Source organism: Corynebacterium sp. MSK012 (assembly GCF_030232435.1).
GTDB classification, from domain to species: Bacteria; Actinomycetota; Actinomycetes; order Mycobacteriales; family Mycobacteriaceae; genus Corynebacterium; species Corynebacterium jeikeium_D.
In genome coordinates, this window is the sequence record NZ_JASPJU010000003.1 from 159,387 (window position 1) to 203,718 (window position 44,332).

The window sequence follows — 44,332 nt, forward strand, 5'->3', positions numbered from 1 at the left end:
CCCGATTGTGAAATTGGCCGATGGTGCGATGGAGAGGAACCAGTCACCTGAAAGAGATCGATCCAGTCGCTGGTGCGCAATCTGGGGGGTAGGGTTGCGGGGTCGATTCCTCGCGAGCGCAACCATGATTGTGTATCTGAACGTGATGAAAACAACCCTGCCCTTCGGAGAATTTCCCCTATCCCGCGTCCCCGGGCGGTGAAAACGGTGTGCACCATAGCCTGAAAGGCTTTGCGTTGCTCTATCGGGATCTTCGGGTCACCCACCCGGCGGATCACTAAGATCCCCCCGTCAACGTTAGGCTGTGGACGGAAAGCAGACCTTGGTACTCGGGAACCAAGGTGAAACGTGAACCATGGGGACCACTGAGCCGTCATCATCGTGCTTGCGCCTACCCCGGCCCGGCGGCGAGCGACTTCCCACTGCATGAGGAGTACAGCGTCAGTCCATGCCGGCGCATGCAACAACTTTCGAAGAATGGCAGTGGTGAGGTGAAAGGGAATGTTTCCCACAATGACGCAGGGAGTGGCGGGTAACGGGAAGTTAAGGAAATCATCATGGACCACTTCGACCGACGCCGAGGCGGTCTTTTTTGTGAGTTTGGCAGCTAGTTTTGCGTCTACCTCAACTGCCGTTATTGCCCTCCCCAAGCGGGATATCGGGTGAGTGAGGGCACCGCTTCCCGGCCCGATCTCGATGATGGGGCCGGTGGTTTGTTTTACAAGATCGACGATGGTGTTGATGATCTTTTGGTCTGTGAGAAAATTTTGGCCATGTTCGTGACGGCCGTATCCGTATGTAGACATCAGGTGTGCTCCGTGGAGTTGAAACGGAGCCGGGCATGGCAAATGGCCGCCCGGCTAAAGGACCGGAGCGGTTTTTGACCCGCGGGAGGGAGAAAACCGCCTTAGCGGTTGGTGAGCGGCCGCATGAAAACGGAACCTGAAATCAACATGGTTCTATCGTATCCAATTAATTTCGCAGGGTGCAATACGGTGAGAAAGAAGACAACCGCACCGCAACAGTGCAAGACCTCTCTGGATTGGAATTTGTCCTACCTTCGGGGCGTCATACAGACGCCACTGGCGTATTTTGTCTCTGGGCAACGAGGGGGAGTTACCCCCACCTCCGAATGTTTTTAAGGTGCACCCCTGATTACGCTGGGGTGCGGGAGTAATTCTGTCCGACCGATCGGACTGTCCAGCGAGGTCCCAGCAGATGATCGCGTCGATTTCGCCGCGTTCGAGGGATGCCACCATGGCGTCGTAGTTGGGGCGAGCCACATTCTTCTTTGACGCGGAAATGGACTGATCGACGTCGTTATGTCCTATGTCCAACGTGCAAGCCACGCTGCTTTGCAATGACTTCACAGTCCTGAGGCTGCAGGTCGATGGTGCGGCCATCCACGTCAGCGTCTCGTGAGATACGACGGCAAATAGGAGCGCGTGTTGTCAAACGCTATTAATAAGGCCTAGCTACACATTGAACTTAAATTCAACCACGTCGCCGTCGTGCATGATGTAGTCCTTGCCCTCCTGGCGGACCTTCCCCTTAGCCTTTGCCTCGGCAATCGAACCGGCCTCGACCAGATCACTGAAGGACACAATTTCAGCCTTAATGAAGCCACGCTCAAAGTCAGTGTGAATCACGCCGGCAGCCTGCGGGGCCGTAGCACCCTTCGGAATGGTCCAGGCGCGAGACTCCTTCGGGCCAGCGGTCAGGTAAGTCTGCAGACCAAGAGTGCGGAAACCAGCGCGAGCAAGCGAATGCAGGCCCGGCTCAGTCTGACCAATTTCGGCCAGCAGCTCATTGCGGGATTCCTCATCCAGCTCCAGCAGGTCTGACTCGGCCTTCGCATCGAGGAATACACAGTCCGCCGGTTCCACAGCAGCGGCCAAATCCGCGCGGCGGTCCTCGTCGGCAAGCACTTCCTCGTCAGCATTGAAGACGTAGAGGAACGGCTTTGCGGTGAGCAAGTGCAGCTCGCGCAGAGCAGAGAGCTTCACATCATCAGAAGCAGCGAAGAGAGTGCGCCCCTCTTCCAGCACGGCAAGAGCCTGCTTGACGGCTTCAACCTCGCCGACCTTGTCCTTATCCTTCTTGGCTTCCTTTTCCAGACGCGGCAGCGCCTTCTCAATAGTCTGGATATCAGCCAGAATCAGCTCGGTTTCAATCACACCGATGTCAGAGGCCGGGTCGACCTTGCCGTCGACATGCACGACGTCATCATCATTGAATACTCGCACGACCTGACAGATAGCGTCAGCCTCGCGGATGTTGGCGAGGAACTTGTTACCAAGACCTTCGCCCTCCGATGCACCCTTGACGATGCCGGCGATGTCCACAAACGACACCGTAGCCGGAAGAATACGCTCGGAGCCGTAAATTTCGGCGAGCTTATTCAAACGTGGATCGGGAAGCTCCACAACGCCGACGTTCGGCTCGATGGTGGCGAACGGATAATTCGCAGCCAGCACATCGTTGCGTGTCAAGGCGTTAAACAGGGTTGACTTTCCGACATTGGGCAGACCGACGATTCCAAGTGTAAGACTCACATTGCCCATCTTACGGGCTTGGGGAGACAGATTTGAACTCGCCCTAGCTTCGTGAAGTTGCCCCCTATCCCCTGCGAACCCCCATAATGAATATGTGAGCAATAAACCCAATGAAGGCGAAGAGCGGACTGCGCAGTCCGAAAAAGACGCTATCGATCACGTAATGGGATCGGAGCCTCTGCGTATAGAACAGTCTCTGTCTATACCCTCCGACGCCCATAAGTCAGCGGCAACGCAACCGGATTTGCCGGAAGATGCTGAAAACCTCGATGAGCTTATGAGCGAAAACGACTCCGAGTCCATCGACCGCGCCGACGTCATCGGCGAGGGCGCCCGGTGGTTCGCAGGTTGGTGTCTGCGCTTCCTCATCACAGCAGCGGCGCTGTACGTCAGCGCTATGATTCTGGGAAAGATTTGGGCTGGCGTTCTGCCGATTTTGTTGGCCCTGATTGTCTCCACGGTGCTGGCCCCGCCCGCCGTGTTCCTGATGAAACACCGCTGGCCCCGCGCACTCGCCGCACTGACGGTCATCCTAGGCGCGGTGGCGGTGCTTGGCGGCGTTGTCGCGTTCCTCGCCCCGACTGTGCAGTCGCAGTTCCCAGAATTGCGTCGCCAGTTCACCGACGGCATTCAGGAAGTCCAGAACATCATTCAGGCCCCGCCATTTAACGTCAAGGATGAGCAGATTCTCGATGCTCTGGACCAGGGGTCCACATGGCTTCAGGAGCGCTCCGGCGATATCGCCAACACAGTCTTCCAAGGCATCTCGGTGGTCTCCTCGGCCGCCGTAACCTTGATGGCAATGTTGGTTCTGACGTTCTTCTTCATCAAGGACGGCCAGGACTTCCTGCCATGGCTCCGCCGCCTGACCGGACGTCGTCTCGGCTGGCACCTCACCGAGGTGCTCACCCGCTCCTGGAACACGCTGTCGGGCTACATCCGCACGCAGGCTATCGTTTCGCTTATCGACGCGGTCTTCATCGGTGCCGGTCTTGCAATTTTGAATGTGCCGCTGGCAATGGTTCTGGCCGTGGTGACTTTCTTCGCTGGCTTCATTCCTATTGTCGGTGCGTTCACCGCCGGCTTCATTGCAGTGGTAGTCGCACTCGTCGCCAACGGCCTGACTACAGCAATCCTCGTATTGCTCATCATCATTGCTGTCCAGCAAATCGAGGGCAACATCCTCTCCCCAATCCTGCAGGCCAAGGCTATGGACTTGCACGCCGCAATCGTCCTGCTGGTCGTTCTGCTCGGTGGCGGTATCTTCGGCATCATCGGCGCCTTCCTGGCGGTGCCAGTCACCGCAGTCGTCGCGGTCTGGTTCCGCTACCTCGGCGACCTCACAGATTTGCGTACGGGCGACAAGACCGCAAAGGACATCGAGTTCGCCACGGACGCCGGATCGATCTCGGGTATTCAAATTGAAGCTGCCGGCCGTGCGATGCGCGACCGACTGGCTTCGTTCCGCCTGGGCAGTGACGACTCCGACAGCTCTGCAGAGAGCGCCGTGAAGGCAGATGCTCGCACCGCCGGTAAGGTTTCCCCCGATGCTGGTCCGACCAAGCAGGAAGAGGGAACGATGACCAAGGCCTTCCATAAAGTCTCTGAAGTGGTCTCCGGGTCTTTCTCTAAGAAAAAGAAGTAAGGCGAAATTTTAAGACACGGGCGAGCCCACATACCGGGCTTGCCCGTATTATCACTAATAACCGGTAGGATACGCATTCGTGTCGAACAGATCAGCAATAACCCGTAAAGGCAGTGGAAACAAACCCCTGCTTCCACGCGTGCCAATGTTTGTGCCGCCGTTGCTGATGCTTCTAGCTGGCGTTATTGGTTTGCTCTTTTCTGTTCCCAACGGTTCGATTGGCAAGCCCTACTTCATTGCTTTTGCCGTGGCTGCTGTGGCCGGAACACTGTTGGTGGTTCCTCGCGGTCTGGTAGTTACCGTCGCTCAAATCCCCATTTTGTTCGCGCTTGTCACCTTTTTCACAGCGTGGTTTACCGGTTCTCTCGCCGATCCTGAAAATGGTGGCGCGACCGCGACAACCTCTAAACGCGCTCGCCTGGTGACCTCGGCATATCCCATCATCCAGCAGTTCCCGTGGCTGCTGGTCTTGATGATTATCTGTGTCATCATCGCAGTGTGGCGTTACCTCGAAATCACCCGCACCCAGGAGAAATCCCTCAACACCCAGCGCAAGGTCGCTAAACAACGCCAGCACCGTGACGAAGCCGCTGTCGAATCCAGCTCTCAGGTTCGCCGTCGTCTCGCCGAATCTGATCGCCGGGTCGCCTCTCGCACCCAGGAACGTCCTGCTTCACGACGTCCCGCTGCGGACATTATCCGAGATGCCGAAGCTCGCCGCCAGGCGCGCCAGCAAGCTGCACGCTCTCGGCAGGAGACTTCTCGTTCTGGTGCCCGACCTGCAGCGAACGCCAACTCGGCATCGCGCAACGCCGAGCAACTGCGTAAGCGACCAGTTGACCGTTCTGGGGAGCGTGCCCAGCAGCGCTCGAATTTCGCACAGCGGGCTCAGCAGCCAACCTCCCGTTGGCAGTCTCGCTCGCATCCGGGGCAGGCGCAGTTCACTCAGGATTCCACTTCGCCGAACTCGACTAGACAGCAGCCTCGTCGTCCGATTGAAAGGCCAAACGCACCGCAGCGGCCAACGCCAGAGTTTCCCCGTCGTCAAACTGAAGGAACGGCACGGATGTGGGGAGAACAGTCCTCGCCGGAGTCTCCGTCCGAAAAGTCTCAACAGAGCCCCGCACGCCAAGTGGGCAACCACCGCCGCACCGAGGAGTGGCCACCGCGACAGCAGCGCCCTCGCCAGGAGCGGATAACCGGCCACGATAGCAGGTCTCGTTACCGCAAGTAACTCGGGCTTGCACCTTTACCGTCACAGTTGCCCACAGGCAAATTTAGCCTGTGGGCAACCTGCGTTTATTAGCAGGGCGATCCGCCCCATCGTGTAAGTGTTGATGTATGTCGAAATTGGAAACGTCGGCCGAGAAACCGGTTCAGGTTCGGCGCCTGAACCAGTTAGTCAAGGACTATATTGAGCGCCTTGGACAGATTTGGGTCGAGGGGGAAATCGCCCAGGTCAACTCCAAGCCGAGTTGGAAGCTCTCCTACATCACTCTGCGTGACACCTCCGCGGAGTTTTCGGTGTCGGTGACTTGTTCTACTGCGGCACTGCGTAATAATCCGTTGCGCAACGGCGACCGCGTAGTGGTTTTGGGCAAGCCTGCGTTTTATGCCGGGCGGGGGCAGTTTTCCCTGTGGGCTACGGAGTGGAGGCCCGTAGGTTTGGGGCAACTATTGGCACGGCTGGAACAGCTGCGCCAAGCGCTAGCGGCGGAAGGCCTTTTTGATCCACGGCTGAAACGCCCTCTGCCCTACCTCCCCAACAAGATCGGGTTGATTACCGGTCGCGGTTCGGCAGCTGAACGCGATGTGCTTTCGGTTGCGGGTGCCCGCTGGCCTGAGGTGGATTTCCGGGTAATCAACACAATTGTGCAGGGAGCCAAGGCTGTTCCGGAGATTATTGAGGCTCTGGCACAGCTCGACGCCGACCCGGAGGTCGACGTCATCATCGTCGCCCGTGGCGGTGGCAGTGTCGAAGATTTGCTGCCTTTTTCAGATGAGGCGCTGATTCGTGCGGTGAGTAAGGCGACAACACCGGTGGTTTCTGCGATCGGACACGAGCCGGATACTCCACTGTTGGATTATGTCGCTGACTTACGTGCTGCCACACCGACGGATGCAGCAAAGAAAACAGTGCCCGATGCTGCTGAGGAACGCCGCCTAATTGCACAGCTGCGTGAACGCACCTCGGCATCCCTGCGGCGATGGGTTGACCGTGAAGTAGCTACTCTGCGGGATTTGACGTCGCGGCCGGTACTGCGCGATCCGCTCACTCCCATCCGCGTGCGTGAAGAGTTTGTCACGGCGCAGGTCGATCGACTGCGTTTTCTCATCCACCGCAGTCTGGAACGCGAGGAAGCAGTGGTATCGGGATTGCGCGGCAAGGTTTCAGCACTTGGCCCCTCTGCCACACTCGCTCGCGGCTATGCCATCGTGCAGGCACAATCGGCTACTCAGCCAGAACCACAGATTGTGACCTCTATTGCAGATGCTCCGATGGGTTCCCAACTGCGAATTCGCGTCAGTGACGGCTCCATCTCTGCAGCAACGCTCGCTACGAAGCCAGCGAATTAATAAGCACTGACTTTTCCAACCTTGAAGCTTTAATTACTAGATGTGAAGGACGTATTCGCTAATGAATGACAATGTTTTCGGCGCGGGTCAGGCTCCCTCTTCGGAGGAACAGGTACCGGTGGAGAACCTGAGCTACGAGCAGGCGCGAGATGCGCTGGTTGAGACCGTCAAGCTCCTAGAACTCGGACAGATGAGCCTGGATGAATCCCTGGCGCTGTGGGAGCGAGGCGAGGCGCTGGCCCGCCGCTGCGAGGAACATTTAGCTGGCGCACGGGCAAAAGTTGAAGCCGCCTTGGCCAGCAAGAATCAGGATGCCGCGGCTTCGGCCGAGAATGCGGGCGGTGAGGAATAAAAAGAGACGAGAAACGATCGTCAGTGCACGTCGTTTCTCATCTCGTGGCCGATAGTTGAGTTCAGCTATTTTATCGCGCTAGTTGGAATTATCGACCCAGGCGACCTCTCAACTCAGCTTACTTTGCTGGTGCCGACGGCGTCTCGGACGCAGTCTGCTGCGGCTGTGACGGATCCGGCATTGTCGCGTCCGGATCGATTGGCTCGGCCTTCTGCAAAGCCGCCGCCAACTGTGTGAACTCCTCGTCGTTGGCAGTGCCCTCGATAATTGCGCGGGAGTCACCGAGGTTCCCAACCCATACGCGACGCACGTTGTCCTCAGCCGGCACATACTTAGTCCAGGTTGTACCTTCCACGTCAGTGGTACCGTCGCGGAGACGATTCTTACCGTCATCCGGCAGCTGACCTGCTTCCGCATCTGTTTGCGTGACCTGGGCGAATGCTCCGCTAGCGGTGACATAGCCAATAATGGTCGTCTGCTTCCCCGCCGCCATACCCGCGCGGGTCGAGTTTGAAGTCCAGCCCTCAGGCACCTTCGGCAGGCGAACTGGATAGTCCACGCGCCGAGCCTCCATGTTCACGAATGGGGCGGCATCGACCTCGCGCACCGGACCGTTTTCCGGCTTCCCGGGGTTAAAACTGCACAGGCCGGTAAAGCCGATGGTGACAGCCACCGCAAGAAACATCACCACGAGGGTGAGAATCATGTCTCGACTGTCCTGCAAAATCCTAGGTTTCTCATTCGCCACGCGCTCAAGTATGCCAAAGGCCCCGCAACGAACCTAGTCATCAGTCGCATCCGCACAGCTGCGGCTAGCAATACTTGATGACGGACGCTGTCGACGTCGTCAAGCGAACGGATTTCAGAACAAAATACTGATACTCACGTGATGTGGGAGTTTAGCCCTGAAGCTCCCCCCACTTTGACGCTGCGTCCACCCCCGAAGATGAAAAAGGTGGAACACTAGTAACAGATGCAATGGCGCTCAAAAGGACGCGCCAAACATCGATAAATAGAAATTGTTGCAGCGCCAAACCCCAGTTTCCTGGCGTGGCGTCTCCCAGCACATTCTCAAACCTCAAAAGAGTTCCTAAAAAAAACGACGGAAGGGCCAGAAGTCAATGAACGCCTCGAATCCTGAAGCACCAGATCGCAACCTTGCGATGGAGCTCGTCCGAGTTACTGAGTCCGCTGCACTGGCGGCTGGTCAGTGGGTCGGTCGTGGTCAGAAGGAAAAGGGCGACGGCGCTGCCGTCGATGCCATGCGTCAGCTCATCAACACCGTGGCTATGAACGGTGTCGTTGTTATTGGCGAGGGCGAAAAGGACGAAGCCCCGATGCTGTTCAACGGCGAAAAGGTCGGCAACGGCCAAGGCCCGGCCGTTGACATCGCGGTTGACCCGATTGACGGCACGACTCTGATGGCAGAGGGCCGCCCGAACTCTATCGCTGTTCTTGCTGCTGCAGACCGCGGCTCCATGTACGACCCGTCGGCTGTGTTCTACATGGATAAGATTGCTGTTGGCCCGGAGGCTGCCGGCAAGATTGACATCGAGGCTCCAGTTGAGCACAACATCAAGGTCGTTGCTAAGGCCAAGGGGCTGCGTCCGGAAGATGTCACTGTTGTCGTGCTGGATCGCCCGCGCCACGCTGACATGATTCGTGACATCCGCGAAGCTGGCGCCAAGGTTCGACTGATTGGCGATGGTGACGTTGCTGGCGCTGTTGCCGCAGCTCAGAACACGAACTCGGTCGATATCATGATGGGCGTCGGCGGCACCCCAGAAGGTGTCATCACCGCATGCGCCATGAAGTGTATGGGCGGCGAAATCCAGGGCAAACTGCACCCGCGCGATGAGGCCGAAATTAAGAAGGCTCTCGACGCTGGGCACGATCTTTCTCGTGTTCTGACCACCGATGACCTGGTCGCATCCGACAACTGCTACTTCGTTGCCACTGGTGTCACCAACGGTGACATGCTGCGCGGTGTCGCTTACCGCGGTAACGGTGCATGGACCCGCTCGCTGGTTATGCGCTCCAAGTCCGGCACCATTCGTCGCATCGAGGCTTTCCACTCCCTGGAGAAGCTGCGCAAGTACGCCAGCATCGACTACGGCAAGGGCGAGATGCCTGACATCGATCTGTAAGTAACTACCCCTTTAGTGGTGCCCTCAGGGCACCACTTTTTTAACAAACTGATTCATACTTGAAGACGAATGCGCTAACGGTTCTGCATCGCATGAAAATTGCATGCGCAATGAGGGGTCGTTCTGCGCGCACTCAAGTTCCCCTAACTGAAAGAGGCAACGAATGACAGAGCAGCAGTTCCGCATCGAGCACGACACCATGGGCGAGGTTAAGGTTCCGGTTAACGCCCTGTGGCGCGCACAGACTCAGCGTGCAGTTGAGAACTTCCCGATTTCCGGCCGTCCGCTGGAGTCTGCACAGATTCGCGCTATGGGTCTGCTGAAGGCAGCTTGCGCCATCGTCAACAAGGAGCGCGGCCTGCTGTCTGCTGAGCAGGCAGATGCCATCGTCGCCGCTGCCAAGGAAATTGCCGAAGGCAAGCACGATGCTGAGTTCCCGATTGACGTCTTCCAGACCGGTTCGGGCACTTCTTCCAACATGAACACCAACGAAGTCATTGCGTCCATCGCAAAGGCCAACGGCGTTGAGGTTCACCCGAATGACCACGTCAACATGGGTCAGTCTTCCAACGACACCTTCCCGACTGCCACTCACGTCGCAGCAACCGAGGCAGCTGTCAAGGACCTCGTCCCGGGACTGAAGGTTCTGCAGGAGTCCCTGGCTAAGAAGGCCAAGGAATGGGAGACCGTTGTTAAGTCCGGCCGCACTCACCTGATGGACGCTGTCCCGGTGACCCTGGGTCAGGAGTTCTCGGGTTACGCTCGCCAGATTGAGGCTGGCATTGAGCGCATCGAGGCCACCCTGCCGCGTCTGGGCGAGCTGCCAATCGGTGGTACCGCTGTTGGCACCGGCCTGAACACCCCGGCGGACTTCGGTGCCAAGGTCACCGCTGAGCTCGTCGAACTGACCGGCATCAAGGAGCTGCGCGAGGCTCAGAACCACTTCGAGGCTCAGGCTAACCGCGATGCCCTGGTCGAATTCTCCGGCGCTATGCGCACCGTCGCAGTCTCCCTGAACAAGATCGCTAACGACATTCGCTGGATGGGCTCCGGCCCGCTGACCGGCCTTGCTGAGATTCACCTGCCGGATCTGCAGCCGGGTTCCTCCATCATGCCGGGTAAGGTCAACCCGGTTCTGTGCGAGACTGCCACCCAGGTCGCAGCGCAGGTTCTGGGCAACGACACCGCTGTTGAGTTTGCTGGCGCTAACGGCGCATTCGAGCTGAACGTCTTCATCCCGGTCATGGCACGTAACGTGCTGGAGTCCGCTAAGCTGCTGGCGAACACCGCACGCGTCTTCGCCGAGAAGCTGGTGGACGGCATCGAGCCGAACGTTGAGCGTATGAAGACTCTGGCTGAGTCCTCCCCGTCGATTGTGACCCCGCTGAACTCCGCCATCGGCTACGAGAACGCAGCTAAGGTCGCTAAGACTGCTCTGAAGGAAGGTAAGACCATCCGTCAGACTGTTATCGACATGGGCTTCGTCGACGGCGAGAAGCTGACCGAGGAAGAGCTGGACAAGCGCCTCGACGTGCTGGCAATGGCCAACACTGATCGTGACTAGTTCTTTCTGAACTCGAAGGTGTGAGAGCACCTTACGCATAAGACCCCGTAGTCTCACTTCGCTGAAAGACTTCGGGGTCTACTATTTTTCCTTAACGTCGGACAAGTTTCAGAGAGTGACTAACTATTCCCACCTATCGCCACACCATCGCATTTCCTCGCCGTTGCGTCGCCGAGTGGTTCTCCCGCCCAGGCGCTGTCACCCGCCTAACACCGGGGCTTCTCCCGATGTCACCGAAATCCGAATCCGCCAACCTCGCCGACGGCACGACCGTATTCTCCATGCCGGCTGGCCTCAAATGGATTGCACGTCACGACCCGGCCGGTTTCCTCCCCGGCCAGAGATTCATTGACGAAGTCACCAGCGAGCCCTTTCGCCGCATCACGGGGTGGAAGCACACCCACGTTCTCTCCGATACTCCGCTTGACGACGGCAGCGCTGGCACGGTTTTAGAGGACACCGTTGACACCAAGGTTCCGGTACCCGGGTTGGATTCGATGTTCGCCTACCGTGCTACGAAGGTTGCTGGAGACCTTGCGGCCGTCGATAGGCTTTCGGAGTATTTGGGGCATGTGCCGGAGCCGCTGACAGTGGCGATCAGTGGAGCTACGGGGACCGTCGGAACGCAGCTGCGCGCGCTACTGACCACGGCCGGACATGAGGTGATTTCGCTGGTGCGCTCACGTGAACAGACGGGTGTGGACAAGCGATATTGGGATACTGCGGCACCCGCAGCTGATTTGCTGGAGGGAGTCGACGCGGTCATCCATCTGGCCGGCGCACCGATTGCGGGGCGCTTCACGGAGGCGCATCTTCGAAAGGTTCGCCATTCCCGTGTCGAACCAACGCGAGCTCTGGCAAAGCTCGTTGCATCTACTGACAGCGTGAAGGTCGCGGTTGGAGCGTCGGCGGTGGGGTTCTACGGTGCGGATCGTGGCCCAGAGGTACTCACCGAGGACGCTGGCCCTGGCGTGGAAGCGCAGCGTTACGACGGCAGCGCCGCCGCGGACAGTCTCTCGGCTATTGTGCGCGATTGGGAAAATGCATGGGATCCCGCTCGCGATGCAGGCAAGCGGGTCGTAAACGTCCGTACTGGTCTCGTGCTTGCTGGTGGCGGCGGTCTCTTGCCGCTACTAGCGGGCGTGGTGTTCACCGGACTTGGAGGAAGATTGGGGTCGGGCGAGCAGTGGTTCCCGTGGATTGCTTTGGACGACCTGTTGGACATCTATCACCGGTCGTTGGCAGATTCCGGCCTTGCCGGACCTGTCAATGCGGTGGCGCCACTGGCTTCCGGAGTGAATAATGCGGAGTTCACGAGGGTATTGGGAGAGGTCTTGCACCGCCCGACGGCGGTTCCGATTCCTTCACTGGGGCCTGCAGTACTGCTGGGCAAACGCGGTGCTGCGGAGTTGGCTCTCGCGAATCAGAGAGTAGAGGCAGCAGCGCTGCAAAAGGCGGGGCACAGGTTCCGCTTCACTTCGCTTAACGACGCCCTGCGCCACGAGCTATTGAAGGAGACGTAGCCTTCCACCGTGCCTACACAAAACACGAAGGTTGTGTAATTGAATGGCGCGTTGCGACTATCAACAACCCGCCCCCTGCGCCTGAGTCCACGGCATCCTGAACAACCCAAAGATGCTCTCTGCATAGGTACTTAAACACCTGTTGACTCATCAACTTGCCATCACATTGCACTCGGTGTAACTTTGCACCTCGTGCAAATTGATGAGAATACCTATCACAGATTGGATCCGGGCCAACACCCCGAGTGCGGTCTCCGGGAGCTCAAAAGGTTTCAAACACACTGCGCTTTGGCCGATGCCGCGACCGCCCTTGTGTTGGATCGCGGATACGACCAAGTCAACATCGAAGACATCTGTCAGCGGGTCAATATCAGTCGACGCACATTCTTCAATTACTTCGACTCCAAGGATCAAGCCATCTTCGGCAACGGCATCATGTCATTCGATGCTGACGATGAAGAGGTATTCCTCGCCCAAATTCACCAAGACCCCATCGCGGACATGCTCGATTTCATCGAGAAAAAGCAGCAATCCCAGCTACTCCGATATAAAGAGCTGGGGGCAACCGAAGAGTTTCACCGTCTGCTCAAGGAGCGTATCCGCGAGATTTTGCGCAATGAGCCAAAGCTATCGACGGTTGTCATTTCGAATTTTGGCAACTCAATGCGCCGCGTCCGTTCTGCCTTTGAGCGCTATTTCGAGATGAATCCACAGTCGCGCACGCACCCCGAGCTGCCCGTCGGGCACGAGGTAGCACTGTCGGTCGGTTTCGTCCGCGAATGCGTGCTGTACTCATCGGCTCATCGGGACGAATTCACAACAGATACACCGCTTCACGACGCCGCCGACGTCGTTAAAAATTTCTGGAGGAGGAATAGTGACAGCTAGCAACACCACTGCTCAAGATCAAACCGACACCACGGTTTCTGACAACAAGTCCCACTTGGGAATCATTTTCTTCGCGCTCATTCTCACTATGCTGATGAGCTCGCTGGGGCAGATGATTTTCGCCACCGCCCTGCCGACCATCGTCGGCGAGCTCGGCGGAGTTGACCACATGTCGTGGGTTATTTCTGCATTCCTGTTGGCACAGACTGTGGCAATGCCGATTGTCGGCAAGCTCGGTGACATGATTGGGCGCAAGGGCCTGTTCATGATGGGCATCGCGCTGTTCATGGTCAGTTCCGTCATGGGTGCAATCACCAACTCCATGAGCCTGCTCATCGCCGCCCGCGCTTTTCAGGGATTTGCTGGCGGTACATTGATGGTTTCCTCACAGGCCATCCTGGCCGAGGTTATTCCCGCACGCCAGCGCGGTAAGTACATGGGCATCATGGGTGCTGTGTTCGGCCTGAGTTCCGTGCTGGGACCAGTGCTGGGAGGCTGGTTCACCGACGGCCCGGGCTGGCGCTGGGGCCTGTGGATCAACGTCCCGATGGGCGTGGTTGCACTATCGGCAGCTGCAGCCTTCCTGAAGCTGCCCCGACGCCAGAGTGAAGGAAACTTCGACTACATCGGCACGATGTTCTTGACTGCCGCTGCCTCGACGCTAATTCTCACCACCACGTGGGGCGGTACACAGTACGACTGGAACTCCGGAGTCATCATCTCGCTTATCGTTGCCTCCGTGGTTTCCTGGGTGCTGTTCTTCCTCACCGAGACTCGTGTTTCCAACCCACTGATTCCGACGCACTTGTTTAATAACCGGAACTTCGTGCTCACGACTGTGTCGGGTCTCATTCTGGGTATCGCGATGTTCGGCACTATGGCCTATATTCCGACCTACCTGCAGATGGTGCACTCAATGTCACCGACCGCTGCAGGCTTGATGATGACGCCGATGATGGTCGGCATGCTGCTCACCTCAATTGGCGTTGGCCAGATTATTTCGCGGACTGGTAAGTATCGCTTCTACCCCTTCGTCGGCCTGATGATTATGGCTGTCTCCCTCTACTTGCTGTCCACGCTGGAGACCACCACCCCGCTGTGGCAGGTTGGTGTTTACCTGTTCATCATGGGCTTCGGCCTGGGCACCGGCATGCAGGTTCTGGTTCTCATCGTGCAGAACTCCTTCCCGGTCGCCATGGTCGGTACCGCTACCGCTGCGAATAACTTCTTCCGCCAGATTGGTGGTGCGGTCGGTTCCTCCATTGTGGGTTCGATTTTCATCCACCGCATGAAGGACCTGGCAGGCGAACGCGTTCCGGCGGCTATCGAACAGATCAAGGCCGCATCACCGGAGGCTGCAGCAGAGTTCGCAAAGCAGATGGGCCCGGAGGGCTTTTCCTCTAAGTCGATTGGTTCACTGACGCCGCACGTCCTAGATAGCATGCCGGCGCCAATCCACGAAGCGCTGATCTCCAGCTACAACGATGGTTTGACGCCGATCTTCTTGGTACTAATGCCAGTGATTATTCTGGCAGCAATCATTGTGTTCTTTGTTCGCGAGGATCCGTTGAAGGAAACCGTCGAATAATTAATTCGCGGGAGCCGCGGCTCCCGGCAGCTATGCCCCCACCTGGCCGTCGGCGCGGTCGAGCTTGTCCAGAATCGGACGGTTCGGCTCACCGGCGGCTTCTGCTTCTTCCTGGACGCGCTTCAGTGCGCGCTCCTCTGGCTTTTCCAGGAGCTTTTCCAAAATAATGACATCGCGCCACTGCCCCGCCATTGGGCCGTAGGTCATCTTTGCCATGTGGTGGTAAATCCCCACTTCACGGAAGCCGAGCTTTCGATGCAGCTTTAACGATCCCACATTCTCCGGGAAGACCCACGAGTGAATCGACCAGCAGTCGAGCTCCGTGGCATCGTCGATAAGCTTCTGCAGCAGCGTCGCCGCCAGCCCCATGCCCTGCCCGTCAGGATGGACGTAGATGGAGTCTTCGATGACGCCATTGAAAATCGGGCGCTTGGATACCGGCGCTGCCGATGCCCAAGCCAGAATCTTGTCCGGGTTTTCTGCGTCGACGGCGACGTAACACAAATCCACTCGTTTGAGTGCGATGAATTCGTCCCACTCGGGAGCGGAGTGCTCCCAGGACGCGTGCCCCGTATCCAGGCCAATCTCGTAGATCTCTTGGATCTGTGGATAGTCCTCTTCACGCATCATTCGAATCGTGAAATCGCGCTTCTTTTCAGCCATAACTACAAGTGTGGCTAATTTTTCCGCGCACGTCGAACGAAACGGCAAAAATATTGTAAAAAGATTACTTTCGCCTGCGCGGTCGCCTGCTTCCGCCGCTGCTTCGACGTCCACCACGACCACTGCGCGCATGCTTTACGACGGCCCCAGCGCGCTGCCGGCGGGCTTGCTTAGCAAGCGTCTTTTCTCGGGCCGACAACTTCTTTGGAGCTTCATCAGCCTTCTTGCGCCCCAACTGCGTGCGCGTCGAGCCCTCCCTGCGCCCCTGGACAATGCCGACGAACTCCTGCCGGAGCTCGTCGTCCTCTACTTTCGGCCACACCAACCAAATAGCTGTCCGAGACAGCGGTTCCGTGGCGCCTTCCTCGGCCACCAAGTTCGATGAGGCCACCGCCTTCTTCGACAGCGCCTTCAAAATCGTGCGAGGTCCCACCACGACACCTGCACCAGTGGCCGCAACGGGCAGCATCTGTCGCAGCTCATCCGGATCCACGGAGGTCAACAGCACAGTTTCGTCCGCCAACAGCTCCTCCGGCACGGACTCTGTGAGGGAGAACACGTGCTCTTTCTCGAAGGCCACGCCCCAGGCTTCGTCGTAAAGCCGGATGCGATGGAGCGACTCGGGCAGCGAGCTTTCGGACTCTAACCGAACCAGCGCCATGTCAGCGGCGCCGCCGACCAGGTCGGACATCGGATCGTCGGCGGCGTGGGTGTGCAGTGTTGCCGGAATTCGATCCCTAAAGCGGCGAAACCACTTCTCGGGACTGGTGCCGGTGGCGAACACGATGCGCAGGACGGCGGGTTCAGGAGTCGACATACTCCGCAAGGTTACTCGAATGGGTGCTAGCGTTGAACCCATGAAACCCCTAACCGCAGCCAAAAAACTTGGCATTTTCCTCCCGGCCACACCCGAGGAATTTCGCACTGGTGAGATTTCGCACGCGCAGTTTGCCGAACTGCAATCCAATCCGCCGGAATGGCTCGCTGAGCTACGCCGCAACGGACCGCACCCGCGTCCAGAAGTTGCCCGCAAGCTGGGCATCACTATCACGGCGTTGAAGAAGAACGACATGGACAAGCCGCTGACAACGGCGGAGATTAAGGATTTGCTCGAGCAGATGCCGGAGTGGCTGGAGGCTGCTCGTGAGTCCATGGCGAAGCAGCGCGTGGAAGCCGCTGAGGCAGAGGCCAAGAAGGACGACGGCCCTGGTCGGGCTGCCGCTGAAGCTGCTCGCAACGCCGAGAATTAGCAGACACAGCTGACACAGCTGACACAGCCAACACCTTCAAGGAGGATTCTCCCGTGGCCATCGACTACACCGCACATGCAATCAACCACAAGGGCAACGGTACGGTTGTCCTGATTGGCTCGCTGGGCACCACACAGGAGATGTGGGAGCCACAGGTAGCCGCTTTGAGCGAAAAGTACCAGGTCATCACGCCAGATGTCCGCGGCCATGGCGATTCCCCTATCCCCGAGGGTGAGTGGGACATGAGCCACTTGGCCGCCGACATCATCGAGGTCCTCGATGAGGAGGATATTGACCGCGCACATTTTGTGGGACTATCTCTCGGCGGCGCTATCGCCCAAACCATCGCACTAGAACACGCCGATCGCGTGGTCAGCCTGACACTGTCGTCGACGGCGCCGAAATTCGGCACACCAGAGGCCTGGCAGGAAAAGGCCCAGCTCGTGCGCGACAAGGGCACGGTCGCACTCGCCGACACTGTCGTCCGCAACTGGTTTACCGACGAGTGCTTCGACACTACCCCTGAGCTCCCCGCCCGCTTCCGCGACATGATCGCAGATTGCCCCGATGACGGCTACATCGGCGCCTGCGGAGCACTCTCTCGCTTCGACACCCGTGAGCGCCTCGCCGAGATCACCGCTCCGACGCTGGTCATCGCCGGCAAGCAGGACACCTCTACGTCTCTCGACGTCGTCACTTCGCTTCACGACGGCATCGCGGGCTCGACCATGGTCGTCATTTCGCCGGCCAAGCACCTGCTTAACCAGGAGACCCCGGAGTACTACAACTCTGCTCTGCTGGCGCACATTGATGGGATTGCCGACTAGGGGTTAAGTAAAGAAAAGACACACTTTTCTTTACTTAACCCAAGTTTCCGGCCTGCTAGGCGCGCAGGTCACAGAAAGCAGAAGACCCCGCCGGTGCGTGATGCACCATGCGGGGTCTTGCTGCGACGCTACCGGGAGGGGAAAGCCCCTCGCCGGGTGGCGTTGATCAGGCTTAAGCCTCCGTGACGGAGCCGCCTGCCTTCTCGATCTTCTCCTTAGCGGAGCCCGAGAACTTCTGTGCGGTGACGTTCAGCTTGACGCTGATCTCGCCGTTGCCCAGAACCTTGACCGGCTGCTTAGCGCGGACCAGGCCAGCTGCGACGAGGTCGGCAACTGCGACGTCGCCGCCGTTCGGGAAGGCCTTCTCGAGGTCGGAGACGTTCACGACCTGGAAGATGACCTTGTTGTTGTTCTTGAATCCCTTGAGCTTCGGCAGACGCATCTGCAGTGGCATCTGGCCACCCTCAAAGTATGCAGGAACCTTGTTGCGGGCCTTGGTGCCCTTCGTACCACGACCAGCGGTCTTACCCTTGGATGCTTCACCACGACCCACGCGGGTCTTGGCCTTGTTTGCACCCTTGGCCGGACGGAGGTCGTGGAGCTTGATTGGATCGCTCATTTTTACTCCCCTGCCACTTCTTCAACCTCGACCAGGTGGCGAACGGTGTGGACCATGCCGCGGGTGACAGCGTTGTCTTCGCGGATGATCTCCTGACCGATGCGCTTCAGGCCGAGGGAACGCAGCGTGTCACGCTGGTTCTGCTTCCTACCAACAGTGCCCTTGATCTGACGGATCTTCAGTGCCATGGGTTATGCCCCCTGTCCTGCAGCACGAGCGCGCAGCATGGCTGCCGGAGCAACCTCTTCGAGGCTCTTGCCACGACGTGCGGCGACCTCTTCTGGGCGCACGAGCTCCTTGAGGCCGGCCACCGTTGCGTGAACAACGTTGATGGCGTTCGGCGAGCCGAGCGACTTGCAGAGAATGTCCTGGACGCCAGCGCACTCCAGCACCGGGCGGGCTGCGCCACCGGCGATAACACCGGTACCTGGTGCAGCCGGACGCAGCATGACGACGCCTGCTGCGGCCTCACCCTGCACCGGGTGGGTGATGGTGCCGTTGATCATCGGGACACGGAAGAAGTTCTTGCGAGCTTCCTCGGCACCCTTCTGGATAGCAGCCGGGACTTCCTTGGCCTTGCCGTAGCCGACACCGACCATGCCCTGGCCGTCACCCACGATCACCAGAGCGGTGAAGCTGAAGCGACGACCACCCTTGACGACCTTGGACACACGGTTGATGGTGACGACGCGCTCGATGTACTGGTTGCGCTCGTCCTGCTGGTTGTTGCGACGATCGTTACGGCCACCGCGGTCGTTGCGGCCGCCGCGCTCGTTGCGATCGTTGCGGTTGTTATCGGCGGAGCGTCCGCCGTTACGGTCACGTTCCGACATCACGCGTTCCTTCCGTTGGAGTTCATGGTGTTGGTGGTCATTAGAACTTCAGACCACCTTCGCGGGCGGCGTCAGCCAGAGCGGCGACGCGGCCGTGGTACTGGTAGCCAGCGCGGTCGAAGACGACTGCCTCGATGCCAGCTTCCTTCGCACGCTGTGCGATCAGTTCGCCAACCTTGGCGCCACGTGCCTTCTTGTCGCCCTCGACTCCACGGACCTCTGCTTCGAGGGTGGACGCAGCGCACAGGGTGTGACCGACGGTGTCGTCGATGACCTGAACGTGCATGTGACGAGAGGTACGGTGCACAACGAGACGTGGAGTCTCTGGGGTGCCGGACAGGGTCTTGCGGATACGGAAGTGGCGACGTGCGCGAGCGTTGCGACGGCGGGTGGAGATGTCCTTGCCCACCGGCAAACGCTGGCCTTCCTTGTTCGTTGCGTTGTTGCTCATTACTTACCCGTCTTTCCATCCTTGCGACGGACCTGCTCGCCTTCGTAACGGATGCCCTTACCCTTGTATGGGTCATCCTTCCGCAGACGGCGGATGTTAGCGGCGATCTGTCCAACCTGCTGCTTGTTGATGCCTTCGATGGAGAACTTGGTGTTTCCGTCGACGGCAAACTTGATGCCCTCAGGCGCCTCAATCAGGACTGGGTGAGAGTAGCCCAGTGCGAACTCCAGGTTCTGGCCCTTGAGCTGCACACGGTAACCCACACCGAAGATTTCCATCTTGATGGTGTAGCCAGTAGTAACGCCCACGACCATGTTGTTGATCAGGGAGCGGGACAGGCCGTGCAGGGAACGGTTCTTGCGGCGGTCATCGGGGCGGGAGACGACGAGTTCTTCGCCTTCCTGAGCCACGGTGATTGGTGCCGGAATCTCTTCAGCCAGGGTGCCCTTAGGACCCTTGACTTCAACGTTCTGGCCGTTGATGGTGACGGTGACGCCAGAGGGGACGGTCACCGGTGCCTTGCCAATACGAGACATGGTTAAACCTCCTCTTACCAGACGTAGGCGAGGACTTCTCCGCCCACGCCCTTGTTGTTGGCCTCACGGTCAGTCAGCAGACCCTGGGACGTGGAGATAATAGCCACGCCCAGGCCACCGAGAACCTTTGGCAGATTAGTGGACTTTGCGTAAACGCGCAGACCCGGCTTGGAAACACGACGCACGCCAGCGATGGAACGCTCGCGAGATGGGCCGTACTTCAGGTTAAGCTCCAGGGTCTTGCCGACGGTCTCGTCGTTAACGGAGTAGTCGGCGATGTAGCCTTCCTGCTTCAAGATTTCGGCGATGTTGGCCTTGATCTTGGAGGATGGCATAGACACGGTGTCGTGGAACGCATTGTTTGCGTTGCGCACTCGTGACAACATGTCCGCAATCGGATCAGTCATGGTCATGTGAAGTGACCTGTTGCCTTTTTCGTTATGGTTCCCGTGCTCACCCTTGATGAATCGCGTGTACCGCACGATCGCTGGCTACTCACGCTCCGCCTAACTCAGTAGTTAGGGGTGCTCGCTGCCTTTATCCGTGCGGCCGCTTCGGGCGAGGGGCCTGTAACAAAGTGGATGTACAGTTTTTCTCCCTTGTAGCGGGAGACTCTTTCCGCAGGTCATGTGGCATTCCCGGGATTTTGACGCGTTAGCGTCGAAAAAAAGAACATGGGGGTACCTACCTACGGCAAGACCTGACTAGCCTAGCAACCAGCTAAAACATGTCCAAATCCCTGCTCAGAAGCATAGAGCTGAGGTGTAGGGTCGGCGCCATTCAGGGCCGACCGACCTCACTAGCCGCACCTGCTGGCTCACACACTCACCTGCACAGCTCCACAATCCCTCCTTGTAGTACTTTGATTAGGCTTACCTTGTTCATATAAGCTTGCTCCCGTTAAGATCATGGACTTTCACGCGTCAAGGAGGGATGCATGGCTATCTCTACCCCGCATGCGCAATCCCCTTCTCAATCACACCTGGGGTCTCGCGCGGACGCTACTGCGGACGCTTCTGCCAGCGCTCCATCAGGTAAAATCCCGCGTCGCCTCGTCGGCCTCGGCGTCCTTTTCCTCCTATTGCTCGCCAGCATCGTTGCCAGCATCGTGTTTGGATCACGGCAGATCCCTTTTGGAGAAGTGTCCGCCGTGTTCCGCGATCTCGGCACGGCGTTCGGCCACGCGGAGGGGCTGAATGTGGATCAGCGCGTGATCGTCGAGCTCCGCATTCCCCGCACCCTGTTGGGCCTAGTCGCCGGTGCTGCCCTTGGCGCCTCCGGTGCATTGATCCAAGGGCACACGCGCAACCCTCTCGCGGACACGGGCATTCTCGGCATCAACTACGGTGCGTCCCTGGCCGTGGTTGCCAGCTTCTCCTTGCTGGGTGTGACGTCCGTGTGGGCTACCAGCATGTGGGCGTTCGGTGGGGCCATCGCTGCTACTGCGTTGGTGTTTAGTTTGGCGTCCATAGGAGGAGGACAGGCCAATCCAATGACGCTGGTCCTCGGCGGCGCGGCTTTGTCCGCGGTCCTCAGCGCCATCATCAGCGGTTTTATCCTCACTGACGATGCCAATCTGGATCGCATGCGCTTCTGGACCGTCGGCTCCATCGCGGGCCGGGATCTCACCGTGTTCTACGGCGTGCTGCCGTTTATCCTGGTGGGCCTCCTGCTGGCGTTCATCACGGCACCGCAGCTAAACCTCCTGAATCTGGGCGATGACATCGCCTCCGGACTGGGCATCAACACCCAGCGCGCCCGCCTGATTGGCATGGCTCTGATCGCACTGCTGGCCGGTGCCGCGACAGCTGCCGCCGGCCCCATCACCTTCATCGGCCTGGTGGTCCCGCACCTCGTGCGCGCCATCACGGGCCCTGATTACCGCTGGATCCTCCCTTACTCTGCCCTGACGGGTGCGGTGATGATGCTGTTCGCAGACGTGGTGGGCCGTCTGATCGCTCGTCCGGGCGAGTTGCAAGTAGGCATCATCCTCGCGTTCGTGGGCGCGCCGTTCTTCATCGCCCTTATTTATCGACGCCGGGTGGTGGCCATTTAATGAGTTCCCTCCTTGCCCGCCCTACCTCTTCCACTATCCCTGGGCGCCCGCCATTCCGCGTGGGCTCATTTTCTGTGGTCTGGCGCCCTCGCGCGTTGACGGTGTCTCTATTGCTGCTCGTGGCGATCGTCTTGCTAGCGGCGGTCTCCATCGGCCTGGGTGACTATCCTGTGTCCCCGGCTCGTGTGCTGGAGGTGCTGTTCACCGGCCAGGGCACCCGCATTGAGCGTCTGGTGGTTTTGGATTGGCGCATGCCTCGTGCGCTGACGGCCATTCTGGTGGGCTGTGCGCTGGGATTATCCGGAGCCCTCACTCAGTCCGTGACTCGCAATGCGCTGGCCAGCCCGGATATCTTGGGCTTCACTACGGGCGCGTCCGCGGCCGCGGTCACCGTCATCACTCTGGGTGGTGGCGCTGGTGGTTTCCTCGGCTGGCTCAGCAGCATCGGCATTCCCTTGGCCGCGGTGCTTGGTGCGGCTGTCACCGCAACGGTGATGTGGGCTCTGGCGTGGAGGAGATCGACTGATTCCTTCCGGCTAGTGCTGTTCGGCATCATCATCTCTGCTCTGTTGACCTCGTATATCAACTTCCTGATGATCCGCACGGAGTTGCGCGATGCCGCGGCCGCGCAGTTCTGGCTTACTGGCTCCCTGAGCACTGCGGACTGGTCCAAGATGTGGCCCATCGCCATTGTTGTGTTGGTGTTTACACCGCTGCTGGCCTGGATTGGTCACCAACTTTTAGCCACCTTGCTGGGCTCGGATACTGCACGGGCTTTGGGACAAAACGTCCAGGGTGTGCAGGTGCTTCTGCTCGCCGCTGCCGTGGCTTTGGCAGCAGTGGCGGTCTCGGCCGCTGGCCCCATCGGGTTCGTCGCCTTCGTGGCCCCACAGGTGGCGCTGCGCTTGTGCAACTGCTCTGCACCACCGCTTCTGGCCTCTGCGCTGACCGGCGCTGCGCTACTCCTGCTGGCAGATATCAGCACCCAAACTCTTCTGCCCGTAGAGCTGCCGGTGGGCATTCTCACCTCGGCAATCGGCGGTGCGTTCCTTATTTATTTGCTGGTCCAACGGAATAGGTCAACCACGGCATGAGAAAAGATCCCACCCTGGAAGTTAGCAGTGCCGCGAACAAAGAAGGACACATGACTCAGAAGCACAGCATGAGCGCACGCGGCCTCGCCGTGGGCTACGGCGACCGGACGGTCATCGAAGGCTTGGACGTGGACTTTCCTCGCGGGCAGATCACCACAATCATCGGCCCCAATGGCTGCGGCAAATCCACGTTGTTGCGAGCCATGTCTCGTCTCCTTCCGGCGAATGAGGGCGAAGTGCTGTTAGACGGCGCCGATATCTCATCCATCAGGCGCAAGGACCTCGCACGGACCATCAGCGTGCTGCCACAAACCCCTACCGCCCCGGAGGGACTCAACGTGGCTGATCTCGTCTCGCGCGGTCGGCACCCACACCAATCGTGGATCCGTCAGTGGTCGTCCACGGACGAAGCCGAGGTGCACAAGGCGCTGGAAATGACTGGCTCGATGGGGCTGGCGGAGCGCACCCTGGATTCTCTGTCCGGAGGGCAGCGGCAGCGTGTGTGGATCTCCATGGTTCTTGCGCAGAACACGGACATCCTGTTCCTGGACGAGCCCACCACCTACCTGGATCTGGCCACGTCGGTAGAGATTTTGGAGCTGGTGCAGCGTCTACGCCGAGAGCTGGATCGGACTGTGGTGATGGTGCTGCACGATCTCAACTTGGCTGTACGCTACAGCGATAATCTCGTGGTGATGAAGGATGGACAGGTCCTCGCCACCGGGCGTCCCAGCGAGGTCATTACCCCAGAGCTACTGCTCGAGGCGTTTGCCCTCAACGCGCTAGTCATCGAGGATCCTGTCACCGGCGGTCCGCTGATCGTCCCCAAGTGACGATCAGGGCTTAGTCCTCCATCAGCTCCTGGGCGGGAGTCTTCTTGGACTTCCGCCAGTTGATCATCGCGGAAATCACCACCGGAGTCACAGACACCAGCACGATGACGATGGCGATCATGTCGATGCGATCCGCAATGCCCGGGATATCCCCCAGCAGCACGCCAATGCCGACCATGCTGACAATCCACAGCACTGCACCCGTGACGTTCCATCCCACGAACTTCTTGTACGGCATCTCCGCGGTACCAGCGGCCACGGGAATGTAGGTACGCACGATCGGGATGAAGCGCCCCAGTACCAGAGCCAACGGCCCGTACTTCAGGAAGAAAGCCTCGGCTTGTTCGAGGTGCTCGGTTATGAGGATCTTGGCGTCGGGCTTAAACAACTTGCGGCCAAAGCGGTGGCCGAGCCAGAAACCTACCTGGTCGCCCAAGAACGCCGCGACGATGGCCACGCCCACCAGAATCGGAACGTTCAAGCCCAGCTGATCGCGCAAGATTGCCGCGGTGACCAGCATGGAATCGCCGGGGAGGAACGGGAAGAGCACGCCGGATTCAATAAAGATAATCAGCGCAATGCCGCCGAGCGCCCAGCCGCCAAAGTTCTGGAGCAGGGTGGTGGCGTCCATGAGGTCGCTTAAGTGCACAGGGAATCCCTTCTAGAAAACAACTGGTCTATTCTTACCCCGGTTTCTGACCGGAATACAGGCAGCTCGCCCCTAGCGTGCATCCGTTATCCCCATGAGTGCCCGTCCCCTAGCCAGCAACAGCAAAACCGCCCCAGCACGTTCATGCGGGGCGGTTCGGCAGTTGATTCAGACTACTTCGTGGCGTCTGCCAACGGCTGCTCGATCTTGTCCAGCAGGTAGTTCAGGCTCAGCACGGTCTGCCATCCGAAGGCCTTTTCCAGGTCGCCTTCCAGGTAGACACTGTGTCCGTCCTTCACGGCGGGCAGCTTGCCCACGATCGGATCCTCGGTCACAGAAGCCTTGCTCTGCTTCGGAGAGTAAGACAGTTGATCCCACACCAGCACGTCAGAGTTGATCTGGTCTGCGTTTTCCTTGGAGACCTCACCGTAGAACTTGTCCTTGGTGATGCCCGCGTAGGCCGGGTTGATCTTGAATCCCAGCTCGGTGAAGAAGCGGCTACGCGGATCGCCCTCGGCAAAGACAGCCAGGCTCTCGTCGGAGACAGTGGCCACGCCGAGTTCCTTTTCGGCCCATTCTGGGTGGCGGCCCTTGAGCTCTGCGAACTTCTCCTTGACCTGCTCCACCTGGCGCTTTGCCTCTTCAGGCTTGCCCACGGCCTGCCCGATCTCTTCCGTGGTCACGTCCCATGGTTGCTGTAGTTCTTCGTATTCGCCCTTTTGTACGACGACAGGGGCGATCTCAGACAGCTTCTTGTACGTGTCTTCATCGATGTCCGAGTACACGGCCACGATGAGGTCTGGATTGTCCTTGGCGATGGCTTCCGCGTTGACTTCTGTGTCCTTGTCGATCCGAGGAGTGTCGCCCTCGATCTTGTCATTGGACCAGTTGCCCGCAGCCTGACCATCCGGGGTCATTCCGTCCCAGTACTTCACGGAGACAGGAGTAACTCCCAGCGCCAGCAGTGCGTCCTGATCCGTGTAGCCCAAGGAGACCACGCGCTGCGGGGCTTCCTTGATTTCGGTGGAGCCGTAGCGGTGCTCGATGGTGGTGGGGAATGCGCCCTGCTCGGCGTTGACTGCCTGGGAGTCCCCGGAATTTCCGGACTGGTCATCAGTCGAGCAAGCGGTCAGTGCCGCGCCCAAGGTCAGCACAGCAGCGGTGCTAACGAGAATCTTCTTGAGTGTCATTTTTCTCCGTTGTTACTGGTGACGGATTTCCGCGCGAGGCGTGGCCCGTACACAAAAGGGAAAGGTCAAACCTTTGGTTGGATATATCCAGCCCTATGTCCAAAGAATTCGGTGGCGGTCAGTTCCGAGTTGTCGTCGAGACGAACACGATCCAGAACAATCGCCGGCGCCGGCACGTTGGCACGGGGCGATCCACAGACCACCGCGATTCCTCCCTCGTGAGGGATGGTGACTCGGCCGGGGGTTCCGCCGAAGCGGCCCTGCGAGACGTGCGCGGAAAGCACGCGGACGCGCTGGCCTCGGAATTCAAAGTAAGCATTGGGGTACGGGTCGGACTGCGCCCTGACCAGCAAGGCGATATCTTCCGCAGGTTGGGTGAAATCTATGCGAGATTCCTGCTCGCCGCGCTTGTGGAAGTACGTAGCGCGGGTGGGATCTTGAGGTTGCGCAGTGGCGGTGCCTTGGGCGACGTCACTCAATGCGCGTTCCACGAGGGGCTCGATGAGGTCGATGGTCTTGGCCACGAGATCCGTGGTGGTGTCCTGCGGACCCACGGGGATCGCGCGCTGGGCAACGATGGGTCCGCCGTCCAGCACTTCATCCATCTCGTGCACAGTGACGCCCACGTGAGTTTCCCGGTTCAACAGCGCCCACAGGATGGGCGAAAATCCGGCGTACTCGGGCAGGAGACCATCGTGGACATTCAATGCGCCGTGCTTGGCCAGGCTGAAAACCTCGGGAGGAAGCCAGGTTCGCCAATTGTTGGCCACGATGATGTCTGGTGCAGCATCGCGCAACGCCTCAATGACGTCTTGACCCACGCGCTCAGTGACACACACCTGGAGCTCATGTTCGCTGGCGAGCTCCTCAACGGAGTCTGCCCACATTTGCTCATAAGGGTGATCGCTGGCAGGGTGCGTAACTACCAAAACTACTTCATGACCAGCATTGATGACCGCAGACAACGTCCGGTGTCCCCACGACTGATAGCCGAAAACAGCAACTCGCATGCAGGGGATGTTAGCTTAGGTTTACCTATGTAGTCAATGATGAAAGTGGCGCAATTTTCATGCCAGACTCCCCGGACGTGACCACCCTTCACCGAATCTCGGTGCCCGCGGATGCGGAAGCCCTCGTTTTCCCGGACCCCTACCGCTCGAACGTCGAGCTCACCGAATCGATGTCCACCGTCGATGTGCGCATCCCGGCGCACTCAGCAGTGACCTATAGCTTTCAATCCGGCGAGCTGAAATATCCCGATCCACATAACGCACACGGCGCAGGCCCACAGGCGAGCCTATTGAGCGGCGATTCTGTGGACCAGACACTCTGGCCGCCTCGCTCCCCAGAAGTCATCGCGGACTTGCCCGGCGCACGCCTGTCCATCGACCGGAAGGTATTCGGCAGGCGCTGCACCGCGCGCCTCGATGACCGCGGTGCGGATACCACCGTGGTGTTTTTGGATGGCGATGACTGGATCCATCTGCATGACCTCACGGGCGCACTGGACCGGGCAGTCACGGCAGGGCTTATCCCCCAGATCAACCGCGTCTTCCTGCCGGCAGCCAAAGACCGCAGCGAGGAGTACACCTCCCAAACATTCGCCAGCGCACTGGCCACCGAGCTTCCGCCGATCATCAACAGCAGCCACATAGTCCTGGTGGGGCAAAGCTTCGGCGGTCTCTCCGCCCTGCGCGCAGCTCTTACGGCTTCCACCGAAACCACGCCTGCAATCAAAGGAGCCATCGCCCAGTCCCCTGCCGTCTGGTGGTCCGCTGACCGTTCTGCAGAGCTCGCGGACACGCTCTCGGACGGGCCCGCAGGAGGCGACATTGCCGCACAGCTCACTGGCCCCTCACTCGAAAATCCTGCGGCTCACAGTGGCTCCGGTCTGGCACGCATCGTACTGACGTGCGGTGCAGAAGAGCCGCCCATGCAACGACACGTGGATGCAGTGGCCGATGCCCTGACACGCCGCGGCTTTCCCACCACCAATCACCGCACGCCCGGTGGCCACGACCCTGCGATGTGGCGCCACGGGATCATCCCGGCACTCGCCGAATTGCTGGGCTGAATCTACGAGCGCGCCTCCACAAACTCCGCCACGCGCTCGACTGTCCGCAGACCGTAGAATTCGCGCACGCCAACCTCCACTCCCAGCTCTCCACGCAGCAGTGCGCAGAGCTTGATGACCGCCATGGAGTGCCCACCCATGTCAAAGTAATCAGCATCCACCGGCACGTCCTCGGGCTCAATATCTAGCGATTCGGCAAACAGCTCCGCCGTGATCTCCTCGGTTTCGTTCGCCGGTTCGCGGCCCTTCTCCGTGATCCTTTCTCCCTCACCCAGTGCAGCAAGGTCGGTCTTTCCATTCGACGTCACCGGCAACTCATCCACGATCGACCATCGATCCGGGATCATGTAGCTGGGCAGTTCCTCGCGCAATGCATTACGCACGCCAGTCAGGAAACTCTGCCGCTCCCCCTGGTCCGCATCGCGCAGTTGTGGGGCCACGAGGTGACAGGCCAGGAGTGTGGCGTCGGATATACGAACAGGAACGGTCACGCAGTGGAGGATGCGGGGATCAACGCCGCGGGACACGGCGGCCGAGACGTCGCCGGGATCCACGCGGTGACCACGAATTTTCACCTGATCGTCGCTGCGTCCGAGGTACTCGAACATGCCATCCGCACGCACGCGGACGATGTCTCCCGTGCGATACATCCGCTCACCCGGGGCGCCCCACGGGCAGGCGACCATGGAGCTGGCGGTGCGCGCCGCGAGCCCATGATACTCCTGCGCTAAGCCGCTGCCCGCGAGGTAGAGCTCACCCGGCGCTCCTGTAGGAACGGGGCGCAACCACGGGTCCAAAACGAACGCCGCCGTGCGATCCACCGGCATTCCGATCACGGGCGTGGCGCTCTCATCCGTGCCAGCACCCAGGGCGTTGATGGTGTACTCGGTGGGTCCATAGAGGTTGTATCCGCGCACGTCATCGGCCTTTCGCAAGGTCTCCCACACGCCGTGCGAGACAGCCTCGCCGCCCAAGAGCACCAGCCGCGGGCGATGCGCGCCGGATTCCAGCATCCCCTCCGCGAGCAGCTGCTCGGCAACGGTCGGGGTGACGTTGATGACATCCACCTGATGCGCGCGAATGGCCTCAACCATGGCCGCAGCATCGCGTCGCAAATCCTCGGAGAAGATCCGCACCTCGTGGCCTTCCACCAGCCAAAACAGCTCTTCCCACGACATATCGAAGGCGAAGCTGATGGCATGCGCGATCCGCAACGTCCGCCCATCGGCAGCAGCTGGGGCGAAGATCTTGCGCCGGTGATTGTCCAGCATGTTGTGCAGCCCGCGATGCTTGATCACCACGCCCTTGGGCTTGCCGGTCGATCCGGAGGTGTACATCAGGTAGGCATCGTCCCCGGGCACCGCCGCAGGCGTGTGGGTGGTGGCGTGGGAATCGGCAGTGGTGACGTCGACGCAAGGAAGCGCACCGATCCGCTCCATGCGCTCCCGAGAACTCGAGTCCACCAGCGCGGCTGCGGGCTGGCTGTCCTCCACGAGGACCCGGAGCCGCCCATCGGGGTGCGTCAGATCAAGCGGCGCGTAGCGCACCCCTGCCCACAGGGCTCCCAGCAGAGCCACCACCGAATGCGCGGAGCGCTCCACCGCAATGGCGACAGTATCGCCGCTGGTCACGCCGCAATTCTTGATCTTTTCCGCAATGTCGGAACAGCGAGCAATCAGCTCACCGAACGTCCACTGCTGTGCGTCATCCGCTAGCGCGATGCGATCTGGGAAGCGCTGGGCGGTGTCCTTGAGCTCATCCGCAATGGTGCGGTCAATGCCTTCGGCCTTCTGCCAGGAAGCCATCTGCTCCGTCGTGCTTTGCGGGGAAGAATCCTCCGCTCGGGCTGGCGCCAACTGGGCCAGCTGAGCGAGCGGGACCTCTGGTGTGTCCACAAACGCGGTCAGGACTTCGGTCGCGGCCTTGAGCACGGAATGTGCGAGGGACTCGTCCACCACGTCGTGGCGGAATTCCAGCTTGATGCCCAGCTTCGGCCCCGGAGTGAATACCCAGGTCAGAGGGAAGTGCGTGGAATCTTCCGCGCGCTCCTCCACAACCCCGTGGCGTTCCCGAAGTTCCGCTGCTGCCTGCGGATCGAGGAAGTTCTGCACCACCACCATGGAATCGAACAGCGTGCCTACCCCCAGCTGCCGCTGGATGGCGCCGAGGTCCGCGGAATCGTGGTCCATATCCTCGATGCGCTGGCGATAAACATCCTGGACCAGTTCTTCTATGCTCTGGCCGGGCCGAGCTGTCACTCGCACTGGCACTGTGTTGAGCAGCACTCCCACCACATCAGACATGGCGGGGTCGCTCAAGGCATCGCGGCCACTGACAGACTGACCAAACACCACATCCGAATCCCCTGTGACAGCACCCAAGGCCACGGCCACGGCTGCGTTGACCACGGAGGTCAACGTCACGGCCTGCGCCCGGATCTTTTCCTGCAGTGCGCCGGTCAGCTGCTCGCTGACCTCGGCAAACACCTGGCGAGGCAACTCGCTACCAGCGTGCTCTGAAGAGATATCCGCGGCCTGCGGGGCAACGAGCGTGGGCTGAGACAACGTCTCTAGGCGATGTACCCAATAGTCGCTATCTGCCTGCTCTTTGCGAGTGTCAACGGACTCGAGCAGGGCGTCAGCAATAGAACAACCGCGAGGAACCAACTCTCCCGCACCCTGCGTGCGGGCCTGGCCGGACCTCAACGTCAGCCTCTCGAGGAAGGTTTGCAGCATCACTGCACGCGACCAACCATCGACCAGAACCAGGTGGTAGGTAAGAAGCAGCGTGTCGCCAGGCTGTCCGTCACTTCGGCCGGTGACGATGGTTGCCTTCGCCAGCGGCACGGATGCGAGATCGATGCCCGCGCTGCGATCAGCGTGCATGATCGCCTCGAGATCCCCTTCGGTGGTCTCGACGGGGAGGTCAATGCCCTGTCCACTCCACGGCAAGTTCTGCACGGGTTGGCCGGAAGCATCGGTGTGGAACTCCGCGCCCATGGCTGGATGCACGGTCACTGTGTCCCGGAAGGCTTCCACCACGGCCTCGGCATCCAGTCTCCGGTCAAACGTCAACGCAGTCTGTGCAACGTAGGCACCCGGTGCTGCCACCTGTGACTGGAACCAGATTCCGCGCTGCAGCACGCTCAGCGGAGCGCGGCGTCCTGAGGATTGCTCGCGGCTGACGTGCTCCTGCAACTCGCGAGCAACCTCGCCGATGGCGCTGCGCAAACGCTCGGCGGAAATCACCGCATTCACCACGGACAGCTCCATGCTTACGGCCCGCTCGCTAGACCACACATCGGCCTCCACCAGGTAATCCGTCCACTGGCAGGCGGCATCGCCCGGCGCGTGGAGGACAGCGCCAGTCTCTCCCCGTCCGAGGTAGTTGACCAGGATCTGTGCCCCATGGGCCAGGGTTCGCTGCCCTTGCGGGTGTGTGTATCGCAGTGCCTGATAAGTGCGGCGGTCCGGGGCTGTGCCGTCCTCGTGGAGCGCGCGCATTTCCGCTGCGGCACGTGCTGCATCCGCTGGATCAGCCAACGGGATTTCCACCGGCGCGATGGTGGTAAACCATCCGAGGGTTCGACCATAGGAATGATCAGCCGGACGTCCGTGGCCTTCTACGTCCACGGCCCAGCTCCGCGCGTCCGTGCCCATTGTTCGAGCCACCGCGACGGTCACCAGTCCTGCCACGAGGTCCTGAACGTCCACACCCATCACGTCGGGTGCAACGCTCTGCAGGACCTGCGCGGTCTGTCCGTCAATGTTCACTTCGAGCGTGCTCACATGATCCGTACTCCACTGGTTCGAGTCCTCGACGGGCCGTGGCAGCGTAGCCAGTTCACTCCAGTGCAGGGCATCCTGAGCTGCTGCGGTGTGAGCATCGTGCAGTTCTTGCAGGCAAAGATCCTTGTAGCTCGCCTGCCCGGAGAGAATCCTGCGCCCTGCGAGCGCATCGCGCAGATCGTCTTCCAGAATCATCCAACTGGCGCTATCGATCACCGCGTGATGAGCAACGGCCTTGACGTACCCATCCACACACCCGAGCACCACGCTACGACCAGCAGCAATATCGATGTGATCGATCAATGCATCCACGTCCAAAGCCCGCACAACCATAGGGCCGTCTCCCTCGGCACCAACAAAGTGCGCGAACGCAGAACTGGTGTCCACGCGCGTACGAAGCATCGGATGTGCCTGCGCTACCTGCTGCAGGGCCTGTTCCAAGTCCTCCACAGCGACTGGCCCCAGATCCAAGCGGCGCGCCTGCACAAAGCGGTCGCTCATGCCTCTTTCCATCTGCCTGCGCAGCATCGCCGGGATGGGGAAAGCCCCCGAGATCTCCTGGTGCCCGTCCTTGGGCAGGGCTTCTTCCTGGCTCTGCCTTGTTTCCTGGATTTTCTGCTGGGTGGCCTGCGGCGTGACCCGCTCGGCAATCTTGCGTGGCGTGCGGCCCAAGAAGAAGTCCCGCGGAGTCACGTTGAGATCAGCGCGCGCCAGCGCGTGAGTAACGCGGATGGCAAGAATACTGTCTCCACCTAAGCGGAAGAAGTCCGAGTCCGGCTCCACCTCGGCGCGGTCCAAGCGAAGTGCATCAGCAATTGCCTGCGAGATCGCCTCCACCAGATCCGAGGTGCCCGAAGCCTGCTGAGCAGCAGGAATCTCACCCAGAAGGTCCAGGATCGCGCGCTCATCCCGCTTGCCATTGATGGTCTGCGGCACCTGCGTACTCACCGCGAATAGCTGCGGAACCATGTAGGCAGGGAGCGCGTCTCGGGCCGCTGCGGCAGCTCGGGAGGTGATCGCCTTTGCGTCGGCACGAGAATCCGTAATCAACAACGCACCCGGCACCTGGCCTTCGGGCAGATCGACGACCACCACGGTGGCCTCCCGCACACCGCTGACCTTCTCCAGCGCGCTCTCGATCTCCCCCAGCTCCACGCGATAACCGCGCAGCTGCACCTGCCTATCGGCGCGGCCCACGTAATCCAGATGACCGTTGTTCAGCACCTTTGCCATGTCATTGCTGCAGTACATCCGCGCGCCGCCGCCAACGAAAGGATCGGCCACGAAGCGGGAGGCCGTGGTAGAAGCAAGCCCCCAATAACCCGCGGTGACCTGCGGCCCGGCAACGTACATCATGCCGGTCTCTCCAGGCTGCACCGGCTGTAATTGCGCGTCCAGAACATAGGTACGCAACCCGTCCATCGGGCGGCCGATCGGGCTGCGGGCCTCCCCTGCATTCTCGGAGCATTCGTGTGCTGTGACGTGCACTGTCGTCTCCGTGATGCCATACATGTTGATAAACCGAACATTCGGATGAGCACTGCAGTAGGCAGCCTCCGCGCGGGCCTCCAAGGCCTCGCCGCCGAAGATCACCGTGCGCACCGCAGAGTCCTGCCCGAGGTGCGGCTCCAACGCGGCAAAGGCGGTTGGGGTCTGGCTCAGCACCGTGATGGCTTCGGCACGCAACACCTCTGCGGCATCCTCGGGCGAGCGCATCAGCGCATACGGCATCACCACGGCACGCCCGCCGGAGCTCAGCGCTGCCCACATCTCCCACACCGAAAAGTCAAAGGCGAAGCTGTGGCTGATCGACCACACGTCCTCCTGCGAAAACTCCACGTGGCTGCGAGCATTGCCCAGCATCGCGGTCACGTTGGCGTGTGTGACGGCCACGCCCTTCGGCCGCCCTGTGGAGCCGGAGGTGTAGATCACGTAGGCGATGTCATTGGCACGGGCCACGCTTGCCGACCGGCCCGCAGGCGGCTTCGCTTCCCCGCTCATCGTCTGTTCACTGACCACGAGGACGGGACAATCTACCAGCTCAGAGACCATTTTTTCCGCGCTGGGAGACACCAGCACGGCATCGGGCTGGCAATCCTCCAGGATCAATTCCACCCGCGCTTGCGGGGACAACGGATCCACGGGAACGTAGGTGCCGGCGGACATCGTGGTCGCCAGAATGGCCGCAACCTGCCACGCATCGCGCTCCATGAGCAGGGCTACTCTCGGGGTGTGGATGGCAACCTTCCGGTCCAGCACAGCGCGTATACGCTGAGCGGCGTCGTCTAGTTCTTCGTAGGTCCAATGCTCCGCAGCACCGTCTTCTCCGATGCTGGTCAGGGCGGGCCGGTCGCGGGAGTGCTCGAAGCTGCGTCGCCACAAAGAAGGAAGCGTGTCCACACCAGATACCGCACCCAACGCCTCTGCAACCTCACCCACGGTCGCCACCGCACCGGATTCAGACAGCAAAGAATCCACACTCACCGCGAGCATCTGCGCGATCCTTTCGGCACGTACCTCGGTGATTCGCTGCGGATCGTAGATCAGGCGCAGTGGGTGCTCAGCGGAAGGGTTGACCACGACGGACAGGGGAAAGTGCGGCGCGCCATTGTTGCGCACGTCAGCAACCTGTAGTGGCGAGCCGGGGCAGCCCACGTCCTGTGGAGATAGCGGCACCTCCACCACCATCAACGTATCCAGCAGTTCGCTGGCGTTGGTTCCCAGGTCGCGGGCAATATCAGCCAGGCTGACGTGCTGCACATCGCGGACCTGATTGTTGTGATGGACCATGGCGTGCAGCATGCTGGTCACCGGCAGGGTGGGATCAGATTGCCCCGGCGCGACCACCGGGATGGTGTTGAGCTGCATGCCCACGGCATCGGCCACGCCAAGAACGGGAATGTCACGGCCGGAAACGGAAGTGGCAAACACCACGTCAGCCCCAGGTTCGCAGCCCACCAAGGTGCGAAGGACCAGCCCCCACGCCGCGTGCACCACATCCGGCAGGCCCACACCCGCTGCCCGAGCACGCTCAGACAAGCCAACAGTCCGCGGATCGTCTACCAGCAACTCCCGGCGCTCGAGCGAACTCGAAGGATTAGGGCACAGCACCGTGGGGCGTACCTCGCGCATTTCCTCGCGCCAGACGGACATATCGGCTTCCGCGTCTCTGCGCGCCACCCATCGCACGCTGCCGGCCATTCCGGCGTCCGGGTCGTAGCGCGGGATTCGGGCATCGTCATCCCGGTAGATCTCCAGGAGATCCCGCAGCATGATGGGCACGGACCATCCGTCGGCGATCAGGTGATGCACCGTCTGGATCACGGCGATGTCCTGGCCACACACCGCACCATCGACACTGGTCGGGAGCACAACGGTCCATCGCATGAGCGGCTCGGGCGCGGCATCACCGGGCGGCTGCAAGGAGATTCCCCGCGAGAGGTCATCAGCGGCAATCTCTTCCGTACGCTGCACGAGCCACCCGTCTAATCCAGGCCCAGCCAACTCGGCAGGCACCGTCACGTCCCGAAAGTCCACCCGCAAATGCTCGGCAATCCCCGGATCAATCACGGCAACCACATCGCCACCGTCAGTTTCCCAAGGGCGGGTGCTCAGTGCGGGGTGGCGTCGGATCAAATTACGCGCAGCGCGGGCGAATCGCTCCCGGTCAAACGGTTCGCTGCATTCCACCCGCAAGACCTGTTGCTCCACATACGAGCTGGCCGATTCCTCGAATAGCGAGTGGAAGTACATGCCGTGCTGCAGCGGGGTCAGCGGCAGCACGTCCTGCAGCTCCGCGGAGCTCTGCGCAGTGATTCGTGCCAGGTCCGCAGAGTTCACGGGTGCGGGGGCAACGTCGCCCACGGACAACACGCCGTGATCGGCAAGCGCTGCCACCTCGCGCAATGCCACATCCCAGTGCGCGACCAATTCGTCGATCCGTTCGGGGGAGATCCTGCCGCGCGCCCAGGAGATCGTGGTGCGCAGGACGTATCCCTCGCCGGTGTCTTCGGCGATCGCGTTGAACTCCAGCTCGCGGACCAACGGCTGGTCCGGGTCGCGTTGCTCGCCGAGTTGGCCGGTGGAACCCGCGGGAGCGAAATCTTGTGCTCCTGCGGATACGCGCCCCAAGTAGTTGAACAGCACCTGTGCCTGCGGAGGGGTCTTCGCGGACTGATGCAACCAGGTGTGGGCCTGGTAAGGAACGCCGTTGCCGGGGATGGCCGCGAGCTGGTCTTTCACTGCGTTGAGTGCCAGCGCTAGCGGGGCGATGCTGCCCTCGACCTCTGTGGAGGCCTCCTGCACTGCCGCCCGGGTGGGGTCGATCAGCATGGGATATAGGCAGGTGAACCAGCCCACCGTGCGTGAAAGGTCTGCTTCCCTGCCCTGTGGCCCGGGTACGAATCGGGTTTCGCGGCCGTGCCCCTCCATCTCCACCAGGGTCCATGTTTGTTTGTTTCGACGCCAACGCGCCAACGCCACGCTCAATGCCGTAAGCAATACGGAATTCGCCCCCGTGCGGAAAGCGTGGGGCACCGCACCCAGTAATTCGTCCGTGATCTGCACTGATGCCTCATGTACCACGCTGCGCTCCTCACGGACTGTGGGCGCTTTCTCGGGACTATCAGCAAGCGCTGGCACCTGCGGGTCCCGCAGAGGTTCATCTGCACTCGGCAATGGGGGCAGGGAACTATTGGCATCCTCCGCGAATTCGCCAGTATCAACGGCCTGTTGCAGCAGCTGCGTCCATCGGCGCAGGGACGTCCGCTCCGGCGCGAGCTGTTCCCCGCGATACGCCGCGGCGAGGTCCTCGCCGATAATGTTCCATGACACGCCATCGACCACCAGGTGATGCACCACAAGGCGCAATCTTCCGGGCACCAGCCCAGCCGCTACCACCACTCCGACTGCCGGATCCAGCAGTTCAGAAAGCGCAGCGATGTCCGTGGTGGGGTGGATCGCCACCGCTTCTTCGGCAGATTCCTCCGGGAGTTCCAGCCGCAAGGGATTCCGCTGCACACGGGCCCGCAGTGCAGGGTGCGCCTGCAGCACGTCAGCCACCATTCGCCCGGCCAGCTGCGCATCCACATCTTCTGGAACTGAAAACTCCACGGACTGAATGAAGCCGTCCACGTGATCAGTAATGGAATCGAACCAGCGCAGAATCGGCAGCGACTGCACCTCACCGGTTGGTTCATCGTCTGGATCCTGCACGAAGGTTCCGCGCTCTTCGGCGCACCGAGCCAGTTGCTGTGGAGTGCGCGCAGAGAAAATATCTCCCACACTCACCTCCACCCCGCGCCGTCCCAGAGCCGAGACCAGGGTGATGGCCCGCAGGCTATCGCCACCGATATCGAAGAAGTCCGTCTCCGCACCCACCGCGCTAACCCCCAATGCTTCAGCCATTGCCTCCGCGAGCAGAGCAACGGTTTCCCCGTCACGTTCAGCATCGGCCGGGGCATCAGTGAGCGAGCTCCAATCAGGTTCCGGCAGTGCCTTCCGATCCACTTTTCCGTTGGCCGTCCGCGGCAACTCATCCATGACGGTGATAATCGCGGGCACCATGTATTCGGGCAGTACCTCGGCACACCAACTACGGATCGCAGCACCCACGAGGCCCGCAGTCACCGTCACGTAGCCCAGCAGTCGCCCCTCCCGAGCAATCACGCTCGCCGCCTCCACATCTGGGTGTCCCACCAGCGCAGATTCCACGTCCTCCAACTCCAGACGCATGCCACGGATTTTCACCTGATTATCGGCCCGCCCCACGAATTCCAGCGAGCCGTCGTTGTGCCGGCGCACCAGGTCTCCCGTGCGGTACATCCGGGTTCCGTCCGACGCAAACACATCCGCAACAAAGCGGCTGGCCGTGAGTCCTGGGGCATTGATATACCCCTTGGCCAGCAGGAATCCGGCCACATAGAGTTCACCAATTTCTTGGTCTGGAACCACCCGCAGGTGCTCATCGAGCACATAGAGCCGACAGTTGGGATTGGCCACACCGATGCTCGTGTTGAGGCGATCCTCGTCGTCACGGTAGATGACGTGGGAGACACCGATGGTAGCTTCCGCTGGCCCGTACCCGTGGTACAGCGGGATGGCCAGCTGCTGGCGAAAGCGACGGAACAGCGCCTGGGTGAGCATCTCTCCGCCACACCAGACATGCCGCAAGCTGTCTAATAGATTCGTGCCTTCGGCCTGTTTGAGCATGACGTCGAGAACACTCGAAACCAGATACGCAAACGTCACGCCCTCGCGATGGATGAGGCGGGCCAAGCGTTGGGGGTCTTGCTCCACGCCCGGCGCGGCCACCACCACGCGGCCCCCGCAAACCAGCGGCAGGAAGATCTCATTGATGGAGATATCAAAGGCCAGCGGTGCCTTGAACAGGGAGGCATCATCGCGGCCGAAGAACAGGATCTGATCGCGCTGCCAGAGCAAGCGCTCCACGATCGCACCGTGGCGGATCATTGCGCCCTTTGGGCGGCCGGTGCTGCCAGAGGTAAAGATGACGTACGCAACGCTGTCCGTGGACGGCGGGGTGAACAGCTCGCGGGTGGCATCGAGGTCGAATAGCGCGTCTTCGGTGAGCGCGCAGTTGTCCGGCGTGAGTACGAAGCTCAGGCTGGCATCGTGGGTGACGGATTCCCGGCGCGCCTGCGGCCACGAGGGGTCTAGCGGGACAAAACTGCCACCGGCGAGCAACGTGGCGACGATACCCACCACCATCTCCGCGCTGCGCGGCAGGGAGATTCCCACACTCTGACCAGCGTCAATACCGTGTTCCCGCAAATTTCGCGCTACAGCAGTTGCATGGGCGACGAGCTGCGCATAGGTCAGTCTGTGCCGGTCATCCACCACTGCGAGCGCATCCGGGGTCTCCTGCGCATGCTGCAGGAGCAGGCTAATCAGGTCCGGGCGATCGCGATCCTGATCCGTGTCATTCCATATGCGCTGCTGGGCGATCCGATCCTGTTCACTGCGGCCATGACCGATGACGGCGCCGCCATCTCGAGAAGCAAGCGTATCGCCAGAGGAAAACGGAGTGTGAGCAGACGATCGGGTGGGCACAAAGAGCCTTTCGGTTGATGGGGAAACAGGGAATCAGACGCGGATGGCGGACGTCGGGCTAGGTGTCAGCCAACCTCAAGCGGAGCACGGCTCGGGAAAATCAGCCTGCGATCAGGTGCGAAGAATCCCGATGTTGCTCGGAGCGGAGATCTTCATCCGCCGGCGCACGATGCGTGCGTTGCTGACCCGTGATGGCCTCCACCAGTTCCCCGGAGCGGGTCGCGATGTTGGAGAGCAACGTGGAACCGAGTCCATGCGTGGCCTCAGTTGCTCCCTGCACGAAGAGTCCTGGCACGCGCTCGCCATTGAGCACGGCGCCGTAATCCCTAGTGACGGTGAATTCTTCACTGCCGTGACTATCAGCGTGAATCCCCGCAAGACCGCGAGATCGGAAGCCCGTGGCGCACACCACCACGTCAAAGTTTTCTGTCACCACGTCTCCGGTTACTCGGTGGCGAATGTCCACGTCGACGCTGCCGTCGGAACAATTACGCGCACCGAGCACCTCCGTGGTCCGGCGAATATCGAGCCGCTGACGCCCGGTGACGCTTTCCCGATACTGACGGTCGTGGAGCTCATCGAGGAGCTCAGATTCCACGCAGGCGTAATTGGTGTACCGGTGGCGGATCAACAGCTCGTTGCGGATCGCATCGGGCGCATGGAAGAAGTCATCAACGGCCTCCGGGTCGAACACCCGATTGGCGAAGGGGCTGTCATCGGCGGGGATGAAGCCGTAGCTGTTCAAGCTGCCCGTGACGGTATCGATATGCGGGCAATCGTGGAAGTACCGGATGGCCTCGGCTGCGGACTGGCCCGCGCCGATCACCAAAGCTCGGCGGATATCCCACCCACTGTTCAGCAGCTTCTTGGTGCGCGGGAGCAAATCGATGTTGTGGAAGATGCGCGAGGTGTCCAAGGAGCTGTCCTCTGCCCACGCAGGCATCTTGGCTTCCAGCCCGCGGGCAACCACCACGTTGCGGCAGCGAATGGACTCCGACTGCTGAGCTCGCTGCCCTTCGGACTCACCGCTTCCTAACTTCCTGCGGACGTGCACCACAAAACGAGCTCCGTCTGCGGCCAGTTCCGGAAGCGTCTCGATGGACGTCACGGTGGTGTTGTACTGCGTGTCCACGGTGATGTGATCCGCGATCCATCGGAGGTAATCGGCGAATTCCACGCGTTCCGGGGTGAAGGTTTGGCGGTTAATGAAATCAATCAAGCGGTCGCTGTGATGCAAGTAGTTGATGAAGCTGAAGCGGCTCTGCGGATTGCGCACCGTAACCAGGTCTTTAAGGAAGCTGATCTGCATGTTGGATCCTTCGAGGAGCATGCCTGGGTGCCAGTTGAATTCCGGGCGGGCTTCCACAAAGAGTGCATCGAATTCTGGAGCTTGCTCTTCGATAGCTACCGCGAGCCCGAGGTTTCCGGGGCCGATGCCGATCCCGACGATGTCGCGGACGGAATTTTCGTGGGTACTGCGCTCTGCGGATGTCTGAGCTTGACGATCGATGATGGTCACTATGGCCTCTCTGTAGGATGCGCCAACCAACTTCTTAGGGTAGGCAATGCAAAGGGTAGGCTAACCTATCTTCTATTGCTCAACAACCCCCTAGCGGGAATTGCTCACCCCGCGTCCGCAAACTCCCAGCTAGAGGCTTCACATCAACTACGTCCTCGGCTACCGACTGGAAGGCCCTCCCCACACACAGGACCACCGTGGTACGCCCGCGGCGAATATCTCTCACCGCACGCGCCACTTTCATGCCCGTCATTGAATCCACTGACGAGACCGGATCAACCATCACCAACATCTCCGGCTCAGCCAGTAGCGCTCGTGCCAATCCCAGCCGCTGCCGCTGACCACCGGAAAGATTGCGCGCACCTTCGGTCAGCTCGTGATCCAATACCCCGGCTGAATGAGCCGCCCCCGGCGCCAGTTCATCGAGCCCTAAGGCGTTAAGAATGTCTACTGCATCCTCCGCCCTGCCCTCTCCAGAGCTCCGCAGCACCGCCTGCCCCACTGTGTCCCCAAACAATGCCGGCTTCCGAGGCTCGGCAAGCACAGCGGAACGCACATCGTCTACCGAGATCTCGCAAATATCGCGCCCCCGGATCCACAGTTGTTGAGTTTGTGGCCTAGTCAGGGAGCCAAGCTCCATCGACTCCCCCGCGACCAACGCATCCACCAGAGCATCTGCCCATGCGGCTGAACAGTGCACCACCGTCAGTCGCCCCTCTGCGAACGCCACGGAAGCCTGCTCTGATCCCTCGACCTCGCCGTCTCCTTCGGCCTCACCGTCTCCACCGCGCATGGAAATGGCAGGCGTGCCAATCTGAGCAGATGGCACGCCCTGCCCCTCACGCAGCCGCTGAGCTTCCGCCACGCGCTGCAGCCTCCGAACGGAAGCCCTCGCCAATCCAATGAAGCGCGGCATTCTGCTGCACTGCCGCATCGGCTCCGCGATAAATTGTGACAGCGCCACCACGGTGACCAACTCCCCCAACGTCACATCGCCGGAAATGGTTCGATAGCCCGCGTACAGGCCCACCGCACTCAGCAACAGCACATTGCTGCCCATCGCCACGGCTTCATAACCTCCGCTGACCCACGCGAGCTTCCGAGCATCCGCACACGCCTCTTCAGATTTACGCGCATATCCACGGTAGGCCGGATGCGCGCCAGCCACTCCCGAGATCACCGGCAGCCCCTGCAGAATGTCGGTCATGCGCGCGGTCACTCGCGCGAGCAGAGTTTGTTGCCGCTCCGCGCGGCGTTCAATGATCTGAGACAGCCGGTGCAGGACTATCAACACCACCGCGCTGAGCACCAACACCACCACTCCCAGTGGCAGATCAATCAGCGCCAGAACAATCGTGCAGAAAACGGCTCCCACCAGCGCACTGATCCCCACCGGGACCACTTCGATGATGTCTACCGCCTGCACCACGTCTTCACCCACCACCGTGGGCAATTCCTGGCGAGGCAGACTGTCCGCATCGTCGGAATGCCCACCATGGCTCACCACCTGCGAGGTGATGCCTGCCCGCAATTCACATACGTTCCGAGCCGACGTAGCCTGCAGTATCCGGAACCCTGTCTGCCAGCTCACAGACACCGTCGCCAGCGTAGCGCCTAAGGCTGCGATTCCACCCACCAGGTGCCACACATTCTCGCTAGCGATAAGACTGTGCGCCAACCATCCCAGTAACACCGCAATCATGGCTTCTGCCACGTGGTAGATGCTCAGCAACAAGCCACTCAGAGCCATCGCGCGAGAATTTTTTCTGACCAGCCCGCGCAGCGTCACCACCTTGTTGTCAGACACGCGCCTGCCTCCCCTGCTCATTCCAGGCGGTCCACATATCGGCATATGTTCCGTTTCTTGCTGCCAGCTCCTCGTGCGTACCTGTTTCCACCACGCGCCCGCGCTCCATCACCACCACGCTATCGGCGGAGGTTGCTTGGCTGAGCCGGTGCGCAATCACCATCGCCGTCCGTCCGCGGATCGCCGCGCGGGCAGCGTCCTCCAAGGACATCGAAAAGGCCTCGTGTGATTGCTGTGTTTCCTCGAGGTCACCGTCATCTTCGGCCGTTGATTCGTCAAGAATGACGACGCCAGCCCGAGACAATGCCACCCTGGCCAGCGCCAGACGCTGTGCCGCCACCGCATCTACGTGCAGGCCCCCTTCGCCCAGCATTGTGTCTAAGCCCTGCTTGTCGCCATGGGACAAGGATGTGCACCAATCTTCCGCACCGGTTCGGCGCAGCGCATCCCATATTTCTGCGTCGCTGGCACCTTCGGCTGCCAGCAGGAGATTATCGCGCAAACTCATCGCGAAGACGTAGTTTTCCTGGGAGGCAACGCAAAAGATCGAGCTTCTTTCTTGCGCACTCATTCCCACCACGTCGCACCCCCCAACGGTGATCACACCCGGCTCTGCCATCTCGAGGGTTCCAGAGACAATTTCCGCAACCGTGGACTTGCCAGCTCCCGATCCGCCGACCACGCATACCGTGCACCCCGCAGGGATGTGGAACGCCAAGTCATGCAAGATCTCTGGGCCATCCTCGTACCGATAATTCAGGCCCTTGACCTCTACAGCTGGACTCTGCCGATGCGAGGAGTAGTCATCAATCGGCTGTGGCGTATCCGCACCCGCGGAGCGAATGAGTCCCACGATGCGCCCCAAGGCCGCCCCGCTGCGCTGCAGTTCATCAAAGGTGAACAGAATCGTGCCGATCGGCACGAACTGACGGTGGAACAGAATCAACGCTGCCGAGATCTCGCCCACCGTCACCGCATCTTCGCGGAAGAGCAACCAGCCTACGACAGACAGGGCTGACAACCCCATGAACTCCGCGAAGTTCTCCCGCGCCACCAGCCCGGAAAACACACGAAACGCAGCGATTGATTCGTCCCGCGAAGCCTGCGCGTAGCGCCTGGTGAGACCTTGGCGGCTATCCACCAGCCGATGCGAACGAACCGAACGAATGCCCTCCATAGAACCTTGCAAGGAACCGATGACACCGGCTTCTAATTCGCGTTGGCGTCGATACAAAGGGGCAGAACGAGGAAGATACCATCGCAACCCCAGCGCATAGAACGGAATCCCGCACAGCCCCGCCAACGCGAGGCGCCAATCCAACCCCGCTATTCCAGCGCTGGCCACCACGACCATCACCAGCGCGCTGAGGGTCGATGGAACCGACTTGCGGGCACTGCTCACCAGCGCGGCGACATCCGCACCAACTCGGCCCAGCACCTCTCCCCGGCCCAGGGACTCCACCGTGGTGGAAGGCAGATTCAGCACCGCGGCGACGGCGCGCTCACGCAACTTCGCAACTACCTGGGCAATCGTCACACCCGTCAGCGCCTCCGCAAGGCCAGCGACAACGGCAGTACCAACACACGCCACGGCAGCCCACACAATCACCTTCAGCACGCCAGACTTGCCGTCACCGGCGGCTACCGCATCGATGACGCTGGCCAGCAGATAAATGGGCACCAGAGAGAGCAAGGCACCGGCGAAAGTGAACAGCACCGCACTAATTGCTGGAGTTGCGGTGCGACGGAGCAGGCGGCCAATCTCCGCAGCGGACTCACCAGGCAAAGCAGTGGGAAGTACGGCACTCACTTAAGCGTGAGACTTTCCTGCCGGTTGCAAGGTGGTCCACTCGCGGTCGATGAACTCCATCGCCTCGTCCCGCGATACCCCGCCGTCTACGCCACGGGAAGGGTCTCCCAGAGCCACGGTCCATCCGTCTGGCACGGCGGCGAACGTAGGCCACAACGAGTACTGTCCCTCGTCGTTGATAAGGGCGAAGAAGCTGCCCTGTTCGTCATCAAACGGGTTGCTAGACAACACGCGCTCCTTGTCTCATGATGCGGAAATAACGGGTTTATGGGCTGCGTTGGCCAAAGTGGTGGCACAAGTGCAGCAAGCGTGAATTAACTTAGCATAACCTAATATGCGGCTTTTGAGGGTTAAGTAAAGAAAAGTGTGTCCGCATGCCACCATAACCCCAGACCACACACCACAAATCACCAAAGAATAGCT

35 protein-coding genes (1 of these 35 running past the window's edge) are annotated in these 44,332 nt (G+C 60.4%); 15 read left to right on the forward strand and 20 right to left on the reverse strand.

Annotated features, from left to right (window positions below; translation table 11 throughout):
• The 3 genes from erm to ychF all read right to left on the reverse strand — a co-directional run.
• On the reverse strand, positions 1 to 806 hold the 5' portion of the coding sequence (gene erm, locus QP977_RS02995; RefSeq protein ID WP_070429178.1) for a 23S ribosomal RNA methyltransferase Erm. Its footprint begins 49 nt before the window's first position; only the first 806 of its 855 coding nucleotides appear in the window; the start codon lies at positions 804 to 806; its stop codon lies off the left edge, out of view.
• A gap of 153 nt (positions 807 to 959) precedes the next feature.
• Complete coding sequence (locus tag QP977_RS03000) at positions 960 to 1,403, reverse strand: recombinase family protein (protein WP_223845690.1); 444 nt, start codon at positions 1,401 to 1,403, stop codon at positions 960 to 962.
• A gap of 72 nt (positions 1,404 to 1,475) precedes the next feature.
• Positions 1,476 to 2,555: a redox-regulated ATPase YchF gene (gene ychF, locus QP977_RS03005; RefSeq protein ID WP_070653264.1), complete on the reverse strand. Its 1,080-nt coding sequence runs from the start codon at positions 2,553 to 2,555 to the stop codon at positions 1,476 to 1,478.
• 94 nt (positions 2,556 to 2,649) lie between these two features.
• Here ychF and QP977_RS03010 point away from each other — a divergent pair, with 94 nt between their 5' ends.
• The 4 genes from QP977_RS03010 to QP977_RS03025 all read left to right on the forward strand — a co-directional run bounded on the left by QP977_RS03010 (position 2,650) and on the right by QP977_RS03025 (position 7,129).
• The gene (locus QP977_RS03010; RefSeq protein WP_070605729.1) at positions 2,650 to 4,200 is read left to right on the forward strand and encodes an AI-2E family transporter; all 1,551 of its coding nucleotides are present in this window, start codon (positions 2,650 to 2,652) and stop codon (positions 4,198 to 4,200) included.
• Between the two features lie 79 nt (positions 4,201 to 4,279).
• Positions 4,280 to 5,434 (forward strand): DUF6542 domain-containing protein, encoded by a 1,155-nt coding sequence (locus QP977_RS03015; protein ID WP_070653207.1) that lies wholly within the window; start codon positions 4,280 to 4,282, stop codon positions 5,432 to 5,434.
• Between the two features lie 107 nt (positions 5,435 to 5,541).
• Positions 5,542 to 6,777 (forward strand): exodeoxyribonuclease VII large subunit, encoded by a 1,236-nt coding sequence (xseA, locus tag QP977_RS03020; RefSeq protein ID WP_049181635.1) that lies wholly within the window; start codon positions 5,542 to 5,544, stop codon positions 6,775 to 6,777.
• A gap of 61 nt (positions 6,778 to 6,838) precedes the next feature.
• Positions 6,839 to 7,129, forward strand: coding sequence for an exodeoxyribonuclease VII small subunit (locus QP977_RS03025; protein ID WP_049181637.1), 291 nt, complete (start codon positions 6,839 to 6,841; stop codon positions 7,127 to 7,129).
• 118 nt (positions 7,130 to 7,247) lie between these two features.
• Here QP977_RS03025 and QP977_RS03030 read toward each other — a convergent pair whose 3' ends face one another.
• Complete coding sequence (locus tag QP977_RS03030; RefSeq protein ID WP_083309521.1) at positions 7,248 to 7,877, reverse strand: DUF4245 domain-containing protein; 630 nt, start codon at positions 7,875 to 7,877, stop codon at positions 7,248 to 7,250.
• A 373-nt stretch (positions 7,878 to 8,250) separates the two neighbouring features.
• On the opposite strand from QP977_RS03030, the gene glpX reads away from it, so the two are divergent.
• From glpX to QP977_RS03055, 5 genes are all read left to right on the forward strand, one after another.
• Positions 8,251 to 9,276, forward strand: coding sequence for a class II fructose-bisphosphatase (gene glpX / locus QP977_RS03035; protein WP_005510610.1), 1,026 nt, complete (start codon positions 8,251 to 8,253; stop codon positions 9,274 to 9,276).
• 163 nt (positions 9,277 to 9,439) lie between these two features.
• Positions 9,440 to 10,840 (forward strand): class II fumarate hydratase, encoded by a 1,401-nt coding sequence (locus QP977_RS03040; RefSeq protein WP_016423173.1) that lies wholly within the window; start codon positions 9,440 to 9,442, stop codon positions 10,838 to 10,840.
• A 227-nt stretch (positions 10,841 to 11,067) separates the two neighbouring features.
• Positions 11,068 to 12,363, forward strand: a complete 1,296-nt coding sequence (locus QP977_RS03045; RefSeq protein ID WP_242458682.1) for a TIGR01777 family oxidoreductase — start codon at positions 11,068 to 11,070, stop codon at positions 12,361 to 12,363.
• Positions 12,364 to 12,555: 192 nt separating this feature from the next.
• Positions 12,556 to 13,251, forward strand: a complete 696-nt coding sequence (locus QP977_RS03050; protein ID WP_049172273.1) for a TetR/AcrR family transcriptional regulator — start codon at positions 12,556 to 12,558, stop codon at positions 13,249 to 13,251.
• Positions 13,241 to 14,839, forward strand: coding sequence for an MDR family MFS transporter (locus QP977_RS03055; RefSeq protein ID WP_284847124.1), 1,599 nt, complete (start codon positions 13,241 to 13,243; stop codon positions 14,837 to 14,839). Before QP977_RS03050 ends, QP977_RS03055 begins: the two co-directional genes overlap by 11 nt.
• Before the next feature lie 30 nt (positions 14,840 to 14,869).
• Here the strand turns inward: QP977_RS03055 and QP977_RS03060 are convergent, their stop codons facing one another.
• Both QP977_RS03060 and QP977_RS03065 read right to left on the reverse strand, forming a co-directional pair.
• Entirely contained in the window at positions 14,870 to 15,502 is a 633-nt protein-coding gene (locus QP977_RS03060) for a GNAT family N-acetyltransferase (RefSeq protein WP_016423177.1), read from the reverse strand.
• A 64-nt stretch (positions 15,503 to 15,566) separates the two neighbouring features.
• Positions 15,567 to 16,319 carry a type 2 periplasmic-binding domain-containing protein gene (locus QP977_RS03065; protein WP_070827350.1) on the reverse strand — a complete coding sequence of 251 codons (753 nt, stop codon included), beginning with the start codon at positions 16,317 to 16,319 and terminating at the stop codon, positions 15,567 to 15,569.
• 40 nt (positions 16,320 to 16,359) lie between these two features.
• On the opposite strand from QP977_RS03065, the gene QP977_RS03070 reads away from it, so the two are divergent.
• Together QP977_RS03070 and QP977_RS03075 are read left to right on the forward strand one after the other, a co-directional pair.
• Positions 16,360 to 16,752, forward strand: coding sequence for a DUF5997 family protein (locus QP977_RS03070; RefSeq protein ID WP_042389451.1), 393 nt, complete (start codon positions 16,360 to 16,362; stop codon positions 16,750 to 16,752).
• Positions 16,753 to 16,805: 53 nt separating this feature from the next.
• Positions 16,806 to 17,579, forward strand: coding sequence for an alpha/beta fold hydrolase (locus tag QP977_RS03075; RefSeq protein ID WP_070653202.1), 774 nt, complete (start codon positions 16,806 to 16,808; stop codon positions 17,577 to 17,579).
• 172 nt (positions 17,580 to 17,751) lie between these two features.
• Here QP977_RS03075 and rplO read toward each other — a convergent pair whose 3' ends face one another.
• From rplO to rpsH, 6 genes are read right to left on the reverse strand one after another with little or no spacing between them, the layout of a single operon-like run.
• The gene (gene rplO, locus QP977_RS03080; RefSeq protein ID WP_012359606.1) at positions 17,752 to 18,198 is read right to left on the reverse strand and encodes a 50S ribosomal protein L15; all 447 of its coding nucleotides are present in this window, start codon (positions 18,196 to 18,198) and stop codon (positions 17,752 to 17,754) included.
• A 2-nt stretch (positions 18,199 to 18,200) separates the two neighbouring features.
• On the reverse strand, positions 18,201 to 18,386 hold the full coding sequence (gene rpmD / locus QP977_RS03085; RefSeq protein WP_048733820.1) for a 50S ribosomal protein L30: 186 nt from the start codon (positions 18,384 to 18,386) through the stop codon (positions 18,201 to 18,203).
• Between the two features lie 3 nt (positions 18,387 to 18,389).
• Positions 18,390 to 19,031 (reverse strand): 30S ribosomal protein S5, encoded by a 642-nt coding sequence (rpsE, locus tag QP977_RS03090; RefSeq protein WP_012359604.1) that lies wholly within the window; start codon positions 19,029 to 19,031, stop codon positions 18,390 to 18,392.
• Between the two features lie 40 nt (positions 19,032 to 19,071).
• Complete coding sequence (gene rplR, locus QP977_RS03095) at positions 19,072 to 19,482, reverse strand: 50S ribosomal protein L18 (RefSeq protein ID WP_035004242.1); 411 nt, start codon at positions 19,480 to 19,482, stop codon at positions 19,072 to 19,074.
• Positions 19,482 to 20,018, reverse strand: coding sequence for a 50S ribosomal protein L6 (gene rplF, locus QP977_RS03100; protein WP_035004244.1), 537 nt, complete (start codon positions 20,016 to 20,018; stop codon positions 19,482 to 19,484). The genes rplR and rplF overlap by 1 nt, the downstream gene beginning before the upstream one ends.
• 14 nt (positions 20,019 to 20,032) lie before the next feature.
• Positions 20,033 to 20,431, reverse strand: coding sequence for a 30S ribosomal protein S8 (gene rpsH / locus QP977_RS03105; protein ID WP_034986964.1), 399 nt, complete (start codon positions 20,429 to 20,431; stop codon positions 20,033 to 20,035).
• 524 nt (positions 20,432 to 20,955) lie between these two features.
• Between rpsH and QP977_RS03110 the strand changes: the two genes are divergently transcribed.
• From QP977_RS03110 to QP977_RS03120, 3 genes are read left to right on the forward strand one after another with little or no spacing between them, the layout of a single operon-like run.
• On the forward strand, positions 20,956 to 22,074 hold the full coding sequence (locus QP977_RS03110) for a FecCD family ABC transporter permease (RefSeq protein WP_005325331.1): 1,119 nt from the start codon (positions 20,956 to 20,958) through the stop codon (positions 22,072 to 22,074).
• Positions 22,074 to 23,168 (forward strand): FecCD family ABC transporter permease, encoded by a 1,095-nt coding sequence (locus QP977_RS03115; RefSeq protein ID WP_005325330.1) that lies wholly within the window; start codon positions 22,074 to 22,076, stop codon positions 23,166 to 23,168. The genes QP977_RS03110 and QP977_RS03115 overlap by 1 nt, the downstream gene beginning before the upstream one ends.
• A gap of 50 nt (positions 23,169 to 23,218) precedes the next feature.
• Positions 23,219 to 24,001, forward strand: coding sequence for an ABC transporter ATP-binding protein (locus tag QP977_RS03120; RefSeq protein WP_019176090.1), 783 nt, complete (start codon positions 23,219 to 23,221; stop codon positions 23,999 to 24,001).
• Between the two features lie 10 nt (positions 24,002 to 24,011).
• Here QP977_RS03120 and QP977_RS03125 read toward each other — a convergent pair whose 3' ends face one another.
• From QP977_RS03125 to QP977_RS03135, 3 genes are all read right to left on the reverse strand, one after another.
• Positions 24,012 to 24,650 carry a DedA family protein gene (locus tag QP977_RS03125; RefSeq protein WP_005325329.1) on the reverse strand — a complete coding sequence of 213 codons (639 nt, stop codon included), beginning with the start codon at positions 24,648 to 24,650 and terminating at the stop codon, positions 24,012 to 24,014.
• A gap of 173 nt (positions 24,651 to 24,823) precedes the next feature.
• Positions 24,824 to 25,840 (reverse strand): iron-siderophore ABC transporter substrate-binding protein, encoded by a 1,017-nt coding sequence (locus QP977_RS03130; RefSeq protein WP_005291893.1) that lies wholly within the window; start codon positions 25,838 to 25,840, stop codon positions 24,824 to 24,826.
• Between the two features lie 65 nt (positions 25,841 to 25,905).
• On the reverse strand, positions 25,906 to 26,850 hold the full coding sequence (locus QP977_RS03135; protein ID WP_005325328.1) for a methionyl-tRNA formyltransferase: 945 nt from the start codon (positions 26,848 to 26,850) through the stop codon (positions 25,906 to 25,908).
• 77 nt (positions 26,851 to 26,927) lie between these two features.
• On the opposite strand from QP977_RS03135, the gene QP977_RS03140 reads away from it, so the two are divergent.
• On the forward strand, positions 26,928 to 27,914 hold the full coding sequence (locus QP977_RS03140; protein WP_224784305.1) for an alpha/beta hydrolase: 987 nt from the start codon (positions 26,928 to 26,930) through the stop codon (positions 27,912 to 27,914).
• Between the two features lie 2 nt (positions 27,915 to 27,916).
• Here QP977_RS03140 and QP977_RS03145 read toward each other — a convergent pair whose 3' ends face one another.
• The 5 genes from QP977_RS03145 to QP977_RS03165 all read right to left on the reverse strand — a co-directional run bounded on the left by QP977_RS03145 (position 27,917) and on the right by QP977_RS03165 (position 44,137).
• Entirely contained in the window at positions 27,917 to 38,773 is a 10,857-nt protein-coding gene (locus QP977_RS03145) for a non-ribosomal peptide synthetase (protein ID WP_011274123.1), read from the reverse strand.
• 100 nt (positions 38,774 to 38,873) lie between these two features.
• The gene (locus QP977_RS03150; protein WP_284847125.1) at positions 38,874 to 40,292 is read right to left on the reverse strand and encodes a lysine N(6)-hydroxylase/L-ornithine N(5)-oxygenase family protein; all 1,419 of its coding nucleotides are present in this window, start codon (positions 40,290 to 40,292) and stop codon (positions 38,874 to 38,876) included.
• 79 nt (positions 40,293 to 40,371) lie between these two features.
• Positions 40,372 to 42,099 carry an ABC transporter transmembrane domain-containing protein gene (locus QP977_RS03155; RefSeq protein WP_284847126.1) on the reverse strand — a complete coding sequence of 576 codons (1,728 nt, stop codon included), beginning with the start codon at positions 42,097 to 42,099 and terminating at the stop codon, positions 40,372 to 40,374.
• Complete coding sequence (locus QP977_RS03160) at positions 42,092 to 43,909, reverse strand: ABC transporter ATP-binding protein (protein WP_011274126.1); 1,818 nt, start codon at positions 43,907 to 43,909, stop codon at positions 42,092 to 42,094. Before QP977_RS03160 ends, QP977_RS03155 begins: the two co-directional genes overlap by 8 nt.
• Positions 43,910 to 44,137, reverse strand: a complete 228-nt coding sequence (locus QP977_RS03165) for an MbtH family protein (protein WP_011274127.1) — start codon at positions 44,135 to 44,137, stop codon at positions 43,910 to 43,912.
• Positions 44,138 to 44,332: the final 195 nt, after the last annotated feature.

Bases quoted from the DNA above. Each gene is read 5' to 3' on its own strand.
- glpX (WP_005510610.1), top strand. From the start codon at position 8,251: ATGAACGCCTCGAATCCTGAAGCACCAGATCGCAACCTTGCGATGGAG.
- QP977_RS03115 (WP_005325330.1), top strand. From the start codon at position 22,074: ATGAGTTCCCTCCTTGCCCGCCCTACCTCTTCCACTATCCCTGGGCGC.
- QP977_RS03045 (WP_242458682.1), top strand. From the start codon at position 11,068: ATGTCACCGAAATCCGAATCCGCCAACCTCGCCGACGGCACGACCGTA.
- QP977_RS03025 (WP_049181637.1), top strand. From the start codon at position 6,839: ATGAATGACAATGTTTTCGGCGCGGGTCAGGCTCCCTCTTCGGAGGAA.
- rplR (WP_035004242.1), bottom strand. From the start codon at position 19,482: ATGAGCAACAACGCAACGAACAAGGAAGGCCAGCGTTTGCCGGTGGGC.
- rpsE (WP_012359604.1), bottom strand. From the start codon at position 19,031: ATGTCGGAACGTGACCGTAACGGCGGACGCTCCGCCGATAACAACCGC.
- xseA (WP_049181635.1), top strand. From the start codon at position 5,542: ATGTCGAAATTGGAAACGTCGGCCGAGAAACCGGTTCAGGTTCGGCGC.
- rplO (WP_012359606.1), bottom strand. From the start codon at position 18,198: ATGAGCGATCCAATCAAGCTCCACGACCTCCGTCCGGCCAAGGGTGCA.
- QP977_RS03110 (WP_005325331.1), top strand. From the start codon at position 20,956: ATGGCTATCTCTACCCCGCATGCGCAATCCCCTTCTCAATCACACCTG.
- rpsH (WP_034986964.1), bottom strand. From the start codon at position 20,431: ATGACCATGACTGATCCGATTGCGGACATGTTGTCACGAGTGCGCAAC.
- QP977_RS03120 (WP_019176090.1), top strand. From the start codon at position 23,219: ATGACTCAGAAGCACAGCATGAGCGCACGCGGCCTCGCCGTGGGCTAC.
- QP977_RS03060 (WP_016423177.1), bottom strand. From the start codon at position 15,502: ATGGCTGAAAAGAAGCGCGATTTCACGATTCGAATGATGCGTGAAGAG.
- QP977_RS03130 (WP_005291893.1), bottom strand. From the start codon at position 25,840: ATGACACTCAAGAAGATTCTCGTTAGCACCGCTGCTGTGCTGACCTTG.
- QP977_RS03070 (WP_042389451.1), top strand. From the start codon at position 16,360: ATGAAACCCCTAACCGCAGCCAAAAAACTTGGCATTTTCCTCCCGGCC.
- QP977_RS03040 (WP_016423173.1), top strand. From the start codon at position 9,440: ATGACAGAGCAGCAGTTCCGCATCGAGCACGACACCATGGGCGAGGTT.
- QP977_RS03065 (WP_070827350.1), bottom strand. From the start codon at position 16,319: ATGTCGACTCCTGAACCCGCCGTCCTGCGCATCGTGTTCGCCACCGGC.
- QP977_RS03135 (WP_005325328.1), bottom strand. From the start codon at position 26,850: ATGCGAGTTGCTGTTTTCGGCTATCAGTCGTGGGGACACCGGACGTTG.
- rpmD (WP_048733820.1), bottom strand. From the start codon at position 18,386: ATGGCACTGAAGATCCGTCAGATCAAGGGCACTGTTGGTAGGAAGCAG.
- QP977_RS03000 (WP_223845690.1), bottom strand. From the start codon at position 1,403: ATGGCCGCACCATCGACCTGCAGCCTCAGGACTGTGAAGTCATTGCAA.
- rplF (WP_035004244.1), bottom strand. From the start codon at position 20,018: ATGTCTCGTATTGGCAAGGCACCGGTGACCGTCCCCTCTGGCGTCACC.